Annotated in this window: 52 protein-coding genes, 1 riboswitch and 1 other annotated feature (1 of these 54 running past the window's edge); of the genes, 6 read left to right on the top strand and 46 right to left on the bottom strand. The window is 28.2% G+C overall.

Features of this window, described 5'->3' with window-relative positions:
* The 10 genes from IR152_RS16370 to IR152_RS16325 all read right to left on the bottom strand — a co-directional run.
* Positions 1 to 786: the 5' portion of a glycoside hydrolase family 73 protein gene (locus tag IR152_RS16370; RefSeq protein ID WP_227452978.1), read on the bottom strand. Its footprint begins 189 nt before the window's first position; the window shows 786 of its 975 coding nt (coding positions 1-786); the start codon lies at positions 784 to 786; its stop codon lies off the left edge, out of view.
* Positions 787 to 894: 108 nt separating this feature from the next.
* A complete protein-coding gene (locus IR152_RS16365; protein ID WP_413927518.1) occupies positions 895 to 1,344 on the bottom strand; it encodes a UDP-N-acetylglucosamine 2-epimerase in 450 nt (149 codons plus the stop codon).
* On the bottom strand, positions 1,345 to 1,680 hold the full coding sequence (locus IR152_RS16360) for a hypothetical protein (protein ID WP_227452977.1): 336 nt from the start codon (positions 1,678 to 1,680) through the stop codon (positions 1,345 to 1,347). It lies immediately after the preceding gene.
* A gap of 36 nt (positions 1,681 to 1,716) precedes the next feature.
* Positions 1,717 to 3,339, bottom strand: coding sequence for a cellulose biosynthesis cyclic di-GMP-binding regulatory protein BcsB (locus tag IR152_RS16355; protein ID WP_227452976.1), 1,623 nt, complete (start codon positions 3,337 to 3,339; stop codon positions 1,717 to 1,719).
* 179 nt (positions 3,340 to 3,518) lie between these two features.
* The gene (locus IR152_RS16350) at positions 3,519 to 3,797 is read right to left on the bottom strand and encodes a hypothetical protein (protein WP_227452975.1); all 279 of its coding nucleotides are present in this window, start codon (positions 3,795 to 3,797) and stop codon (positions 3,519 to 3,521) included.
* Positions 3,798 to 4,228: 431 nt separating this feature from the next.
* A complete protein-coding gene (locus IR152_RS16345) occupies positions 4,229 to 5,281 on the bottom strand; it encodes an ABC transporter substrate-binding protein (protein WP_227452974.1) in 1,053 nt (350 codons plus the stop codon).
* Complete coding sequence (locus IR152_RS16340) at positions 5,281 to 5,955, bottom strand: ABC transporter permease (protein ID WP_227452973.1); 675 nt, start codon at positions 5,953 to 5,955, stop codon at positions 5,281 to 5,283. Before IR152_RS16340 ends, IR152_RS16345 begins: the two co-directional genes overlap by 1 nt.
* Positions 5,956 to 6,059: 104 nt before the next feature.
* The gene (locus IR152_RS16335) at positions 6,060 to 6,896 is read right to left on the bottom strand and encodes an ABC transporter permease (RefSeq protein WP_227452972.1); all 837 of its coding nucleotides are present in this window, start codon (positions 6,894 to 6,896) and stop codon (positions 6,060 to 6,062) included.
* Position 6,897: 1 nt separating this feature from the next.
* A complete protein-coding gene (gene potA, locus IR152_RS16330; protein ID WP_021383779.1) occupies positions 6,898 to 7,941 on the bottom strand; it encodes a spermidine/putrescine ABC transporter ATP-binding protein in 1,044 nt (347 codons plus the stop codon).
* Positions 7,942 to 7,959: 18 nt separating this feature from the next.
* On the bottom strand, positions 7,960 to 8,499 hold the full coding sequence (locus IR152_RS16325; protein ID WP_021383760.1) for a helix-turn-helix domain-containing protein: 540 nt from the start codon (positions 8,497 to 8,499) through the stop codon (positions 7,960 to 7,962).
* A 520-nt stretch (positions 8,500 to 9,019) separates the two neighbouring features.
* On the opposite strand from IR152_RS16325, the gene IR152_RS16320 reads away from it, so the two are divergent.
* A complete protein-coding gene (locus IR152_RS16320) occupies positions 9,020 to 9,520 on the top strand; it encodes a GNAT family N-acetyltransferase (RefSeq protein WP_227452971.1) in 501 nt (166 codons plus the stop codon).
* Positions 9,521 to 9,753: 233 nt separating this feature from the next.
* Here the strand turns inward: IR152_RS16320 and IR152_RS16315 are convergent, their stop codons facing one another.
* Positions 9,754 to 10,227, bottom strand: a complete 474-nt coding sequence (locus IR152_RS16315) for a DUF4956 domain-containing protein (protein WP_413927517.1) — start codon at positions 10,225 to 10,227, stop codon at positions 9,754 to 9,756.
* Positions 10,228 to 10,325: 98 nt separating this feature from the next.
* On the bottom strand, positions 10,326 to 11,015 hold the full coding sequence (locus IR152_RS16310; RefSeq protein ID WP_227452970.1) for a polyphosphate polymerase domain-containing protein: 690 nt from the start codon (positions 11,013 to 11,015) through the stop codon (positions 10,326 to 10,328).
* 387 nt (positions 11,016 to 11,402) lie between these two features.
* On the opposite strand from IR152_RS16310, the gene IR152_RS16305 reads away from it, so the two are divergent.
* Positions 11,403 to 12,284 (top strand): LysR family transcriptional regulator, encoded by an 882-nt coding sequence (locus tag IR152_RS16305; protein ID WP_227452969.1) that lies wholly within the window; start codon positions 11,403 to 11,405, stop codon positions 12,282 to 12,284.
* Positions 12,285 to 12,592: 308 nt separating this feature from the next.
* A complete protein-coding gene (locus tag IR152_RS16300) occupies positions 12,593 to 14,131 on the top strand; it encodes an amidase family protein (RefSeq protein WP_227452968.1) in 1,539 nt (512 codons plus the stop codon).
* Between the two features lie 176 nt (positions 14,132 to 14,307).
* Here IR152_RS16300 and IR152_RS16295 read toward each other — a convergent pair whose 3' ends face one another.
* Together IR152_RS16295 and IR152_RS16290 are read right to left on the bottom strand one after the other, a co-directional pair.
* Entirely contained in the window at positions 14,308 to 16,170 is a 1,863-nt protein-coding gene (locus tag IR152_RS16295; RefSeq protein ID WP_227452967.1) for an ABC transporter ATP-binding protein, read from the bottom strand.
* 35 nt (positions 16,171 to 16,205) lie between these two features.
* Positions 16,206 to 17,933 carry an ABC transporter ATP-binding protein gene (locus tag IR152_RS16290; RefSeq protein ID WP_227452966.1) on the bottom strand — a complete coding sequence of 576 codons (1,728 nt, stop codon included), beginning with the start codon at positions 17,931 to 17,933 and terminating at the stop codon, positions 16,206 to 16,208.
* A 72-nt stretch (positions 17,934 to 18,005) separates the two neighbouring features.
* Here IR152_RS16290 and IR152_RS16285 point away from each other — a divergent pair, with 72 nt between their 5' ends.
* The gene (locus IR152_RS16285; RefSeq protein WP_227452965.1) at positions 18,006 to 18,836 is read left to right on the top strand and encodes a MerR family transcriptional regulator; all 831 of its coding nucleotides are present in this window, start codon (positions 18,006 to 18,008) and stop codon (positions 18,834 to 18,836) included.
* 213 nt (positions 18,837 to 19,049) lie between these two features.
* Here IR152_RS16285 and IR152_RS20120 read toward each other — a convergent pair whose 3' ends face one another.
* The 7 genes from IR152_RS20120 to IR152_RS16255 all read right to left on the bottom strand — a co-directional run bounded on the left by IR152_RS20120 (position 19,050) and on the right by IR152_RS16255 (position 24,979).
* Positions 19,050 to 19,181 (bottom strand): hypothetical protein, encoded by a 132-nt coding sequence (locus IR152_RS20120; RefSeq protein ID WP_255624938.1) that lies wholly within the window; start codon positions 19,179 to 19,181, stop codon positions 19,050 to 19,052.
* Between the two features lie 510 nt (positions 19,182 to 19,691).
* Positions 19,692 to 20,747, bottom strand: a complete 1,056-nt coding sequence (locus tag IR152_RS16280) for a sensor histidine kinase (protein WP_227452964.1) — start codon at positions 20,745 to 20,747, stop codon at positions 19,692 to 19,694.
* A gap of 14 nt (positions 20,748 to 20,761) precedes the next feature.
* Positions 20,762 to 21,178 carry a hypothetical protein gene (locus IR152_RS16275; RefSeq protein ID WP_227452963.1) on the bottom strand — a complete coding sequence of 139 codons (417 nt, stop codon included), beginning with the start codon at positions 21,176 to 21,178 and terminating at the stop codon, positions 20,762 to 20,764.
* A 1-nt stretch (position 21,179) separates the two neighbouring features.
* On the bottom strand, positions 21,180 to 21,884 hold the full coding sequence (locus tag IR152_RS16270; protein WP_227452962.1) for a response regulator transcription factor: 705 nt from the start codon (positions 21,882 to 21,884) through the stop codon (positions 21,180 to 21,182).
* A gap of 370 nt (positions 21,885 to 22,254) precedes the next feature.
* Positions 22,255 to 23,004 (bottom strand): glucosamine-6-phosphate deaminase, encoded by a 750-nt coding sequence (gene nagB, locus IR152_RS16265; protein WP_227452961.1) that lies wholly within the window; start codon positions 23,002 to 23,004, stop codon positions 22,255 to 22,257.
* Between the two features lie 97 nt (positions 23,005 to 23,101).
* Positions 23,102 to 24,235 carry an N-acetylglucosamine-6-phosphate deacetylase gene (nagA, locus tag IR152_RS16260; RefSeq protein WP_227452960.1) on the bottom strand — a complete coding sequence of 378 codons (1,134 nt, stop codon included), beginning with the start codon at positions 24,233 to 24,235 and terminating at the stop codon, positions 23,102 to 23,104.
* A 9-nt stretch (positions 24,236 to 24,244) separates the two neighbouring features.
* Entirely contained in the window at positions 24,245 to 24,979 is a 735-nt protein-coding gene (locus tag IR152_RS16255; protein ID WP_227452959.1) for a GntR family transcriptional regulator, read from the bottom strand.
* A 295-nt stretch (positions 24,980 to 25,274) separates the two neighbouring features.
* On the opposite strand from IR152_RS16255, the gene IR152_RS16250 reads away from it, so the two are divergent.
* Positions 25,275 to 26,117: a S1 RNA-binding domain-containing protein gene (locus IR152_RS16250; RefSeq protein WP_227452958.1), complete on the top strand. Its 843-nt coding sequence runs from the start codon at positions 25,275 to 25,277 to the stop codon at positions 26,115 to 26,117.
* A 410-nt stretch (positions 26,118 to 26,527) separates the two neighbouring features.
* Here IR152_RS16250 and IR152_RS16245 read toward each other — a convergent pair whose 3' ends face one another.
* The 25 genes from IR152_RS16245 to IR152_RS16125 all read right to left on the bottom strand — a co-directional run bounded on the left by IR152_RS16245 (position 26,528) and on the right by IR152_RS16125 (position 56,559).
* Positions 26,528 to 26,791: a zinc ribbon domain-containing protein gene (locus tag IR152_RS16245; RefSeq protein WP_227452957.1), complete on the bottom strand. Its 264-nt coding sequence runs from the start codon at positions 26,789 to 26,791 to the stop codon at positions 26,528 to 26,530.
* A 169-nt stretch (positions 26,792 to 26,960) separates the two neighbouring features.
* Positions 26,961 to 28,142, bottom strand: a complete 1,182-nt coding sequence (locus IR152_RS16240; protein ID WP_227452956.1) for an NADP-dependent malic enzyme — start codon at positions 28,140 to 28,142, stop codon at positions 26,961 to 26,963.
* A gap of 66 nt (positions 28,143 to 28,208) precedes the next feature.
* Entirely contained in the window at positions 28,209 to 28,757 is a 549-nt protein-coding gene (locus IR152_RS16235; RefSeq protein ID WP_227452955.1) for a Fe-S-containing hydro-lyase, read from the bottom strand.
* A gap of 10 nt (positions 28,758 to 28,767) precedes the next feature.
* On the bottom strand, positions 28,768 to 29,607 hold the full coding sequence (locus tag IR152_RS16230) for a fumarate hydratase (RefSeq protein ID WP_227452954.1): 840 nt from the start codon (positions 29,605 to 29,607) through the stop codon (positions 28,768 to 28,770).
* Between the two features lie 195 nt (positions 29,608 to 29,802).
* On the bottom strand, positions 29,803 to 30,276 hold the full coding sequence (gene ybaK, locus IR152_RS16225) for a Cys-tRNA(Pro) deacylase (RefSeq protein ID WP_227452953.1): 474 nt from the start codon (positions 30,274 to 30,276) through the stop codon (positions 29,803 to 29,805).
* A 122-nt stretch (positions 30,277 to 30,398) separates the two neighbouring features.
* Positions 30,399 to 31,097, bottom strand: coding sequence for an ABC transporter ATP-binding protein (locus IR152_RS16220; RefSeq protein ID WP_227452952.1), 699 nt, complete (start codon positions 31,095 to 31,097; stop codon positions 30,399 to 30,401).
* Positions 31,085 to 31,870, bottom strand: coding sequence for an ABC transporter permease (locus IR152_RS16215; protein WP_227452951.1), 786 nt, complete (start codon positions 31,868 to 31,870; stop codon positions 31,085 to 31,087). The genes IR152_RS16220 and IR152_RS16215 overlap by 13 nt, the downstream gene beginning before the upstream one ends.
* Positions 31,842 to 32,837, bottom strand: a complete 996-nt coding sequence (locus IR152_RS16210) for an ABC transporter substrate-binding protein (RefSeq protein WP_227452950.1) — start codon at positions 32,835 to 32,837, stop codon at positions 31,842 to 31,844. The genes IR152_RS16215 and IR152_RS16210 overlap by 29 nt, the downstream gene beginning before the upstream one ends.
* Positions 32,838 to 32,936: 99 nt before the next feature.
* On the bottom strand, positions 32,937 to 34,877 hold the full coding sequence (locus tag IR152_RS16205; RefSeq protein ID WP_227452949.1) for a YgiQ family radical SAM protein: 1,941 nt from the start codon (positions 34,875 to 34,877) through the stop codon (positions 32,937 to 32,939).
* Between the two features lie 185 nt (positions 34,878 to 35,062).
* Positions 35,063 to 38,605 carry a diguanylate cyclase domain-containing protein gene (locus IR152_RS16200; protein ID WP_227452948.1) on the bottom strand — a complete coding sequence of 1,181 codons (3,543 nt, stop codon included), beginning with the start codon at positions 38,603 to 38,605 and terminating at the stop codon, positions 35,063 to 35,065.
* Positions 38,606 to 39,319: 714 nt separating this feature from the next.
* Complete coding sequence (locus tag IR152_RS16195) at positions 39,320 to 40,570, bottom strand: DUF1015 domain-containing protein (RefSeq protein ID WP_227452947.1); 1,251 nt, start codon at positions 40,568 to 40,570, stop codon at positions 39,320 to 39,322.
* Positions 40,571 to 40,601: 31 nt separating this feature from the next.
* Positions 40,602 to 41,543: a D-2-hydroxyacid dehydrogenase gene (locus IR152_RS16190; RefSeq protein ID WP_227452946.1), complete on the bottom strand. Its 942-nt coding sequence runs from the start codon at positions 41,541 to 41,543 to the stop codon at positions 40,602 to 40,604.
* A gap of 239 nt (positions 41,544 to 41,782) precedes the next feature.
* Positions 41,783 to 42,859, bottom strand: a complete 1,077-nt coding sequence (locus tag IR152_RS16185) for a pyridoxal-phosphate-dependent aminotransferase family protein (RefSeq protein ID WP_227452945.1) — start codon at positions 42,857 to 42,859, stop codon at positions 41,783 to 41,785.
* Between the two features lie 365 nt (positions 42,860 to 43,224).
* Positions 43,225 to 43,740, bottom strand: coding sequence for a PaaI family thioesterase (locus IR152_RS16180; RefSeq protein WP_227452944.1), 516 nt, complete (start codon positions 43,738 to 43,740; stop codon positions 43,225 to 43,227).
* 364 nt (positions 43,741 to 44,104) lie between these two features.
* On the bottom strand, positions 44,105 to 45,175 hold the full coding sequence (gene leuB / locus IR152_RS16175; RefSeq protein ID WP_255624941.1) for a 3-isopropylmalate dehydrogenase: 1,071 nt from the start codon (positions 45,173 to 45,175) through the stop codon (positions 44,105 to 44,107).
* A 7-nt stretch (positions 45,176 to 45,182) separates the two neighbouring features.
* Positions 45,183 to 45,674: a 3-isopropylmalate dehydratase small subunit gene (gene leuD / locus IR152_RS16170; RefSeq protein ID WP_227452942.1), complete on the bottom strand. Its 492-nt coding sequence runs from the start codon at positions 45,672 to 45,674 to the stop codon at positions 45,183 to 45,185.
* Positions 45,675 to 45,688: 14 nt separating this feature from the next.
* Complete coding sequence (gene leuC, locus IR152_RS16165) at positions 45,689 to 46,966, bottom strand: 3-isopropylmalate dehydratase large subunit (protein WP_227452941.1); 1,278 nt, start codon at positions 46,964 to 46,966, stop codon at positions 45,689 to 45,691.
* Positions 46,923 to 48,665, bottom strand: coding sequence for a 2-isopropylmalate synthase (leuA, locus tag IR152_RS16160; protein ID WP_227452940.1), 1,743 nt, complete (start codon positions 48,663 to 48,665; stop codon positions 46,923 to 46,925). The genes leuC and leuA overlap by 44 nt, the downstream gene beginning before the upstream one ends.
* 127 nt (positions 48,666 to 48,792) lie before the next feature.
* Positions 48,793 to 49,039 (bottom strand) — a binding site (T-box leader).
* 349 nt (positions 49,040 to 49,388) lie between these two features.
* Complete coding sequence (locus tag IR152_RS16155) at positions 49,389 to 50,108, bottom strand: phosphatase (RefSeq protein ID WP_227452939.1); 720 nt, start codon at positions 50,106 to 50,108, stop codon at positions 49,389 to 49,391.
* Between the two features lie 116 nt (positions 50,109 to 50,224).
* The gene (locus IR152_RS16150) at positions 50,225 to 51,499 is read right to left on the bottom strand and encodes a 30S ribosomal protein S1 (protein WP_227452938.1); all 1,275 of its coding nucleotides are present in this window, start codon (positions 51,497 to 51,499) and stop codon (positions 50,225 to 50,227) included.
* Positions 51,500 to 51,698: 199 nt separating this feature from the next.
* Complete coding sequence (locus IR152_RS16145) at positions 51,699 to 53,066, bottom strand: MATE family efflux transporter (RefSeq protein WP_227452937.1); 1,368 nt, start codon at positions 53,064 to 53,066, stop codon at positions 51,699 to 51,701.
* A gap of 236 nt (positions 53,067 to 53,302) precedes the next feature.
* Positions 53,303 to 53,740, bottom strand: coding sequence for a small multi-drug export protein (locus IR152_RS16140; RefSeq protein ID WP_227452936.1), 438 nt, complete (start codon positions 53,738 to 53,740; stop codon positions 53,303 to 53,305).
* A gap of 31 nt (positions 53,741 to 53,771) precedes the next feature.
* Positions 53,772 to 54,401, bottom strand: a complete 630-nt coding sequence (locus IR152_RS16135) for an HAD family hydrolase (RefSeq protein WP_227452935.1) — start codon at positions 54,399 to 54,401, stop codon at positions 53,772 to 53,774.
* Between the two features lie 21 nt (positions 54,402 to 54,422).
* A complete protein-coding gene (locus IR152_RS16130; protein WP_227452934.1) occupies positions 54,423 to 55,310 on the bottom strand; it encodes a decaprenyl-phosphate phosphoribosyltransferase in 888 nt (295 codons plus the stop codon).
* 28 nt (positions 55,311 to 55,338) lie between these two features.
* On the bottom strand, positions 55,339 to 56,559 hold the full coding sequence (locus tag IR152_RS16125) for a DUF6080 domain-containing protein (protein WP_227452933.1): 1,221 nt from the start codon (positions 56,557 to 56,559) through the stop codon (positions 55,339 to 55,341).
* Between the two features lie 573 nt (positions 56,560 to 57,132).
* Positions 57,133 to 57,229: riboswitch (cyclic di-GMP riboswitch) on the top strand.
* Between the two features lie 51 nt (positions 57,230 to 57,280).
* On the opposite strand from IR152_RS16125, the gene IR152_RS16120 reads away from it, so the two are divergent.
* The gene (locus IR152_RS16120) at positions 57,281 to 57,457 is read left to right on the top strand and encodes a hypothetical protein (RefSeq protein ID WP_227452932.1); all 177 of its coding nucleotides are present in this window, start codon (positions 57,281 to 57,283) and stop codon (positions 57,455 to 57,457) included.
* Positions 57,458 to 57,671 lie beyond the last annotated feature (214 nt).

The following is a 57,671-nucleotide window of genomic DNA, read 5'->3' as shown; positions in this document are numbered from 1 at the left end:
ATTGACCAAAAACAAACTATGGTCTTTGACAGAATCCTGTAGTGAATTATACGACCTAAAACTCGCTACAACTTTTTCATTATAATGCTCTGAAGTTGAAATTTCCACACTTTTTCCTTTCCATGCTTTATCTGCTTTTATACCAAATAAATTATTACTCTGTTTTGTAAGTTTAGAATTTCCCCATCCAGACTCTAATATAGCTTGTCCAATTGTTATAGATGGTAATATTCCATAATCAATATATTCTCTTATGGCCGAGTCTTCTAATTTCTTTATAAATTTAATTTTTTCATCACTACTATTTAATTGTTTATCTCCAAGATATGTATACTCTAAATCCTTCATATACTTTCTTGCTCTACTTTTTTGTGAAGAGTTAAATCTCAATTCACTTAATACCTTATTAAACTTTTTTACCTTATACACTTTTTCGCCTTTATCATTTTTATCTTCTACTATAAACTTTTCCCCTATATCCAATGTATCTTTCTTTTTTATATTGCTTAAATCTTCATCATGAATTACCATATCTATAGCAAGTAAGGCCTTCCAACTTAATTGGACTTTTCCATCCCCTGCTTCATCAGCTACATCCATATAGTATTCAATTTTAGTACTTTTTAAATCTCTTACTTTGTATAATTCTTCAAAATATTTTGTTATATTAAAAATAGCAACTATACTTGCTACTATGAATACAGTAATAAAAATCTTTTTAAATAAAAGCTTTACTCTCTTTACACTTTTACTTTTACCTAAATTTTTTATTAATTTTCTAGCCATATTATTCCCCCTTAAAAATTGTATTCCTTATATTATCATAAATTTTATATCAAGTGGTTAATATTTTAATTTCTATCTAATATAAATTTCAAATTAAACAGACAAAACTTAATTTAAATATTTAGAGTTAAATTTTTTCATTATTATATCTACTATATATTTACTATCTCTTCCATCCCCATATGGATTAGATGCTTTACTCATCTGAACATAATTGACTTTATTTATCAATAAATTACTCACTGAATTATATATTCTTTTTTCATTAGTACCTACTAATTTAAGCGTCTTTGCTTCAATACCTTTTGTTCTTTCTGTTTTATCACGCAACACAAGAACTGGTTTACCTAACGACGGAGCTTCTTCCTGTATTCCCCCACTATCAGTCATTATCATATAAGATTTATTTAAAAAATTATGAAAATCAACTACTTCTAAAGGTTCTATAATATGAATTCTTTTAGGAGATTTCCCAAATACTTCATCAGCTATTAAAGGAGCTACTTTGATAGCTTCCGGTCTAGTCCCAAATACAGTCATAACCTTGACGTCATTCATTTATATCTCTCCTATTAATTTTTTTATTAGCTTAATTGCTTTCTCTTTACTATTATTATCTATTGACATAATATCAGAATTAATGGCATCTACATTTATAATTATAGGTACATTTACTGTATTCAATTCTAATTTATCTATATCCTTCATAACTTGATTTATTTCATAATCTACAGATAAATTGGCCGATTTAATCTTACCTTTATATTGATTATCTATTAGACTTCTATCTTTTAACTCAATACTTATAAAGTAAATTATAAATATAAAAATTAAAACCATTACTGAGATTAAAATATTTCTTTTTAATTTAAATTCGTTTATATATTTCTTCAAATTATATACCTCTTTTAAAATAATAAATTTATCACATTATCTTCTTTTGTACTTTTTTATATATAACATTGACAATATTATAGCTACAATTATAGTAATAAAAGAAATCATTAAAAATACTTTGGTTGTCTTATTTATACTGATATTCCAGTTTGAATCTTTTACTTCTTTCTTAGCTCTTACATTATAAGCTAAATCTTCTACCTCTCCATATTCATCAATTGTCAATGTATCTCCTTTTAAATCATTAGCTTTACTTTTATTCAACAAATAATCCATTCCCAAATATAAGTTTTTTTCATTTATTGAACTAATTACCATGATATTTTTTTGATTATTATAAGGTGATTTTATCAATTGAATCGCAGAAATATTTTTTCCATAATCATCAATAAAGCTTATTTTATCATTTGGTAAAAAGCTAGAGTAATTTTTATTGAACTTTATATTTAAATTATTATTTAATTTCTTTATAACAGAGCTATTATGTGGCACTCCAAAAACTATAATATTGGTATCCTCATACTTGTCATTAAACTCTTTTCCTCTAATTACATTTATCTTTCCATTATGTGAATTTATATTTGCACCTAAATTAGCACCTAGTCTAGACATCCAAGTCATAGCTTGTGAACCTGAATAGTCTGGCATTATCACAGTTAAATCATTAAACTCATCATCTCTAACAAATGGATATGGATAACTTTCAAAAGACAAAGATTCATTTTCTTTTACTGTAACTAAAGATTTTTCAAAGTCTAAATTGTCAGAATATCTTAAATTCAAGACAATCTTTGAACCATTATCTAGTACCTTACCCTTTGGTATTTTGATATCGAATAAAGCTTGTTGATTAAATTCTCCTTCCAACAAAAAATCCGAATATCCCAAGTCCTTTAATGTTAAATGACCTAAATTTAGTTCTTGTTCCCCATTGATTTTTATATTGGTGTCTTTGTTTACAAGTATTGATGATGATAGAACTTGATTAGAAAGTCTCTTTTCTATTAATAAATTTGATGCCTTTATTAAATCTTTTTCATTACTACCAATTACCAACATCATCTTCTTCTTATTATTGTATGGTGAATCTACCTGCTTGATTAGACAGTTTGAAGATAATAGAGTTTGTTCCTTTGTACTTAAAATATCCAAGATTTCTTCTGCTGTATTTTCAGGTTTACCAATATATATAATATTATCATCTGACCAATTTTTCATTTCTGAATATAATTTAACATCTAACTTTAAACTATCATTTTTTGTTATTTTTCCAAATTCTGAGGCTAAATTGAATACAGCTGTAGACTCTCCTCTAGTCATATTATCTGGTACTACCATAGTTGTATCTAATTTAAGATTATTTTCAATTTCTGCATATGGATATGGATATTCATTTATTGAAACAGTTAAACTTGAAACATCTCCATTTAATATTTGACTCTTACTAAAATTAAGATGTAATAAAACTTCTTCAATATCCCAATTTTTATTTACCTCAAAAAAAGTACTATTACTTCCTATAACACCATCAATAGTGATGTCTCTTTCAAATTTATAATTTTTAACTTTAGTCTCATCAGCCTTTACTTCGTCTATAAGTAATACATTTGAAAAAAACAATACTAAAGATATAATTGATATAATAAATTTTTTCATGTTAATTCCTCCTGTACATGAATCAAAATCTTTCTGTTTTATACCATTTAACTTCTCTTTTAAAATTATATCTTTTATATACTCTATCATTCCTTTTATAGCTACAAGCAACCACAATTGGGAGTATGTAAAATACATAAATTACCCATTATAATTGAAGATATTGGTATTGCTATTATTCACATATATGATATAAATTCAACATCCATATTGTGAGTAATATTGTTATATAAAATATAGTATGTATACATAAATATAATTATTGAACTTGTTATCAATCCTACTGCTGAGTTTGATAAATAAGTTAACATTATTATGAAAAAAATTATTGCTAGCATTATAAACACATTCAATTTATTTTCTGTTCTAATCGATAGTATTACTATTCCAACAATTAAAAATATAAAAATAAGCAAAGTCAATATTAATAAATCTATTTTTTTATTTATCCTATTCATTTTTTATAAATTTACACCTCCAATTATTCTATTAAATTGCCCATTTTTTCTAATTATTATTAAAGTCATTATTCAAATAAGTTTTTCACTTATCAAAAAACTAGTTAAATTACTTATGACTATAATTTAATAAAAAATAGTGTCTCAAAGCAAATTTTTTAGCTCATGAATCACTTTTTTTCTATGAAATCAAATATATTTTCATCATTCCAACAATACAAAAGAGGCTTATCTCAATTTTGAGACAGCCTCTTTACAGTTGTTATTATAAAAATAGTAATCAATTAAACTTATTGGACTTCAAATTGTTATGAAAATAGACTCAAAATAAAGATACAGCTAAACAAAAAATAAAACTGTTCAATAATTAGAAAATCAATTTCTAAAAAAGAACAGTTTTATTAAGTAAACTTACTTAAATCAACAAAACTCTATTTTGATTTTAGCTCTATCCAAGCCTTGTCATACAATTTTATATTTTGACCAATATCTTCAAAGGTTTCACATTTATTAAGTACTTCTTTAGATGGATATGCAACAGGATTCTCAGTTATTTCTGGGTCTAATAATTTTAGTGCTCCTGTATTAGGTGTTGAATATCCAATGTACTCAGCATTTACTTTTGCATTCTCTGGGTCTAATAAAAAGTTTATAAACAGCTCAGCTTCTTTCTTATTTTGTGCTGTTGTCGGCACACACATAGCATCTACCCATTTATTAGTACCTTCTTTAGGTATAACATAATCAAGGTCAGGATTTTGCTCCATTAATGTAACTGCATCTCCAGAATACAGCATACCCATTGCCACTTCTCCACCAAGCAATCTGTCTTTACCTTCATCATTTACATATGCTAATACCAAGTCTTTTTGCTTCATTAAAAGATTTTTCGCTTCATTTATTTCTTTTGGATTTACACTATTCATACTGTATCCTAATTTTTTAAGAGTTATTCCTATAGTATCTCTAACAGAGTCAAACATCATTATATTGCCCTTATACTTTGGATTCCAAAGTATATTCCAGCTATCTATAGACTCTTTAACTTCTTTTTTATTATACAATATTCCAAGAGTTCCCCACATATATGCAACACTATATTCATTAGTTTCATCGTATATAGGATTTAAAAAACTCTTATCTAAATACTTCATGTTAGGTATATTTTTAAAATCTAATTTTTCCAAAAGACCTTCATTTTTCATCTTCTCTACCATATAATCTGAAGGAAAGACTAAATCGTAGTGTGTACTACCACTTTTTACTTTTTGATACATCATTTCATTAGTATCATAAGTTGAATATTGAACATCTATTCCTGTTTCTTTTTCAAACTTATCTATAAGAGATTCATCTATATAATCTCCAACATTATATACATTTAAAACTTTTGTAGAATCAGTTGCTTTATTACATCCTGTAAATAAAGTAACTGTCATCATACCTACAGCTATAAGGGATATTACTTTTTTAAATTTAATCATTATTTAGTCCCCCTTACTATAGATTCTTTCTTATTAGCCAGTAAAAGTAACCCTAAAACTACTGCAAACATTATTGTTGATAATGCATTTATTTCAGGTTTTATACCTCTTCTAGCCATTCCATAGATTTCTATAGAAAGATTGCTTACACCATTTCCAGCATTAAAGAAACTTATTATAAAGTCATCTATTGACATAGTAAATGCGATTAAAAATCCAGAAACTATACCTGGCTTTATTTGTGGTAAAATTACTTTTCTAAGAGCATATATAGGTGTTGCACCTAAGTCCATAGCTGCATCTTCTATATTATCAGGTAATTGCTTCATTTTTGGTAAAACTGAAAGTATAACATATGGCAAACAAAACATTATATGTGCCAATAGCATTGTTGTAAATCCAAATTCCATTTTTACAAACACAAATAGACTCATAAGAGCTACTGCTGTAACTATCTCTGTATTTAAAATAGGAAGATAGTTTACGTTTAGTATTATTTTTTTACTCTTACCTCTCATCTTATGTATTCCTATGGCACTTATAGTTCCTACTATTGTAGATATTACAGATGCTAATATAGCTATTACAATAGTGTAATATAAAGCACTCATTATACTCTCATTTTGAAGTAATTGACCATACCACTTCCATGTAAATCCATTCCATCTTGCCATTGATTTTGAATCATTGAAAGAAAATAGTACCAAGGCAAATATGGGTGCATACAAAAATAAGAATACTAATGCTAAATATATATTAGAAGTTATTTTCTTTAATTTTAAAATAGTAACCCACCGCCTTCTTTGTCAGATTCATCTCCAAATTTTGACATTATAGACATAGATATTAATATTACTATCATCATAAATATCGATATAGCTGAGCCAAAGTTCCAATCTCCAACTACTGTAAATTGTTGTTCAATCAAATCTCCAACTAGCATTATTTTACCTCCACCTAACAGCCTTGATATTGCAAAAGTAGTGACTGCTGGCATAAATACCATAGTTATTCCAGACATTACACCTGGCAAACTCAAAGGAAATATAATTTTTCTAAACACTGTCATATTATTTGCACCCAAGTCATGAGCAGCATTTATCAAATCATTATCCATCTTTGATAGTGCAGTGTATATTGGAAGTACCATAAATGGTAAAAAGTTATATACCATACCTAAAAGTATAGCAACGTTAGTATATAAAATTGCCAATGGTTGTATTCCAAACCAACCTAAAAATGTATTTAAAAGTCCATTTTTTCCTAATATAGCAACCCATGCATATGTTCTTAAAAGAAAGTTCATCCACATAGGAAGAATAAATAATAATATTAACGAACCTCTTCTACTTACATGAGCTTTTGAAATTATATATGCCACTGGATAACCAACTACAAGGCATATCAATGTCGCTCCTCCTGCTAAAAGAATAGAACGCCCAAAAACTTTAATATATATAGGGTCGATTACTTCTTTATAATTCTCAAGTGTAAAGGCATAACCTCCACCTGATTCTTTTGTAAAACTGAAAAATACTACTAGTATTAAAGGAATTATTACAAATATCGCGCTCCAAATTACATATGGATATGCTAAGAAAGATTTTCTTTTCATCTTAGTTATTCTCTTTTCTCATTATATGGATGTCTTCTGGATATATGTCCATGCCTAGTTCTGTTCCAACCTCAGCATTTTTAGTATTATGAAGTATCCACAATCTTCCATTTTCATTCAACTCTATCTCGTAATGCACTCCTTTAAACACTGTAGATGTAACTTTCCCCTTTAACATACCTTCTTCTGGCTTTACCATTTTTATATCTTCTGGTCTTATTACTACTTCTATATTTTCGTTTTTTTCAAAGCCTTTATCAACACACTCAAAATCTCTATTACAGAAATTAACTTTATAATCTTCTATCATAATTCCATCAAATATATTACTTTCACCTATAAACTTAGCTACAAATGAATTTTTAGGTTCATTGTATATATCTTGAGGTGTTCCCATTTGTTGAATTTTGCCCTTGTACATTACAACAATAGTATCTGACATAGTAAGAGCCTCTTCTTGGTCATGAGTTACAAACACAAATGTTATTCCTAATTTTTTTTGAATTCTCTTTAATTCTATTTGCATTTCTTGTCTTAACTTTAAATCAAGTGCTCCAAGTGGTTCATCTAGTAACAATACTTTCGGTTCATTAACTAAAGCTCTTGCTATTGCAATTCTCTGTTGCTGTCCTCCACTTAATGAATCAACTTGTCGTCTTTCAAATCCTTCTAGTGCAACAAGTTTCAAAACCTCTTTTACTTTAGCATCTATTACATCTTTTGGAGTCTTTTTAATTTTTAGTCCAAAAGCTACATTTTCATACACATCCATATGTGGAAATAAAGCATATTTTTGGAATACTGTATTTACTTGTCTTTCATATGGTGGCAAATTGTTTATCTCTTTACCTTCAAATAAAACTTTACCATCATCAGCATACTCAAATCCTGCTATTATTTTTAATGTAGTAGTTTTTCCACATCCACTTGGTCCAAGTAAAGTTAAAAATTCATTTTTCTTTATATCTAAATTGAAATTATCTAAAACAGTAAGTTCCTCATAATGCTTAGATATATCCCTTAATTCTATTATATTTTCTACCAATTATTAAACACCTCTATTCTAAAATGATGGTGGCGTACTTACCCAAATCACTTTTGCTGTCGTTTTACCTTCGTTTGATATATAGTGATTTGCTCTTGGTCTAAAGTAAAAGCTTTCTCCCTTTTTTACCTTATTTTTCTTTTCGCCTATATGGACATATATCGAGCCTGCTAATACATATCCAAATTCTTCGCCTTCATGTGGCTTTTCTTCTTTATACTGTCCTCCTGGATACAATGTTATTATTATTGGCTCCATTTCATTTTTTTGTGAATTTGGAATTAACCACTTAAGTTTATATTTTAAATCTTCGTCTTCAGTTTCAAACATATCTTCTTTTGTAAAACTAATTCTTTCATCATCTATTTCATTAAAAAATTCCCTTAAATTTGTACCTAGTATTTCAAGTATATCTATAAGGGTAGCTATGGATGGTGATGTTAAGTTATTTTCTAATTGAGAAATAAATCCCTTTGACAGTTCACATCTATTGGCTAACTCCTCCTGGGTCAGTTGTTTTTCTGTTCTTAATCTTTTTATCTTTTCACCTATATCCATGTTGCACCTCCTAGTTTCTGTTTTATTTTACTAAACATTTTGTTTACTAAACATTGAGTTTAAAATTTCTAAACAACATAGGTAATTATATATAAAATTTGGATATAATACAAGAGTTTTTTTGACATTTTTTTATTTTTTTATTTAGAATAAATACAAGTATTTTAAAGGCTTTAGAAAATACACAGTTTAAAGGTGTTTATATTAATATTTATAAAGTTTAGTATCTCTAATTATAAATTAATTAATTCATTAAATACAGAATAAGGCTTCTATTACCTAAAAATATTGAACAAATAAAAAATTGCTAGAAATCTATATTTTATAGTACCTCTTATTGAGTTAAGTGATTTTCATAATTTATTATTGCCATTATTTCTATAACCTCCATAGCAAAAACTATAAAGAACTTTTAAATTGATGAATATTCCTCTGATAACAGAAAAAGAATGACTTTAAACTAGGCTTATGATAAAATATGGAAAATAGATAAATTAGAATTTTATGGGGGGAAATTTGTATGAATATAAAATTAAATAAATGGACTTTAAATGATAAGGAAAGCCTTATATCACTATGTAATTTAGTTGATAAAAAATATCTTTCAAATAGGATTCCATCCCCATATACAAAAGCTAGTGCTGACTGGTGGTTAAATATGGTACTTGAGCATGATGGAAAAGATGGAGTATTTCGTTCAATTACAGTTGACGAAAATATTATCGGCAATATTTCTATTGAACAAAAATCAGATGTTTATGAAAAAGATGCAGAAATTGGTTATCTACTTCTTACAAGTAGTTGGTCAAATGGAATTATGACAGAAGCGGTAAAGAAAATATGTGACATTGCTTTTTTAGAATTAGATATTATTCGTATCACTGGATTGGTTTATGAGCCAAACATTGCTTCTAGAAGAGTTTTAGAAAAGAACAATTTTTCATTAGAAGGCATTATGAAAAAAGCAGTTGTTAAAAATGATAAAATTTATAACCTTTGTATTTATGGATTAACTAAATAAGTTTCAGTTCAGAAATGAGATTTATGAAATAAAAAATAGTAAAACCAGGATATATTGGTATTTAACAAGATACAAAGAGGCAATACAAAAACTATATAAATTTTTACAAAAAATACTGCTAAGTAAGGATTTACTTAACAGTATCAATATTATTTGTGTATTATTCTATTTTGACTTTATAAATCTTCTTTGGTTTATCTTTGATACACCCACTAACATAATAGACATGATTATCATTGAAGCTCCACATTACAATTTACCATCAATATATATGGTGTTTCAGATATTGTTTTATTTGAAAAGAATATTAAAATCAATCCCATAATTACTGAACCCATAACAGCTAATGGAATCAAACCTGCTCCCAAAACTATTCCTGAACCCAATGACCAAAATAGAAATACTAAATCCATTGGGTCTTTAATTGCTGTTCTAAATCTTACTATAGATAAAGCACCAACCATACCTAGAGATAAAACTACGTTTGATGTAACTGCTAATATTACAAAAGTTGTAAGCATTGTAAGTGCTACAAGCGAAACATTAAATGGTCGAGAATACATAATTCCCATATATGTCTTTTTATAAACCATATATATAAACAAACCCACTAAAAATGCTGAACCTAGTGCTAAAGTACTATCTATAAATGAAAAACCTGATACGTTTTCTATAAAACTTGATTTAAAAATATCGTTAAATGTCATAATTAAAATCATCCTTCCTATTTTTTAATTTATTTGTTAATTTATTCTTTTTTTAGCTTTATTGATGTATTGATTAATATAAATCTTAGATTTTATTTTTAAATATACAATCTACTTGAAGCATACTTTGAAACTGCTGTAGAAGTAGTTTTATTAATTTGAATTAAATCCTTTATAAAATCTGGTATAAATTCATCGTATTTAACCTCTAATACAGTCATATTCTCATCAACTACTGAAACAGTTGGTAAATCTTTATTAAATAAATCTGTTGAATTTACAGAGGTTTTAATATCGCTATCAATTGTAACCCTAACATTTCCAACCGGATAAATAAAGGCTTCTCTATCGTAATCAACAATACTTTTTGCCTCCAACCTTTCACATTTTACTTTTAAATAAAATTCTCTTAATAAACAATTTGTCGATTCTTTTAGAAATTCAATGTCATTATTCAGTATCTTTATTACTTCTTTTTTTGTTAAACTAACTGATAACTTTGATGTCATATTATAATGCTTTATTTTTTTTTCCAACTTTATATAAGAAGGGTCATTGTTATAAAATCTTATTCTAAACTTTTCTCTCATTGCAACTCCATTTAACTTATCTAAAAGTGCTTTATCTTCAGGTGTATCAAAATACAAACTTCTGATAAGATATTTTCCATCTTTTGATGCGTTTCTATCTTTCTTCATTATTGGATAAAGTCTTGATTTTAAAGCTAGTACATCTGCTTCAGTTATTTTGTGTTTCATCTCAAATCTATAGTTTAACTTCTTATCCATTATTATCACCTCTCAATTCATTTAAATATGTTTGATTTATTTTATATTTAGAGTATACTTCACTTGACTTCGTTAAATCTCCGTAAAATAAGTGCATCTTTATGGCATATATGTGGCAAATAAGATTAGATTGAAAAAATAAATGTAAATTTATTTATCTAATTTTTAATAATATCTTATATCTTCATTTGAAAATTGAATTTTATATAGTATTAGATTCTGGATGGCTAACAAATAGTAGTTTTAGAAAGCAAAAAAAGATAATAAAACTTCACTCAACACTTGCAATCAATCTCCTTTTATATTATAATGCTATAAATTAAATCATAAAAAAATCGAAATATTTAAATTTATACTTCAATTATATTGAATGAAATGAGGTTAAATATGTATCTTAAATACCTACAAACTTTTAAAACCATAATAGAGGAAGGCAGTTTTTCTAAAGCAGCAAATAAGCTCAATTACACACAATCAACAATAACATTTCAAGTACAACAGCTAGAACAAGAACTATCTACACATTTATTTGAAAAAATAGGAAGAAAAATGGTTCTAACTAAAGCTGGTAAAAATCTAATACCTTATGTGGATGATGTTCTATGTTCTGTTGATAAAATGAAGAATTTTGGTACTGACTTATCTGAGTTACGTGGTGATTTGCATATAGCAATGGGAGAAAGTCTTATTTGTTATAAAATGCCTCCTATCTTAAAACAATTTCATGAAATGGCACCAAATGCCCGACTATTTCTTCGCTCAATGAATTGCTATGATATTAGAAATTCTTTGCTTGCAGGAAGCATTGATTTAGGGATATTTTATAAAGATATTGGAGGCTTAAGAAATTCTATTTCTACCTATACTGTTGGAGAATCACCTTTAACACTAGTTGCATCACCAAAAGTAAAAAAACAATTTCCTGATTTTATTACTCCAAACCAAGAATTAAATATTCCTTTCATAATAGATGAACCAGCATGCATTTTTAGACAGATGTTTGAATCATATTTAAATGAAAAGAATATTATTCTAGACCATACAATTGAACTTTGGAGTATACCTACTATTAAAAATTTAGTGAAAAATGATATGGGAATATCATATCTTCCTACGTTTGCAGTAGAAGATGATTTGAAGACAGGAGAACTATGTGCAATACATACAGAGTTAGACGGTAGGAGTATTGTTGCAGTATGTGGTCATCATAAAAATAAGTGGATTAGTCCCCTTATGCAATTATTTATTGATTTAGTTGTTGAAAATTAAAAATAGATAGATTTATTTAAAATAAGTATATTTATTTATTCGTTGCAACTCCATTTAATATATATGTAAAAATTTATAATTTGTTACTATACTATATTGTATCTTTTTAGGGAATACTTTCTATATTGAGATTTTTGTAAGAACAGTATTATTATTTCGTCATATATAGCTCATTAGTAAATAATTCCTAGCTTAATTTACGATACATAGAGTTATAAATTCTATTGATATGCAATTGATATTTAAATTGATAGATAGTAACCTATATTAGTAAACAATTAGAACAAATACAATTTCGGAGGTAAAATATGAAAAAAAAGATTATTATTGGAATAATCATATTTATTTCAATCCTTTTAATTTGTGTATATGCATACATCAAAAACGTTATTCCACCTGGAGAAGAATGGATTTCTTATCAAAATGATAAACTAATTAAATCTATAAATCAACAATTGAGTAAATTAGATATAGATAGTATAGTGGCTAATAAAGAAAAATATGTAGTTGAAAAGAGTATTGATGAAATCCAAAAATCAGTAGAAAATGGAATAATAACTTATGAGGAAATTACAGCAATATATCTTTATAGAATTAAAACGATAGACCAAACTAAACATGGATATAATTCTGTGGTAGAAGTAAATCCAGATGCAATTGCTGATGCCAGAAATATGGATTCAGAGAGATTAAAATTGTCTTCACAGGATAAAATAATACCTTCTCCACTTTTTGGTATTCCTGTCATGTTAAAGGATAATATTAATACCTCTAATATGCCAACAAGTGCAGGTACTGTTGCCTTTGCAGATTTTATTCCTAATGAAGATGCTAATTTAGTAAAAGATTTGAAAAAGCAAGGTGCTATTATATTGGGAAAAAATAATCTGTCTGAATTCGCAAATTATATTTCAGGAATAATGCCTAGCGGGTATAGTGGTAAAAAAGGTCAAACAGTTAATCCTTTTGGGCCTTTAAAAATCTCTCCATCTGGTTCCAGTAGTGGTAGTGCAGTTTCTGTTACTGCAAATATAGTTCCAATCTCCATAGGAACAGAAACAGATGGTTCCATTGTAGCTCCAGCATCAGCAAATTCAGTAGTGGGATTTAAACCATCCAGAGACAAAATATCTAATGATGGAATTATACCACTAGTCAAAAAAATTGATACAGCAGGTCCAATAGCAAAAACAGTACAAGATGTAGCAATTGCTTACAATGCGATTTCAAACGAAAATATATCATTGGAATTTGACAGTAAATTACTAAATGGTATGAAAATTGGATTATTAAGCTATGAGTATAATGATAAAAAGATTCTTAAAAATATAAAACAAGAATTAGAAAATATGAATGTCACTGTTGTTCCCATTAGTCTCAATGAAGAAGGCATTGGCATAATAAATACTATCAACTTATCCTTTAAAAAAGACTTTGAAGACTTCGCTAACAAGTATAATATGCCAATAAAAAAATTGAGTGACTTAATTAAATTTAATAATGCTGACTCCAAAAGAAGAATTAAATATGGTCAAGACTTATTGGAAGAAGCTAATAAAGTGGAAAAAAGTAACATGAATCAAATAGATGATTCAATCCAGAAATCAAAATCAGTCCTTAATAAAACTTTTAGAGAAAAGAACTTAGATGCTATTGTTTTTTTAAATAGTTCTGGTTCTACAATGGCATCAGCATCAGGATATCCTGAATTAAATGTACCATTTGGAGTAGATGGAAAGGGTACTCCTATTGGTGTTACGTTTATGACACTGTCTGGTGAGGATAAAAAGGTCTTAGATATTGGATATAGCTTTGAAAAAAATATTCAAGGAAGAGTGACTCCATAAAAGAGTTTTTTAAGAATCTAAATAGAGATAGTGAGGTTATTTTTAATTATTAAAACAATTCTTACTATCTCTATTTTTCTTATGATACAATCTTAGCACAGCTTTGAGACAACGCCTTTATTATCATCCTAATTATTTTGATTATACTTAAAATCACATATAAATAATGTTATCAATTACACAACTTCTTCGTCATATTCACTTGAAAATTGGCTATTATAAAGTTCTTCATAAAATCCTTTATTCTCAATAAGTTCCTTGTGATTTCCTTGTTCGATAATAGTACCTTCTTTCATTACTAATATTAAATCTGCATCACGAATAGTTGATAATCTATGTGCAATAACAAAACTAGTTCTTCCCTTCATTAAGTTATTCATTGCCTTTTGAATCTCCACTTCTGTTCTAGTATCCACACTAGATGTTGCTTCATCAAGAATTAACACTGACGGGTCTGAAAGTATTGCCCTGGCAATTGTTAGAAGCTGTTTTTGTCCTTGAGATAAATTAGAAGCATCCTCAGTCAATATAGTATCATATCCTTGAGGTAAGGTTCTTATAAAGTAATCTACTCTTGCTGATTTTGCTGCTCTTACAATCTCCTCCATTGTAGCATCTGACTTACTATATGCAATATTTTCTTTTATACTTCCATTAAACAGCCATGTATCTTGAAGAACCATACCAAACATAGTTCTAAGTCCTCCACGCTTTAAGTCTTTTATATTAACACCATCAATAGTAATTCTTCCATCTTGTATCTCATAAAACCTCATAAGTAAATTTACAAGAGTTGTCTTTCCAGCTCCTGTAGGACCAACAATTGCAATTTTATCCCCTGCATTCAATTTAATATTAATGTCTTTCATAAGAATAGAATCATCACTATATCCAAATTTAACATGCTCAAATTCTACTTTTCCTTTAGGCATGTTGATAACTTTTGAATCTTCTTTATCCTTTATTTCTTCTACTTCATCCATAACTGTAAAAACTCTCTCTGCAGATGCAATTGCTGCTTGAAGCATATTTACAATATAAGATATCTCTGTAGTAGGCTCTGATGCTTGATTTACATACTGAATAAAAGCTTGTATACTACCAAGGGTCATTGCTCCAGTTGATGCAAATACACCACCTACAACTGCTATAATAACATACCCAATTTGATTTATAAATCTAATAATTGGAGATATTGCATATGACGAGAATTGAGCTTTTCTACTAGCATTATAAAGATTTTGATTTAATGTTTTGAAATTTTTTATAGTATCTTTTTCTTTGCTAAACGCTTTAACCACTATTTGACCAGTAAATATCTCCTCTATATTGCTATTTAATTCTCCTAGTGCCTTCTGATTTTCTGAGAATCTTTCTTGTGATTTTCTTGCAATTACAACAGTAATACCCAGTGAAACAACCAATGTTACAGCTGATACTATCGTAAGTGGTACACTTATAATTATCATCATTACAATAGAACCAACTACTGTGACTACTGCTGTAATAAGTTGCATCAATCCTTCTTGTAAACTATCTGCTACTTTTTCTAAATCATTTGTAACTATGCTAAGTGTTTCTCCCTTTTTATGGGAATCATAGTACTTAAGAGGAAGTTTATTGAGTTTATCACTCAAGTCTTTTCTCATGTTAAGTACTAAATTTTGTGCAACTCCTGACATAATATATTGTTGTATATATATAAATATTGCACTAATCAAGTACAACCCTAGAAGTATTGATATTATGCCTCCCATAGTACTAAAATTCACACTGAATTTTGTACCTGTTTGAAGTGCAGTTTTAATTCCATTAAATAACTGGTCAATAGCTTTTCCCATAATCATAGGTGCTAAAACTGTAAGTGCTGAACTTATCAATACTGAAATAAAAATAATTAATATTTTAAACTTTTGTTTTGCCATGTATTTTAATAATCTTTTAGTAGTTTTTTTTGCATCCTTAGCTTTTTCTGCTGACATACCATCTTCAAAACTAAGTACTTCTATATCTTGTTTCTCTGTTCTTTTTTCACTCATATTACACCTCCAAATACACAGATTAATTCTTCACACTATGCAAGTTCTTCTTTACTAAGCTGGGAATCTGCAATTTGCTTATAAACTTCACAATTTTCAAGTAAATCTTTATGTTTTCCAATACCTACAATTTTTCCATCATTCAAAACTATAATTTGATTAGCATCCATGATTGTACTTATACGCTGTGCTATAATTATAGCTGATGAATCTTTAATTTCATTCTTCAATGCTTTTCTAAGTCTTTTATCTGTTTTAAAATCTAATGCAGAAAAACTATCATCAAAGACATATACTTCAGGCTTTCTAACCAATGCTCTTGCAATGGATATTCTCTGTTTTTGACCACCTGATAAATTATTTCCACCTTGTGCTACAAATGAGTCATACTTATCTTCCATATCAGAAATGAACTCATCAGCTTGAGCTATACTTGCAGCATGTTCTACTTCTTCAATACTTGCATCTTCTTTTCCATATCTTATATTTTCTTCTATTGTCCCACTAAATAAAAAGGCTTTTTGTGGTACAAATCCAATCTTATCTCTAAGCTCTTTTTGAGACATGTTCTTAATATCTTGACCATTTATAGATATTTCTCCAGATTGAATTTCAAAAAAACGTGGTATTATATTTGCAATAGTAGATTTACCTGAACCAGTACTTCCTATAATTGCAGTTACTTCTCCAGATTTTGCTTCAAATGTTATATTACTTAAAACAGGTTCTTCTGATTGAGCATATGAAAATGTTACATTTTTAAATACTAAATGACCTCTCTCTGAAATAATATCTTTACAGCCATTTCCATCTACAATTTCAGGTTCTATATCTAATATTTGATTTACTCTATCTGCACAAGCACCTGCTCTAGGTATATACATAAACACCATTACTCCCATGATTAAATAAAATAGGATTAAGATACAGTACTCAACAAGTGCCATTATATGACCTATCTCCATATTCCCATTACTTACTCGCATCCCACCAAACCAAATAATACTTACTATACCCAAATTCATTATTAACATCACAATAGGCATAAGTACTGCAAATATTTTATTTATTGAAATTGCTGTTTCAGAATAATCTATTGCAGTCTTATCAAATCTCTTTTTTTCAAAACGGCTTCTATTAAAAGCTCTTATAACTCTTACTCCAGTTACTACCTCACGTAATACTCTATTCATATTATCCATTTTTACTTGCATCATTTTAAACAACTTGATAAGCTTTTTACCAACCAAAAAGGCTGATAACATGAATAGAAACATCACTACAACAATAATAATTGTCATTACTTTATCTATAGAATATGCTAAGAATAGACCAGAAACTGTTATAATTGGTGCTGGTAATACTAATTGAATAAACATAAATACAGATTGACCTATTAAAGTAATATCACTAGTGCTTCTAGTAATCATTGAAGCTGTGCCTATATTATTAAAATCATTTATTGACAAATCTTGTGATTTTATAAATACTGCTTCTCTAATATCTCTACAAAATCCAGATGATAGATTTGCTGATACTTTACAAACCAACACAGCTGATAAAGCTGTTATACCAGCTACTATCAACATTATTAAACCTGTTTTTACAATATAATCTATATCTCCTTTTACTACACCATTATTTACTATACTTGCTGTAAGTGTTGGTATATATAAAGTTCCAAGTGTTTGCAAAAACGTAAATATCAAAACTATAACAATTAAAACTCTGTATGGTCTTAAAAAACGAATTAATTTTTTCATATATTCACACTCCTTTACAAAATATTATGATAAACTATACTGTAACAGGATAGTCAAGGAGGAATTATAATTATGAGTCAAGTTTCAAAAAATTATTTTACAACTGGAGAATTCGCAAAGATTTGTGGAGTCAATAAAAAAACACTTTTCTATTATGATGATATAGGTCTTTTCTCTCCAGAATTAAAAAAAGAAAATGGATATAGATACTACTCATACCATCAATTAAGCATTTTTGGTATAATTTCTTCACTTAAGGAAGTCAAAATGCCTTTAAAAGAAATTAAAGCTTATATAGACAATCGAACTCCTAATTTACTAATTGAACTTTTAGAAAAGAAAACTATTGATATTAACAACGAAATTGAAAAACTAAATAATATTCAGGCTCTAATGGAGTCTACAATTTCATTCACTAAAAATGCATGTAATATAGATGCGAATACTATTACTTTAGAAGAACATGAAGAAGAGTACTTAGTCAAAACGCCTATTACATATAAAGAACAATTTTTTGAAGATGAAGAAGAAAATTTTTTATATGAATGTATTAACTTTATGGATAACTATGAATTGAGTGATTATGGTACGATTGGCTCAATCATTAAGGGTGAAGATATAATTAATAAAGATTTTGAATCATATTCATATTTATTTACAAAAGTCAATAAAGAATACAAGAAATATCCTATATCAATCAAGCCAAAAGGGCTTTATGTAATTGCTTATCATAAAGGAAGTTATGAAACTATTTACAAAACTTATGAAAAGTTATTAAATTTTTTTAATCAGAATAATTTATGTATGGGGGATTTTATTTATGAAGAATATCTACTATATGACATAAGTGTTAGAGATTCTAATGAATATCTAACCCAAATCTCAGCAGAAGTTAAACTGTAAAATATTAGACTGGAAAGATATCAATTTTATAAATTTGATTACGAAAACATCTTTTTCTTTGGAGAAGAATATGAATGTAGAGGCTTTCTATATTCCTTGGTTATGTCTATATAAACTAAGAATGTATGGTCATATGTGGTAATTCATTTAATTAAAAAGGTGTAAGTAAGCTTATATTAATTAATTTCACTGAAACATATAAAAATATACAGATTAACATCTTTTATGAATTAGATATGCTACAAGTATATATATACACGAAAGCAATGAGGCAAATCCTGAAACTCGTGTAAGACCTACAATACCTCCAATACCAAATCCAAATGTAAAAATAACAGCAGCCATCCCCCCCTAAAAGAGCTATACTTGCAAAAATAGCTAAGATACTTTTCTGCCAGAATGTAGTAGCACACAAAGCAATCACAAAGTATATAAAAGCTTTAATGAGTAACAATGCATCAAGATAAATAGGCGATACATTGACTAAATAACGTGAAAAAACAATTGAGGTACAGCCAAACACAATAAGTAAACTCGCTAAAACAAGACTTCCATAATTAAGAATAGATTTAGTTGTCTTTTCTCTGATAAAATCAATAATAAGCAAAACACCACTCAAAATTATATATCCAACAATTACATAAAACATACTCCCAAGTAAAAATTTGGGAAATAATAAAAGAGCAACTCCTATACCTCCAAGAAAAACTGCTTGTAGTCTTGCATACTTTATAAATCGTTTATAGATTAATAAATTCATAATCAATCCACCTTTCTATAGCTACATAGTAGCATGAAAATCTTACTCTCACATGAATCTCTATTTACAACATCTCTATATTTTCTTTAATTTTTTTATAACTTAAATAATATAGTAAACTTAGCTCCTTTTTTACCATTTTCTACGTATATACGTCCACCATGCTTATTTACAATGGACTTAACTATTGATAGTCCAATTCCATGATTCCCCCCTACTCCCTTATAAAACCTTTCAAAAACATGAGGTAAATCTTCTTTGTTGATTCCAATTCCATCATCTTCTACTATCACAACTATATTTCTTTGATTATACTTGCATGCTATTTTTATTTCACTCTTAGCATACCTCAAAGCATTTTCTATAAGATTCATAAACGCTTTGGAAATGTTTTTTTCATCACATTCAAATAGAACCATTTCTTCATCAAACTCATAAATAAGTTCTATGCCCTTATTTATAGCCCTCACATTTTGCCTAGCTCCACAATTTGAAAGTACTTCTCTTAAATCACATTCTACAAGTTCATAATCTTTAGTTATATTATCTATTTTAGAAATGTATAATAAGTCTTCAACCATATCACTTAACCTATCACTTTCTTCAAGTATTATATCACTTGCATGCTTACTATCTATAACATCATACTTTATAGCTTCTGCATAGCCTTTAATAGACATAAGTGGTGTCCTCAATTCATGAGATGCATTTTGAAAAAATATTTTTTGTTCATTATCATACTTATCAAGATATTCAGCACTCTTATTCATAATAGTTGAAAGTTCTACTAATTCTTTATCTGAAAAATCAAAGTAGGTTCTTTTGAAATCTCCTTGACCCATTTTTTTTGCAAATTCACACAGCTCTTTTATGGGTTTGGCAATTTTCTCAGATAAAATTACAGCTGTAAATATTGCTAATATTCCAGCAAAACACATTACAGATATTAATACAGTATTTATCTTTTGAGTTAGATTTAGAGTTTTTGATATATCTATAAAAAGTATAAGATACTTATCTTGCTCACCATATATACTAGTAATTTTTACTGTTGAAATATAGTAATCCTTATTTCTGGTAGATATGCGTGTATTTTCATCTGAGTTTAAATCTAATTTTTCACTTTGAATGCACTCTCTAATCGACTCCATCTCATCAATATTTTTTAAAAAATCATCTCTCTTGTTGGAAATATCAAGTTATACTTGGAATCAACCACCATAGCATCAGCCTCTGATTGTGTTTCTGCCATCCTAACTTTATCTTGTACATTTCTCATAAAATTAGATAATGCTTTTGGAGGAAGATTTCCATCATCTTGAGGAGGCTTAATCGGTCTAAAATTACTATCCATATGTTCTACTATTTCTGTAGACTTTGTCAACTCTTCATTTGCAGTTGTTTTTATATATGTATCAAGCAATACGTTAAAAGATACTAATATTATCATAAAAACTATAATTATTAAACACAATATGCTCAACAAAATCCTAGTTTTTATGCTTATATTTTTCTTTGAGAATTTTAATTTAAATGTGGATTTAATCTTTCCAAATATATTTTTGTCATTTTTATTTTCCATCTTAATTTTTCTCCTTTAATCTAAATCCAAATCCCCATACAGTTTCTATTAAAATATTTGTATCTAAAATTTTTTTACGTAATCTCTTCACTGTATCATCAGCAGCCCTTGTCTCAACCTCTATATCATATCCCCATATTTTGTTTAATAATTCATCTCTAGAAACTGCTCTATCTCTATTTTCAAATAAATACGTTAATAGATTATATTCATTTGGTGTAAGGTCTATATTTATATTTTTACTTGTAACTATTTTATTTTTTTTATTTATTGTCACATCTCCAAATTTCAATTCCATATCTACCAAGTCGCTGTACTTATCATAATTTTGTTTCTTTTCAAATTCTATCCTCCTAAATATAGATTTTACTCTCATAACTAAAGACATTGGGCTAAATGGCTTTGTAAAATAATCATCACTACCCAAGGTTATTCCTGTAATATAATCTATATCTGTATCTCTTGCAGTAAGCATGATTATTGGAACTGTACTTTTCTCACGAAGTTTTGTGCATACTTCAAAACCACTTGAGCCAGGCATCATTATATCTAGTATTACTAAATCACATTCTTTTATATTAAATTGTTCTAAAAGTTCATCACCTGTTTTAAAATCCATAACATCATGACCTTCATTTTTTAAGAATGTCTTTACCAAATTTCTTATATTATCTTCATCATCTGCTATATAAATTAACTTCTGCATAAAACTCACTCCTTAATAGACTTTTAATTTAAATTGAATAGTGTAAATATATTGATTAAACAATTAAATCTCAATATATATAATCTAAATCTTATTTTTTTACTACTATTTAAATTATATCAGCTTTTCACATCACATTAGTTTTAAACTTATTTAGATTTTAAGGCAATTTTAAGGCAAAAATAAATTATTATAGAGTTTGTTACGCTTAGGATAGAAATATAATAATTTTTAATATATTATTTGGATACTTCTTGATAACGAGCTTTTGTAAAAGATAATAACTAACTAATTTTAATAAAAATAGCTGTCCCTAAATAAACTTAATTATTTAAAGACAGCTATTTTTTACTTAAACTACATTCTATTCTTATACTAATTTATAATCTTTTGGATTCAATTTACTTGCCGCTGCTTCATCTACTATAACTATAGTATCTTTATGAAGTTGAAGTATAGAACCAGGAACTTCTGGAGTTATATCTCCATAAACAGTTTTATACACTGCATCAGCTTTTTCTTCTCCTGAAGCTAAAAGTAATATTTTTTTAGACTTTAATATTGAACCAATCCCCATACTTACAGCCTTTTTAGGAACATCTTCTCTTGATTTAAAGAATCTTGCATTAGCTTCTATTGTAGATTCCGTAAGTTCAACCACATGAGTTCTTTTTGCAAATTTATTATCAGGTTCATTAAAACCTATATGAGCATTACGACCTATTCCAAGTACTTGTACATCTATACCACCAACTGCATCTATAGACTTTTCATAGTTTATACATTCTTTTTCAATATCATCAACCATTCCATTTGGTAGATGAGTATTTTCTGGCTTGATGTTTACATGATTAAATAGATTCTCTTTCATAAAATAATCATAACTTTGGTCATTAGATATTGGTAACTTATAATATTCATCTAAATTAAAGCTCATCACATCTGAAAAATCTACTATATTATCATTGTATTTTTTTACTAAATCTCTATACATACCTACTGGTGTACTTCCTGTAGCTAGTCCCAATATTGAATTTGGTTTTAAAACTATTTGAGCTGCTATCATCTCAGCTGCTTTTTTACTCATTCCATCATAATCTTTACATACTAATATTCTCATTTTGTTCCTCCTAAATTTTAGCTAATACTTTAACTGCTATAAGTTTAATTTATTATTATTTTTTATATTGCTTTTATTTAAAATTTATCTTTATAAATTATATATTTTTATATACAACTTTTCCCAAGCAAAGCGTCATCTTGCAATCTAAGTTCTCATCAAATATAGCTATATCTGCATCCTTACCTATTTCTAAGCTTCCTTTTTTGCCATTTATACCTAGATATGTTGCGGGATTTAAAGATGCTAAATTAATCGCTTCATTCACTTTAAGATTTGTATTATCTAAGAAGTTAAATACCATTTTATTTAAAGACAACACACTTCCAGCTAATGCTCCATTTTCAAGTCTAGCTTCATTACCCTTAACTATGACTTTCTGACCTCCAAGAGCATAATTTCCATCTTCAAGACCACCAGCTTCTATAGAATCTGTTATTAAAATCAGTCTTTCTTTCCCCTTATTGTTTAATATAAATTGAAATAAATCTTTATTTATATGGATTGTATCTGCTATTAACTCACTGTACACATCAGTTGTAAGTGCTGCACCAACAACACCTGGGTCTCTATGGTTTAAACCAGTCATTGCATTGAACATATGAGTTACATTTGTTACCCCTAAGTTTATAGCTTCTTTAGCTTGCTCATAATTTGCATTACTATGACCAATAGATAAAACTATATCTGTACATCTTTTTATTTCTCTAGTAAAATCAAAATCAATGTCTTTTTCTGGAGCATAAGTTATAACTTTTATAACATCTTTGTATTCTTTTATAAATTCGTATTTTGAATTTATTATAAACTTTTCATTTTGTGCCCCCTTATAATTTTCATTTATAAAAGGACCTTCTAAATGTGCTCCTAATACCTGCGCCCCTTCAAGCTTTCTATTTTGGGCTTTTTTAATAACTTCAAGTGCATCATAAACATGTTCTTTATCCATAGTCATTGTAGTTGGAAGAAAAGATGTTACTCCATGTCTCATTATTGACTTTGAAATTGTTTCAATAGATTCATCAGTTGAATCCATTGTATCTTTCCCCATGTTTCCATGTATATGAATATCAATAAGCCCTGGAGATATATATTTTCCATCAGCATCTATAACTTCACAATCTTTTGGTATGCTATCGGCTATATCAATTATTTTTTCATCAAATACTAATACTTTATTTTCTAAGATTTGATTTTTTAATATTATCTTTCCATTAATTAAACATTTCATATTATTCACCTACTCACTCAATACTATTTCATATTGGTATTTATCTGTTCTAAATATTGATATGGTATATTCTATAGGGTTACCTTCTCTATTATAGGAATTTCTATGAAGTTTAAGAGCTAAAGCACCTTCGTCTGTTTCTAGAAGCTTACTTTCTTCATCTGAAAGTATTACTGGCTCCATTACTTGTTCAGCTTTTTGTATCTTATAGCCATATTTTTCATTTAAAACCCTATATAATGAAGAATTATCTAATATCCCTTTTGTAAGACCCTTACACATTTCTTCTGATAGATATACTATTTCTAATCCAAATGGTTCTCCATCAGTATATCTAAGTCTAACAATCTTATATATATTTGTGGTATTATCGCTTATTCCAAGCTTTCTTTTAACTAAATCATCTGGTAGTTCCATCTCAAAGGATAATATATCCGTTTTTATGTCTACTCCCTTTTCTTTCATGACATCAGTAAAACCTTTTACATTTGAAAACTGATACTTCTTTTTTTGCTTTGCAACAAATGTCCCCTTACCTTGTACCCTATAAAGAAGACCTTCTGTAACTAATCCAACAATAGTTTTATTTACTGTCATACGACTTACATTTTGTATGTTACAAAGTTCTCTTTCTGGCATTATTGCATCGCCCTCTTTAAGCTCACCAGTTTCTATCATCTCTCTTATTATTGAACTTAATTGAGTATGCAATGGTATGCTACTAGATTTATTTACTATTTTCATATAGTCACCACTTTTCAATATGGTATATACCAATTTTGGTATATACCAATTATACTTTAAAAGAAATTTTATTTCAATACTTTTTAACTTATTTTGTAAAAATTTTAGTAAAACCTAAAGACAAAAAAGAAATTGGAGTTTATACTATATAAGAAGCTAGAGAATTGAAAAATACATAAATAACTATATTATTTATTGTAAATTTCACTAATACTAATATAGATACTGTGACAAACTACTACAATAAGTATATTATGGCTAAATTATAAATATAAAATGAGAGGATGATTTTAATTTGATAAACATAGGTGATTTTAATAAACTTACAGTAAAAAGAAAAACTGAATTTGGATATTTTTTGGATGGACAAACTAATAACACAAAAGACGATATACTTCTTCATAATAGATTAATCGGAAAAAATGAAATAAATATAGGTGATGAAGTAGATGCTTTCATATTTAAAGATTCTGATGACAGAACTGCTGCAACTTTAATACCTCCTTTGGCGAAGGTTGGGGATGTAGCATATTTGAAAGTAGTTGATAATACAGACATTGGCACTTTTATAGATATGGGTCTTCCTAAGGACATACTAGTTCCTTTTAAAGCTAAGACTTATCCATTATTTAGAGACGAAAAATATTTATTTTATATATATTTGGATAAAAGTAAAAGAATTGCTGCTACTACAGATATAGATTCATATCTATTAACAGACCATACTTACAATGTAGGAGATATAGTAACTGGAGTTGTATATGGATTTCAAACTAATAATTCTGCTATGATATGTGTAGATAATAAATATGCTGGTGTAATACTTCATAATGAATACTTTACTGAATTAAAAACTGGTGATGTTCTTGAAAATTTACATGTTATAAAGGTATATGAAGATGGAAAACTAGGGCTTTCTCCTAGAGGAAATAGAAAAGATGAACTTGATACTTTAGAAAATAAAATTTTAAGTTATTTAGATGGCTCTGATGGATATATGAGATTTAATGATAAGTCTGACCCTAAAGATATTTCTATATTATTTAATTCAAGCAAGAAAAATTTTAAACGTGCTCTTGGAGTGCTTATGAAAAAAGGATTAATTTATCAAAATGAAGAAGGAACTTATCTAAAGTAGAATAAAAATTTTATACTGTAAAAAAAGAAGTAAAAATGAAAGATATTTTCTATTTCATATTTACTTCTTTTTTAATCTGATAATTGGCTAAAGATTCTTAATCAGATAAATCTTGAGGTAAAAAAAGACATGGATAGATAAATAGCGTAGAAAGAACATATTTTAAACTTTGCCGTTTGAGGATAATGTAGATTTAACCATACAATAAGAACTGAACTCTCAGCCAACAACAAGTGGTATGTCATGAGGTATACCACTTGTTGTTAATATCATATTTTATATTCTTCTGCATACACTTCCTTGTAAACTTACCTAATACATTATTTAAATAAATCTAATCAGCATTCAGAATCAATATATTTATTATTAATTTTTATAAATTTTATGCTATCTACGAATTTTGTATAAATTTACTTCCAACGTTTTAATGTCGGAAAGAAACTATTCATCATTGTTCTTGCTTCATCTTCAGTCATGCCTTTATTACTTTCAAGCATAGGAGGTATACAAACCTCTATCATATCTTCCATACTTATATCTGCTATAAATTCACCATCTTTAAAACAATAGCTACAGTAATCAGTACTTTTACTTCCATCTTTATTTGTCCCATATAATTCATCAGTTTGTCCCATTGGCATAGCACAACATTGGCAAAATTTAATTTCTTCCATTTTAAATCACTCCTTATATTTTTCTTTGGCTCCTAACCATATTCAAATTATATCAAGATTAATATGACATTATTGTGTCATATTAAAAATAAAAAGACTAATAAAATCATTCCACTGGACATAATTTCATTAGTCTTTTTATTTTTAGTTTTTAATAATTTATAAAAAATTATATTCTATTTACTTTAGTTTTTATTGCTGCTTCTTTAACTGCTTCAGCAACATTTTTTACAACATTTTTATTAAAGACATCTGGTAATATATACTCTGGACATATCTCTTCATCACTTATAGTATTGGCGATTGCATATGCAGCAGCTATCTTCATCTCTTCATTAATCTCTTTAGCTTTAACATCAAGTGCCCCTCTAAATATTCCAGGGAAAGCCAAAACATTATTGACTTGATTAGGGAAGTCTGAACGACCGGTTCCCATTATGAATGCTCCACCTAGCTTAGCTTCTTCTGGCATTATCTCTGGAGTAGGGTTTGCCATTGCTAATATTATTGGCTTTTCAGACATACTTTCAACCATTTCCTTTGTAACAGCTCCTGGACCTGAAACACCTATAAATACATCTTTTCCTTTTATAATATCTTTTAAAGAACCTTTTTCATTTCTTATATTTGTTACTTCTAACATTTCTTTTTGAACATAATTTAGATTTTCTATGCTAGCTTCTAATGCACCACTTCTATCACATAATACTATATTCTTAACATTCATATTAAGTAGTATCTTTGCTATAGCTATACCAGCAGCCCCTGCTCCGTTTATGACTATTTCCAAATCTTCTATTTTTTTATTTTCAATTAATTTTATTGAATTTATTATAGCTGCTGCAACAATTATTGCTGTTCCATGTTGGTCATCATGAAATACGGGTATACCTAAAGATTTTTTTAGTCTCTCTTCTATCTCAAAGCATCTTGGAGAAGATATATCTTCCAAATTTATACCTCCAAATACAGGCTCCATCAACTCCACAGATTTAACTATCTCATCTACATTATTGGTCTTTAGACAAATTGGAAAAGCATCTACATCTGCAAATTGTTTAAATAGTATAGCCTTGCCTTCCATAACAGGTATAGATGCTTCAGCACCAATATTGCCTAATCCAAGTACAGCACTTCCATCGCTAACTACTGCTACTAGATTCCCTTTAGAAGTATATCTATAAACATCATCTTGACTTTCATGTATTTTTAAACAAGGTTCTGCAACACCTGGTGTATATGCTGTTGACAAATCATCCTTAGTTTTGATTTCTACTTTGCTTTGTACATTTATTTTTCCTTTATTGATTTCATGCATTTCTAATGCCAATTTTGCATAATCCTTAGACATCAATTTTCCTCCTTAAAATATATACAACTATCTTTTAATTTTAATATTCATATAAATTTATAAATTTTATTTACATTCATAAAGTGCCCGACCTTGCTCATATATATTATTTCCATAACTATCTATAGCTACTGTAAGCTTAAGGTCTTCTACTACAATCTTTCTTATAGCTTCAGCTCCTAAATCTTCATATGCAATAATTTCACATGATTTTATTGAATTTGAAATATATGCTCCAGCTCCACCTATTGCAGCAAGATAAACTGCTCCATATTTTTGCATTCCTTCTATAACTTCATCACTTCTTTTTCCTTTACCTATCATAAGTCTAAGACCTCTTTCTAAAAGAGGTATAGTCAAGTCATCCATTCTATAACTCGTTGTCGGTCCAGCTGCACCTATAACTTCTCCTGGCTTTGTAGGAGTAGGTCCCACATAATATATTCCTTGACCATATACATTAAATGGTAATTCTTCACCTTTATTTATGCAATCTATCAATCTTTTATGAGCAGCATCTCTTGCTGTATAAAGTATACCACTCAAACTAATTGTATCTCCACAATTCAATTTTGATATATCAATTTCACTTACAGGCGTAGTTATTTTTATCATTTTTTTCCTCCTAAATTACTACCTTTTTATGTCTTGATGCATGGCAGTTTATATTTACAACAACAGGAAGACCTGCTATATGTGTAGGAAAAGTCTCTATGTTTAATCCCAAAGCTGTTGTAGTGCCACCTAAGCCTTGAGGTCCTATACCAAGCTTATTAATAGATTTTAATAATTCACTTTCAAGTTTTGCTATATTTTCGTCCTGATTAAATTCACCTAGTTCTCTAAAAAGTGCCTTTTTAGCTATTTGAGCACATTTATCCACAGTCCCACCTATACCAACTCCAATTACCATAGGAGGGCATGGATTAGGTCCAGCTTCTGAAACTGTATCTATTATGAATTTTTTAATTCCTTCTAACCCATCTGATGGTTTTAACATTTTCATTTTACTCATATTTTCGCTTCCAAATCCCTTTGCTGCAAATTCTATTTTAATTTTATCACCTTTTACCATATCATAATGAATAACAGCAGGTGTATTATCTTTTGTATTCACTCTACTAATCGGGCTTACAACAGATTTTCTTAAGTAACCTTCTTCATACCCTTGCTTTACTCCCTCATTTATAGCATCAGTAAGAGTATCTCCTTCAATTACAACCTCTTGTCCTATTTCAACAAAAAATACAGCCATACCAGTATCTTGGCATATTGGTATATTTTTTTCTTTAGCTATTTCAGCGTTTTCAACTAATATATTTAATATATTTTTTCCAACTTCACTCTTTTCACTTTTGGCTTTCTCTTTTATACAGCTTAAAACATCTTCTCCTAAATATAGGCTCGCTTCTATACAAAGTTTTTTTACTTGTTCGACTATTTGTTCAGATTTTATTTTCCTCAAGCGAACATCCCTCCATTACTTTACAAAAATATTCGTGATTATACTTACACTTTACCATTATTTTTAAAAGTTCTCAATATTTTTATATCAATTACATACAAGTAACTGAACATTTATTTCAAAATCATTACTCATTTTATTAACAATATAATACTTATTATTAAGAATAAAAGCTCTATATTTTATATGTGATTCTTATTTTTTTACCACATCTACAAATTCTACTTTTATAAGCTTTTGTAAATCAAATGGCGATAGTTCTATTTGATAGCCTATTTTTCCTGCACTCACGATAATTGTATCTAAATTTTTTGCACTTTCATTTACAAAAGTTTTATAAAGTTTTTTCATACCTATAGGGGAGCATCCACCTCTAATATAACCTGTAAACTTATTTATATCTTTTACATGAATCATCTCCACACTTTTTTCTTTAGCTACTTTTGCAGCCTTTTTTAAGTCTAGGTTTTCATGTACTGGTATTACATATACATATATATTCTTACTAACTCCTTGAGTTACTAAGGTCTTATACACTTCATTTACATCTCTTCCTATATCATGTGCTACCTCAACACCATCTACATGTTCACTTTTTACTTCATAAGACATTACTTTATAATCAATCTTATTTGAATCTAATATTCTCATAGCATTAGTCTTAACCATATCTTCACTTCCTTTTTATAAAATACGAACATTATACACATTTTTGAATATTCTGTATTATTTTAATACAGTCTTATAGATTTTAATTAAGTATATTTTAAAACGACAGTATCATTATAAATCTATATCAACTTCAAAACTTCATTTTTTCCCAATTCATTAGAATTTTTTAATATTTTTTTTATTCTAATTGGAGAATCTCCTAAAATAAATATCCTATCCGCTAAAAATAATGCTTCTTCAATATTATGAGTTACAAATAACACAGTTCTTTTTTCTTTACTTAATATATTTTTGAAATTATTCATTATAAGATGTATATTCTTTACGTCAATAGATTTAAAAGGCTCATCCATTATAATGTTTCTTGATGGATATATAAAAGCTCTAGCAATATTTACTCTTTGTCTAATACCTCCACTAAGCATCTGAGGATAGAATTTTTTATACTCACTAATTCCAACCAATTCTAAATATTCATCGCAAATTTTATTTAGTTGAGTTTTATTGTAATATTTATTTACAACTATCTTTATATTTTCTTCTACTGTTAACCAATCTATAAGCCTATCATCTTGAAATATGTAGCTAGCTTCCAACTTATTTCCTACTTTATTTAAATTTTCTTTGATATTTAAATTGTCAGTATCATTTTTAATAATCCCACTTATTATGTTTAAAAGTGTAGTTTTCCCACAACCAGATTTTCCGAGGATACAATTAACCTCATTCATACAAAAATCAATATTAAAATTTCTAAATATCACACGATTATCATATCTTTTATTTATATTCTCAATACTTAACTTTATCTTTTCCATAAAAAAGTTCTCCTTGCTAAAAACTTTTGAGCTATTTGCAAAATGGCAGAAATTAAAAGAACAATAATTATCCACGCAAATATTCCAGATGTATTAAAGTTAATTTTTTCAGTCTGTATCATAGTTCCAATACCATATGTAGGTTGACTATATACCTCTCCTGCTATAGCAACTTTCAAACTTAAAGAAAAGGTTGATACTAGTATAGATATAATTTGAAATTTTATGGCTGGTAAATAAATTTTTAATACCTTATCTATAAACCTTATTTTATACACATTCGCCATTTCTAGTAAGTTCTTGTCTATATCCAATATAGCTCCTAAAACATTATCATACAATATCGGAAAAACTATAGTAAATCCAACTATAAAAGGTGTGCTATCCTTTTCAAACCAAATAAGTGCAAGTACTACCAATATCATAGTTGGTATTGAACGTGTCAAAGCATTTATTGGTTTTAATAAATTTCTAAAAAACCTACTTAAATAAGACACGATTGAAAATATAATAGCAAAAATCATAGCAAATAAAAAACTAAAAAAACATCTCCCCATAGAATAAAGTATGTCTGTATAGAAACTAGAATTCAGTATAATTTCTTTTATACTATTAAATACTTGACCTACCGTTGGTAAAAAAATATCATTATTAATTTTTAAAGCAATAATTTGCCATAAAAATAAGAGGATAACACAAGAAAGTGTTACCTCTAATTTATCTATAAATTGTTCTTTATTCTTTTTATTTCTCAACAAAGTATATTGCTTCATCTGGTACTTTGCCTCCTAATGTCTTATCATCAAAATCAGCTAATTTCTCATAGTAATTTTTATAGTCTTTAATCATGTCTTTAACTGGGATATATTTTAAATTAGCTCTTTCAAGAGATTTTCCTATTATCTTTGATTCGGTAGATATTTTTATTTTTTCAGAATATGCACCTAATTCTTCAGGGCTTTTATTTGCCCAATCTATACTATTTGATAATTGACCTACAAAAGAATCCACAAAATCTTTATTATCTTTCAAGAATTCAGACTTTACAATTAGAGTAGATTGAGGATAACCGTCTTTTGAGCCACTTACTTCCTTCCACGAGTCATTTAAACTTTTTATAATTTTTATATCGGGATTTTTAGACATCAACGCACTAAGTGCAGGTTCTGGAACAATACCTGTTTTAACTTTACCAGTAGCCAATAATGGTACCAATTCACTTGCTGAATTTACATAATTAAAATTTATATCTGAATAATTTATACCCTTTTGTAATAAAATGTTTTTTATAGTTAAATCTGGAGTAAGTCCTTTTCCAGTGCATCCAATTTCTTTACCAACTAAATCAGAATAGTCTTTTATATTTTCTGTTGATACTAAATAAAGCGAACCCATTCCCACAGTTCCAACTATATTATATGCTGAAGTTTTATTATATGCTATTGCAGCCATATTTGAAGGAACTATAGCTATATCTACATCTTTTTTCATCACTCTAGTGGAAATCGCCTCTGGTGTCTTTTCAATGCTATACACTGTTTCATATCCACCTTTAATCTCTGGATTTTCATTTGCAAGTTTAGCTATTGATACTGCTGGCAATCCATCTGGAACAGCTACTTTTACTTCTTTGACAACTGATAACTCTTTCTCTTGAGATTCATCTTTTCCTGGTGAGCATCCTACAAAAAAAATCACAGTCACTGCTACTAATAATATTATAGAAATATACTTTTTCATCTCTTCCTCCCAAAGGTAACATATTATAAAATAATTATATTTATTTATATTAATTTCTGTTAATTTATCGAATAATCCTTCTTATCTAAACATTTTTATTTATATTCTAATGTTTTTCTTTTTTTTAGTTGAACTTTTTTGTTGATTTTTATTAGTTCTGTTATTTGTATTAGTTCTTTTGTTTTTATTTACACCCTTAGATACATTTTTTTTAGAATTATTTCTATTAAAATAAGGCTTTTCATCTTTTGGCTTTATAAGACATCTATGCCCAAAGCCTATTAAGTCTTCTCTTCCTGCTTCAACTAATGCAGAGTACACTAAATCATAATTTCTAGGTGCTCTATACTGTAATAAAGCTCTTTGCATTGCCTTGTCTCTTTTTGATTTAGGCACATAAACTGGTTTCATTGTAAGTGGGTCTATACCTGTATAAAACATGGTTGTAGATAGAGTCCCAGGAGTTGGATAAAAATCCTGAACCTGCTCTGGTTGATAGTGAGTATCCCTTAAATACTCAGCTAACTCTATAGCACTACTTAAGGTAGAACCAGGATGACTAGACATTAAGTATGGTATCAAATATTGCTTCTTACCTAACTCTTCATTTATAGCAAAAAACTTCTGTCTAAATTTATCATAAGTTTTTCCTGCTGGTTTTTGCATATACTTTAAAACTTCTTCTGATATATGTTCTGGAGCTACCTTTAGTTGACCACTTACATGATGCTCTATCAATTCTCTAAGAAACTTATTGTTCTTATCTGCCATTACATAATCGTATCTAATACCAGAACGCACAAACACCTTTTTTATTTTAGGTAATTTTCTTACAGCTCTAAGTAAGTGTAGATATTCACTGTGGTCTGCATCTAGATTTTTACATGGTGATGGCGATAAACATTGTCTATTTTTACAAGCACCTTTAGTAATTTGTTTGTTACAAGCTGGTCTTCTAAAATTAGCTGTTGGACCTCCAACATCATGTATATACCCTTTAAAATCAGTTAAATTTGTTATTCCTATTGCTTCATCAATAATTGATTTTTCACTTCTACTTTGCACTGCCCTACCTTGATGAAATGTTATTGCACAAAATGAACAACTACCAAAGCATCCTCTTGAACTTACTATACTAAATTTTACTTCTTCTATAGCTGGTATCCCACCAAATTTTTCATATACAGGATGGTATGTCTTTTGATATGGCAATCCATATACTTCGTCTAATTCTTCCCTGCTAAGTGGTTTCTCTGGCTTATTTTGAACCAAATACTTACTTCCATGAGGTTGAACAATTATATTTCCTCTAAATGGGTCTTGTTCATCATATTGAATTTTAAAAGCTTCTACATACTTCATTTTATCTTCACATATTTCTTTATATGATGGAATTAATATATATTTATCATATATCTCTTCCAATGTATCTGCAATATAGCATGTCCCATCAATATGTCTAATATATTTTGGGTCATATCCATCATTAAGTGCATTGGCTACTTCTACAATCTGCTTTTCACTCATACCATAAACTAGTAAATCTGCTCCACTATCTATTAGCATAGACTTTCTAACCTTATCACTCCAATAATCATAGTGTGCAAATCTTCTTAAACTAGCTTCAATTCCACCTATTACTATTGCAACATCACTATATGCTTCTCTTATTTTATTACAATATACTATAGTAGCTCTATCTGGTCTATAACCCATTTTTCCACCTGGAGAATACATATCCTTGTCTCTATGCTTTTTGCTTACAGAATAATGGTTGACCATTGAATCCATATTTCCTGCATTGACTAAAAACCCAAGTCTAGGTTTTCCTAGCTTCATAAAATCATCTGTAGTCTTCCAGTTTGGTTGAGCTATTATCCCAACTTTATACCCAGCATTTTCTAAAACTCTAGATATTATTGCTGTCCCAAAACTATGATGGTCTACATAAGCATCTCCTGTAACTAGAACAAAATCTAATTCTTCCCATCCTCTATCTATCATATCTTGTTTGCTTATTGGTAAAAACCTATTTTCCATATTATCACCTGCTCAATATATATTTAACAAATATTTTTCTTATACAAAAGTATCTTTTAATTTTGTTCTTAACGCTTAATTATATCATAAAAAATACTTAAAACCACAACTTAAATAATTTATATAGACATTTTAAGTCTAATAAATTCAAATTGTGATTTTAAGTAAATATATAATACAGTATTTTAAATATTTTCTTCAGATTCAATGCTACTTACTTCACTTCCAAAGATTAAGCATGCATCTTTCCCATCAAACCATTTCAAAGTGGTTGTAGTTATATTTGCCTTCACATCAAACTTTCTATTGCGCATAAATGATTTACAAGTATCATCACCCTCTTTTAGATGTCTCATAGGGCATTTTTTACAAGGTTTATTTTGATTATTCCATAGAGCTTTATAACATAAATCACCCACATGAGTGTTTGGTGCTGACTCAAGCATTTTTTTATTAATAAATAATAATTCATAGGTGTTCCTATCAACAACATACGCCCATATATCCATATTATCCATTACAGACTTTTGAATCTTTAAAGACTCTTCTAGCTTACTCTGAATACGCATTTTTAATAAAAACATGCTGAGTGTTTTAGATAGAAAAGTCAATGTATTCACTTCATCATTAGTCCACATACGATTATATAAACATTCGTCAAATCCTATGAACCCTCTAAATTCATCACCTTCTAAAATTTTACATTGTAATATTGAACGTATACCTTGTGGCTTAAGTATTTTTTTCACATCACTACCTAAATTATCAACATCATTACAATAAAATAGCCCATCAGCATTAAAGTTTAAAAGATAGTTGCCTAAATCCTTGTAATAGATATTCTTAAGATTATTAATTTCTGAAGTTATATCTTCGTTACACCATTCAAATGTATTTTTACAGGCTAGATTATCATCTGAGTTTTCAAATATATAGACACGACTCACATTAAAGTGTTTACCCACAATACTGAGAATTAAATTTACTGCCACTTCTATATCACTTGATTCATATAGTATATCAAATATATGATTTGTGATATGTTCTTTAAAAGACGTCTTTACATTGGCATTCTCACTTGAATTTCTTGTGCTAGTTATATATTTTACTTTATCAATTTTTTTATCATACAATGTATAACAATTCTTACCTTTTCCCTTAGCTGAGTAAAGAGCTATATCTGCGTTTCTAAATAACTTCATATAATCCATACCATCTTGTGGAAATCTAGCAATTCCTACACTCAAAGATATTTTATAATTTTGTCCTTTACCTAAAAAAGACCTTTCAAATGCTTTAACCAATTCTTCTGCTTTATTTATAATATCTCTTGCTTCAGAAATATCCTTCATAAAAACGATAAACTCATCTCCACCAATTCTTCCTACTATATCAGATGCTCTAAATAGATTGATTAGGTCGCTTGCAATTTCACTTAATACAGCATCTCCATACAAGTGTCCTAAATTGTCATTTATTCCTTTAAAGTCATCAATATCAATAATCATTAAAGCACCTTTTCTTTTTTTATCCAATGTTATGTATTCTTCTATAAGTGCTTGTGATGCTTTTTTATTATACAAGTCTGTCAGAGGGTCTTTTTCTGCTCTTTCTTTTAACTTTTCAGCCTCTCGTTTTGACTCATCAATATCAGTCAAACTTCCTACTACCTTATAAGGTTTCCCATTATTATCAAACAAAGTTGTCGCCTTTATACTAAACCAAGCATACGTAGTATCTCTAATTCTAAGTCTAATTTCACACTCTTCATATTCACTACCTTCTGAAGTAAGTTTAACTAACGAAATAAACTTATCCATATCATCATGATATATATCCACTGATTTTATTATATTTTTTGTTGCGTTTTCAATTATAGGGTCATAGCCAAACTTATTATGCCAATTAGGTGATATATTAATTTTGTCTTTTTCTATATCCCATTCTATTATGATATTTTGCGTCTGTTTTATAATAATTTCATGACGCTCTTCACTCTTTTTAAGCTCTTGCTCTAATAATTTAGCAGAAGTAATATCTACAATAACACTACAAAGTACAGATTTTCCATTTTCATAAATTATTTTTCTTCCTTTCAATAAAATCCATATAATAGTACCATCTCTCTTTTCAACTCTTTGTTCAGATGCAAATGTATCACTTACTTTGAGTTGTTTGTTTATACTATTAATTAGCTCTGTTCTATCATCTTTAAAAATAAGTTTGATTAATTTATTATTCAACTCATCTTTTAGTTGTTTACGTGTATATCCAATCATATTTAAATAACCTTCATTTAAATATATACTGTCAAAATCGTCATTTATCTCAGTTATGACTATTCCACCAACAATACTATCATTGATAGCCTGTATTTCAAATCTTTTTGAATGTAACTCTTCCTGTATTTTCTTAAGTTCTGTTATATCAGTTAAAACTCCCTGAATACACTCATTTTCTTTACTGTCTTTTATAGACTTGCTTCTCTCCAAAACCCAAATTATACTTCCATCTTTTTTTACAATTCTATATTCAACTTCAATTTTATCTTGTTTTTCTAATTGATTTAGAATAATACAATTAAACTTGTATATATCTTCTTTGTAAATCATGTCTTTAAATCTATTTTTAAATATTTTATTTAAATCTTCATCAGAGTAACCTGTAAGTTCTAGAAATCCCTGACTTACATATGTCATAGTCATATATTCATCTTTTAAACAGTTTTTAACCCCTCCTAGTATATTGTCAGTAAGCGCTTTAAATTTTTCTTTTTCATTTATAATAACATTAGTGTTATTATTTATAATACAGGCTATATATACTATAAAAATCAATATAACTAGTGATATTTCTAATGCAAATACATATACATCATAGGATATATTCTCTGACTGAATAGATACTATTTCATTTGGTACGACAGAAAAAACATACCAATCATTAATTCCAAGTGGCTGATAGTTTAAGATAAATTTTTCATTATCTAAGTTATAATTAGAATATCCAGATTTATCACTTTTCATATTTTCTTTTATAGTTTTTAGACAGTCTACTTCATCACAATTATCTTTATCAAAAAGCTTAAATATACATGACAGCATTTTACTATTTGTATTTTGAGCAATTATATCTCCATTTTTCTTGGCAATAAAAACATCTGCTTTTTTATCAAATGCAGATAATCCTAACAATTCATTTAACTTTTTTGAATCATAAATTCCGCTTAAAATACCAACTATTTTCCCACTTTTATAAACTGGGGTAGATAAAACTATTATTTCTTTATTATTAACAATAGATTTTGAAGGCTCTGATATATTCCTTTGTCCATTTTTAGCTTTTTTAAAATAATCTCTATCTTGAATATTACTGATGATTCCATCATTAGAATAACTTTTCCCATCTAATGTAGAAATAGTCATTCTTATTAAAGAACTTCGCTTTGCCCCATAATCCATTAAATCAATCACCATTTCATCATTTACATTATTCAAATTTCCAATGAAGTTAGCAATAGATTCAAGCATGTCAAATTGACCACTAAGTCTTGTCTTGAGATTAATTATATTGTGTTCTGTAAACTCTGACAAATATGTATATGTGGTTTCTTTTAACTTATTATCCAATTTAAATTTAAACTTAAAAATAGCTCCACAGGTTAAAATAATTATAATAATAAACAAGATACTAATACCTAGAATTCTTGGCTTTAGTCTGTTCATCATACTCACATCCTCATTATATATAATTATATTATTCATTTTTCAAGCATTTGCATTTATTTAGGTTGTTTATCTCTATTTTTATGACTTTTCAATATATATTTACCTTCTTCCTATATTAAAATTAAATAACATAACTTTAGATTTATTTGTAAAATCTTTATTCATATTTCATTATTCTTAATTAATATTAAAAGCTTTAATTTTATTTTTGATTTATCAAAAAGTGATAATGTAGTATACTAATTATTATTCATTCCTTTTCTAATTAATTACTCTCCACTTAATTTCATAAAAAAAAAATACTATCTAATCATTCCCTCTAAAAAACATTTTGTCTTTAGTTATTATGTGATTAAGTTAGCAAATTAATTTTCTACATGTAAAATTTTAGCTCTATAAAAAACCTCTACTTTAGATTAATACTCAGAATTTAGCTTCCCAGATAATAATTCTAGTAAAATACTGTAATGTCCTTTTACTTTTTATTTTTATAAATACATGTTTAAAACCTTCTAAATGCACAAATACAATTATATAAATTTTTATCCTAAATTATAACATAGAATATCACTATCTATTCCCTAAAATTATCCATTTTTAAAAAAGGTAACTATTATTAAAAATGTCAACTTCTAGAATTTATATTTCATATACAATTCCAAGCAAAAAACAAGGGCTAAAAAGTGTAAAACTCACTTTTTAGCCCTTTATTAATTATTCATTTATTTCATGTAGAAATAGCCCACATCTTACTTTAGGTTCAAACCATGTTGACTTAGCTGGCATTATCTTGTCTGCATCTGCTACTCTTATTAAATCCTCAATACTAGTAGGATACATTGCAAACGCTACCTTCATATCTTCATTAACTCTTTTTTCTAATTCTTCAAGACCTCTAATTCCACCTATGAAATCAATTCTTTTATCTACTCTAGGATTGTCAATTCCTAAAATAGCATCAATAACATAGTCTTGTAATATGGAAATATCTAATGAGTCAACAGGGTCTTCTATTTCTAATAAATTTTTATTTGCTTTCATTTTGTACCATTTATCTCCTAGATACATTCTGAAAGTTCCTTTTTTGTCAGGTTTATATTTTTCTTTTCCTTCTATTTCTTCTAGTTCAAAATTTTCTTTTATTTTGTCTATAAATTCTTCCTCACTTAAACCATTTAAGTCTTTGATAACTCTATTATAATCCAAAACCATTAAATTCTCATCTGGTGCAATCATTGCTATAAAGTAATTAAATTCTTCTTTTCCAGTATAATTTGGATTTTTAGCCCTCATTTCTTTAGCTACATTTTCTGCTGAAGCTGTCCTATGATGACCATCTGCAATGTATAGATAATCTAATTTTCCAAATTCATCTACTAAGTTACATATTATATCATCATTATCAATCTTCCATACTGTATGCTCTATCTTGTCATCTGTTATAAAATCATATAAAGGTTCATTATTATCCATAAAATCATTGATTATGTCATCTATCAACCTTTGATGTTTATAAGTTACAAGTATAGTTCCCGTATTAGCATCACAATATTTTATATGTTTAGTCCTATCAATTTCTTTCTCTGGTCGAGTGTACTCATGTTTTTTTATTGTTCCATTTAAACTTTCATCAACTGATATACATGCTACTATGCCAACTTGAGCTCTACCATCCATGATTTGTTTATATATATATATACTCTCTTTGTCATCTTTTACTAGAATTTCTTGTTTTCGAAACTTATCTAAATTTTCTCGTGCTTTTAAATAAACTTTTTCATCATATAAATCTATGTTTTCATCTAAATCAATTTCTGATTTATCTATATGTAAAAATGAATATGGATTCCCTTGTGCAAGTCTTCTAGCTTCTTTACTATTCATAACATCGTAAGGAAGTGCTGCTACTTTATCTACTATATATTTATTTGGTCTAATCGCCTTAAATGGTTTAATCGTTGCCATTACTAATTTCCTCCTAATTATACAAAATATTTTATAATGCTACCCCTATTAGATTGTTGAAGTCAAGAAAGAAATCTTGAATCACCTTTACTATTTCCTCTCCTATTCTTTCTTGAGCCTCTACTGTAGATGCCCCAATATGAGGTGTAGGAGAAACTCTTGGATGATTTACTAAGTCTAGATTTAATGTAGGTTCTTGTTCATAAACATCTATAGCAGCTGCTGATAATTTACCTTCATCTAATGCTTTTAGTAAATCTTTTTCATCAACTAAACCACCTCTTGCACAGTTTATTAAATAAGCCCCTTTTTTCATCTTATTTATTTCTTTTTCAGTTATTACTGCCCCCTTATTCTTATCAAATGGAATGTGTAAAGATAAGAAATCTGCCTTTTCTAAAACCTCTTCCATATCACAGAATCTATAATTGTTAAAACCTTGTGCTTCACCCATTATGTCAGTATATACAATATCCATACCTAATAATTCTGCTCTCTTTGCAACTTCTTTTGCAATTCTTCCAAAACCTATAAGTCCAAGTGTCTTTCCATTAATTTCTGTACCTTTGTATTTTTTCTTTTCCCATTTTCCATCTCTCATAGTTACATTTGCAGTATTTATGAATCTTGCAAGAACAAATAATTGACCTATTGTAAGTTCTGCAACAGATATACTACTTGCATTTGGAGTATTCATAACTTTTATGCCCTTAGCCTGTGCATATTTAACATCTATATTATCTAACCCTACTCCACCTCTTACTATCAGCTTCAACTTTTTGCCCTCTAATGCTTTATCTATTACATCCTTAGTAACTTTAGTAGCTGAACGTACTACAAGTACATCAACATCTTTAAGTTTCTCTCCTAAAACATCTTTTTCATAAAACTGCTCTATCACATTAAAATTTAACTCTCTCAATTTTCTCACTGCTTCTTTCTCTATTCCATCAGTAATTAATATATTATACATAACAAACTCCTCCAATTTATATTCACTTAATTTTCCCAATTTTTATTTTTTAAAGTATTTTCATCAATAAAATACTCTACTTAATTTAACTTTCTGTTTATATAATTTTCAAAATATTTTTTCATTAAAAACATATCAAATTCCTCCATTGTTTGTTAAAAATTTAATATGTAATTTTTATAAAATATATTTTATTATATATTCTAAATTTATCTTAAAATATACATATTTTTACAATATTACTGATTAAAACCTAATATATCATCAATATTATCTAATAATTCTTGTACATCTTCGACAGTATAGTCACCCATATGTGAAATTCTAAAAGTTTTTTCTTTTAAATCTCCATAGCCATTTGCTATTTGGAATCCTCGTTCTTGTAATTTTGAATTTAAATTTGATACACTAATACCTTGAGTATTTTCTATAACAGTAAGTGTATTGGATAAGTGATTTTCATTGGTAAAAATTTGGAAGTGTTTTTTAGCCCAGTTTCTAACTAAGTTTGCCATGTCTTCATGTCTATTGAACCTGTTATCTAGACCTTCATCTAATATATTATCTAATTGGAAATCTAAAGCGAACATGTGAGAAAGAGATGGTGTTGAAGGGTATTGGTAGTTTTTCTTGATTAAGTATTCATACATTGCTAACAAATCAAGATATACTCCTCTAAAAGGTACTTGCTTAGCTCTATCGATTGCTTTTTGAGAAAATGTGCAAATAGACATTCCTGGTGGTAATCCCAGTGCTTTTTGTACTGATGTTATACAAATATCTATTCCTATCTTATCAACCTCGACTTTTATTCCACCGGCTGAACTTACAGTGTCTACGCAGTAGACCACATCTTTATACTTTTTAACAACTTCTCCAATTTCTTCTATCGGGTTTCTTATTCCAGTTGAAGTTTCATTGTGAGTTACAGTTATTAAATCGTATTCTCCGGTAGAAAGCACCTTATCAACCATTTCTGGTGTTGTTGCCTCTCCTAATTCAACTTTAAATATATCCGCTGGGACATTATTAGCCACTGCCATTTTGTACCATCTATCACCAAAGGACCCACAGGAAAATACTGCTGCCTTTTTGGATGTACAGGAACGAATGGAGCCTTCCATTAAACCAGTTCCGGATGACGTGGATAAAAGTATCGTGTTGTTTGTATAGAATAGTTTTTGCATTTTTTCACTTATACTCTTTTGGAGCATAGATGCATCTTTTCCTCTATGTCCTATCATTGGTGTAGCCATCTTTTGCAAGACTTCTTCTTTAACATCAATAGGACCAGGAATAAATAATTTCTTGCTCATTATAATTCCCCCCTTTTTTAGTTTGTAATATGGATAGCGTGTTTACTCTCCTTATTTTTAATAACTATAATATCAAGCTAAATTAACTATGTCAACTCAATTTTTATTTTTTATATATAATTTATTTTTTATATTTTATGAAAACATTCATTTTGTACATCATCACAAGTCTAAATTTTCTGAATATTTTTCCAAAAAAAATAAACTTTTTAGTTATATAAATTAATTTTTTTAGTATGTAAATTTAACACTATTAAGATAAATATTTTTAGTACAACTAATTTATTTTTATCTTGTATTTTTATTACACTTTTTCATTTTATATTTTTAATTCTATCTTTTTAAGATATAAAAGTTTTATTTAATTAAAATTCAATATATTCTACTTTTTCTTTTGATTCTTCAAAAAACCATTCTTCATCAGAAAAATCACCTTCTGCAATTTGACCAATAGGCATCTTCATATACTTTCCAGTAGCTGTTACTGCTATATCTCCATTTGGCAAAATTATTTCGCCTGTACCTTCAAACAATTTTCTGTTTTCTTTAGTTATTCTTCCAACAACTTTTATAGTAGCATCTGTTGGCACTGGTTTTTTATATCTCAATTCCAAGGATACTGTTACTCCCCATATTTGGTCATTATTTATACTTACAGCTCTTCCAATAGTCTCATCCAATATTGCAGCAGACATACCTCCATGTACTCTTCCTGGATAACTTTGATGCCAATCCTTTGTATTGCAAATTGATACAAGTTCTCCATTCTCAAGTTCATAAAAATCTGCTTTAAGTCCTAGTTCATTTTGTGTTCCACAAACTAAACAAGATTTGCTACTATTTTGCTTCTTTAAAACTTTATACTTTGCCAAAAACTCCATCTCCTAACCTACACTAATAGTTGCTTAATATTAAATAACTCTAAAATATATTATATAATATTAATAAAATCCCTGCAAACTTCTAATAATAAAAATAGGCTATTTCAATATGATAATTTTAATTTGAAGTACTATTTTCTAAAAAAGGAGCTATCTCAAAATAGAAACTTAAAGTAAAGATAAGTCTCTTTTTCATTATTGAAATGATGAAAATATATTTGACTTCATACAAAGAAGAGTGCCTCATAAACTAATAAAGTTTATCTTGAGACACCCCTTCTAAAAACAAGCTATTTTACAATAGATTTTTACTAATTTTCAAAATTATACATTCAAATTATATTATACAAATTAAACTATAATTCTAAATTTCATTTACTATTAATTCTCCCATTTCTTTCGTTCCTACAACAGTTCCCACACCATTATATATGTCACTAGTTCTATAACCTTTATTAAGTACACTTTGTACTGCATCTTCAATACACTTAGCTTCTTCTTCTAAGTTAAAACTATGTCTTAACATCATGCTTACAGATAGAATAGTTGCAATTGGATTTACAATATCTTTTCCAGCTATATCAGGTGCACTTCCATGTATTGGTTCATACATACCAAAACTATCTTCTCTAAGTGATGCTGATGGTAACATACCTATAGACCCTGTAATCATAGATGCTTCATCAGATATTATGTCTCCAAATATATTATTAGTTACTATTACGTCAAATTGACTAGGGTCTCTTACAACTTGCATAGTAGCATTATCAACATACATATGTGACAACTCTACATCTTCAAACTCTTTAGCTAAATCTTCCATTGTACTTCTCCAAAGTCTTGAACTCTCAAGCACATTTGCCTTATCTACACTTATAAGTTTTTTATTTCTATTTCTAGCTATTTCAAAAGCTCTCTTACCAATTCTTCTTATTTCATTTTCGTTATATGTCTCTACATCATAAGCATTTTCAATACCATCAATGATTTTTCTTCCACGCTCTCCAAAATAAATGCCCCCTGTTAACTCTCTTACAACAACAAAATCAATGCCTTTCTCGACTATATCTGCTCTAAGTGGTGAAGCTTCTTTTATACTTTCATACATTGTCGCTGGTCTTAAATTTGCAAATAACCCCAGTGACTCTCTTAACTTTAAAAGACCAGCCTCTGGTCTTATATCCCCCGTACATTTATCCCACTTTGGGCCTCCAACAGCTCCAAGCAATACAGCTTCATTTTTTCGACAAACTTCAACAGTTTTATTAGGTAGAGGTTCTCCAGTTTCATCAATTGCACATCCTCCAGCTAATACATATTCACAATCGAATCTATGATTAAATTTACAACAAATTTTATTTAGAACCTTTATACCTTCATCTATAATTTCCGCTCCAACACCATCACCTTTTATGACTGCTATATTATAATTCATCACCCCACTACCCCCTATTTAATTTTATTGAGTTAATTAAACCTTCATTTAGTATAATATTTTGCATAAATTCCGGAAATGGTTCTGCCTTATATTCTTTTCCTTTTGTTATATTTTTTATCACACCTGTAGAAAAATCTACTTCTATATTATCCCCTTCCTCTATGTTATTAACAGCTTCTTCACATTCAAGTATAGGAAGCCCTATATTTATAGAGTTTCTAAAAAATATTCTAGCAAAAGTAGAAGCAATCACGCAGGATACTCCGCTTTCTTTTATTACAATGGGAGCATGTTCTCTTGATGAACCACAACCAAAGTTTTTAGTTGCAACTATAATGTCTCCTTCTTTTACCTTAGAAACAAATTTATCATCAATATCTTCCATACAATGCATTGCTAGTTCTTTATAATCAGCTATATTTAAATATCTAGCTGGTATTATTACATCTGTATCTATATTATCACCAAATTTAAAAACACTTCCATTGGCAATCATAAACTTTACCTCCCTTAAATTATCTCTGATGGTTTTGATATTTTTCCAGTTATAGCTGATGATGCTGCTACAGCTGGGCTTGCAAGATACACCTCTGAATCAACATGCCCCATTCTTCCTACGAAGTTCCTATTTGTTGTTGAAATAGATTTTTCACCTGATGCAAGTATTCCCATATGTCCCCCTAAACATGGTCCACAAGTTGGTGTAGAAACTGCTGCTCCTGCCTTTATAAAAGTAGTAATATACCCCTTTTCCATAGCTTCAAGATATACTTCTTGAGTTCCAGGAAATATCATAACCCTAACTCCATCTGCAACCTTTTTACCTTTCATTATTTCAGCTACTACTTCAAGGTCTGATATTCTTCCATTCGTACAAGAACCTATTACAACTTGGTCTATTTTTATATCCTTATTAATCTCATCTACTGTTCTAGTATTTTCAGGAAGATGAGGAAAGGCTACTGTTTCTTTTAGTTCAGCTAAATCTATTTCGTATACTTCATCATAGACTGCATCTTCATCTGCTTCATATACATTTACATCTTTTGTTATCGTTCTACACCTATGTGAATTTATATATTCCATAGTCTTATCATCTACTGGAAAAATTCCATTTTTAGCTCCTGCCTCTATCGCCATATTACAAATGGTAAATCTATCATCCATAGATAAGTGTTCTACTCCATCCCCACAAAATTCCATTGACTTATAAAGTGCGCCATCAACACCTATCTCACCTATTATATGAAGTATTATATCTTTACCACTTATCCATTTATTTGGCTTGTTCTTCAAAACAAATTTTATTGCTCCAGGAACCTTAAACCAACATTTTCCTGTAGCCATACCTGCTCCCATATCAGTTGAACCTACGCCAGTAGAAAATGCTCCTAATGCTCCATATGTGCAAGTATGAGAGTCAGCACCTATAATTACATCTCCAGCTGTTACTATACCTTTTTCAGGAAGAAGAACATGTTCTATTCCCATACCTCCTACATCAAAGAAATTTACAACTCCTTTTGATTTTGCAAAACTTCTTGTAAGTTTACATTGTTCTGCACTCTTTATATCTTTATTAGGTGTAAAATGGTCTAAAACCATCACTACTTTAGTCTTATCATAAACATCTTCAATTCCTAATTTTTCAAATTCTCTAATGGCTACTGGTGATGTTATATCATTGCCTAAAACTATATCTAAATCTGCTTCAATTAACTGTCCTTTCTTAACCTCATTTAACTTAGCATGTTTGGCTAAGATTTTCTGCGTCATAGTCATCCCCATTTTTTACTTCCTCCTCAATGTAACTTTTATTTATTGCATTCATAAGTGCATTAATAGCTGCTGTATTTATGTTTTCCGATATGCTTACTCCAAAATAGACTTCATTATTATGCTCTATTCCTACATAAGCTACCCCTCTTGAATGTGACCCTTCCTCTAATGCATGTTCCCAATAGTATCTAAATTTATAATCTTTCATGCCACATTGTTTTAGTGCATTATTAAATGAATCTACAGGTCCATTTCCTACACCAACAATTCTCTGTTCATTTCCCATATAAGTTACTCTTGCAGTCATCTCAATCATGTTAGTATCATTAGAATTATCATTTTCATAGTTTAGTTCATCCATTGATTTTATTTTATATTTTTTAACTTTATAAGGACTCTCAACATCAATATATTCTTTCTTAAATAAATTAAAGATTGCTTCACTACTAAGTTCTTCCCCTATTCTATCAGATTCCATTTTGACTACATTTCCAAAATCAGAATGCATATTCTTAGGTATCATAAATCCATAATCTGTTTCCATTATATAAACAGCTCCACCTTTTCCAGATTGACTGTTTATTCTAATAATCTCCTTGTATTCTCTTCCGATATCATGAGGGTCTATTGGTAAATATGGAACTTCCCAGTAATCATTATCTCTGTTTTTCATTGCTATCATGCCCTTTCTAATAGCATCTTGATGTGAACCTGAAAAAGCACAATGCACAAGATTACCTACATATGGATGTCTATCGTGTACTATAAGTTTTGTACATTCCTCATATATTTCTCTTATCTTATCTATATTGCTAAAATCTAGCCCTGGTTCTATTCCTTGTGTATAAAGATTAAGCCCCACATTTACTATATCCATATTCCCAGTTCTTTCACCATTTCCAAATAGTGTCCCTTCAAGTCTATCTGCACCAGCTAATAATCCAAGTTCACTTGCTGCTGTACAAGTTCCTCTATCATTGTGAGTGTGCAAACTTAGTATAATAGAATCCCTACAACTTACATTTTTACAAAACCACTCTATTTGGTCTGCATATACATTTGGTGTTGCCATTTCCACTGTTGATGGAAGATTTATTATTACTTTTTTCTGTGGAGTTGGTTTCCAAACTTCTATCACTGCCTCACATATTTCAAGTGCGTAATCCATCTCTGTTCCTGTAAAACTCTCTGGTGAATATTCAAAAGTAAATTCTGTCTCTGGATATTTTTTTACTTCTTCATTAAATAATTTTGCCCCTTCAACTGCTATATCTATTATTTCTTGTCTACTCATATTAAAAACCACATCTCTTTGAAGAGTAGATGTAGAGTTATATAAATGTATAATTGCTTTCTTACATCCCCTTATTGATTCAAATGTTTTTTCTATAAGATGAGCCCTAGATTGTGTAAGAACTTGTATAGTTACATCATCTGGAATCATATTCTCATCTATTAATTTTCTTAAAAACGTATACTCTGTATTTGATGCTGATGGAAATCCCACCTCTATTTCTTTAAATCCTGTATCAATAAGCATTTTGAACATTCTGACTTTTTCATTTACACTCATAGGTGTTGGTAGTGATTGATTTCCATCTCTTAAATCGACACTACACCAAATTGGAGCCTTAAATATTTCATTGTCTGGCCATTTACGATTTGCTATTTGCATTTTATCATATCTTTTATACTTCCTACATTTCATGTTATTTCCCCCTTTTTCATTTTTTGTATTCAGTATACTTTATATTGACGCAATTCTCCCCTATTTAATTCATAAGAATAAATGTCAATTTTATCATTAGAATAAAAAAAACCTCATCTCTAATAAAATTAGAGACGAGGTTTTGCTCGCGGTACCACTCTATTTAGCTTTTTAAAAAGCTCCCTTAGTAATAGCCAATATAATAATTATAATGACCATATTTCCTATAACGTGGAATTACTCCGATTATTCTAAGATTTAAATCTTAGAAAACAGCTCCTAGACAAGTTCAGAACTATCAACTACTAAATCACACCATCCTTTAGCTCTCTGAAAGTTTCATTATTCTTACTACTTCTATTCATCGCTTTTTTAATCATTTAAATTTTCTAAATTTTTTGATTTAATAGTTATTATATACACATTAAAATGTATTGTCAACACAAAAAATAATTATCTTCGTTTTTTATTTTTGATAAGTAATTTTATAAAATATGCTAACTATTGAAAATAGTATAATATTATGCCTTAAACTTTTTCATCTTTTCATCTATGATATTCAATAATTTTTTTTCATCTTCTAAACTCAATGCACTTAATCTAATTTTATAATTAGATTCATCAGTATATATATTTAATATATTTTTTGCTACTTCTATTTTTTCTATTATTTTATAGTTAAACTTTTGATTTTTTTTAGATTTTATACTGAATATACATTGATTATTTATTTATATCAAAAAGCTCTATAATTTCATCTTCATGATAATTTATGACCAGTTCATCTGGAAAATCTACTGATTTTAAAACTTTCTCTGCATTTTCAAATTCTCCTATAGAATAACATATATGAGAGTCAGAGCCAAGAATTACTCTTACACCATATGTTTTACATAATGTTAGCATATGACTTGCATTTTCCCAAGCTCCAGTCCTATGAGAGTTTGAACTTAATGATGAATTATTTATTTCTAAAAGGACATTTTTATCTTTAGCTTTCTTTACTATAGATTCATAATCTAAAGGATACCTACTATCATCTGGATGTCCAATTATCTTTACCTTAGGTTTATCCATAACTTTTAAAATAGCATTTGTATTTTCTTCTTTTGTTCCTGAAGCTATACAAGGTCTATGCAGACTTGCAATTATATAGTCCAAGTGTTGAAACATATCTTCTTGAACATCCAAATTACCATTATAATCCATTATATTTCCTTCTATTCCCCTAAGAATCTTTACCTCTTGTACTCTACGTGGAAATAGATGTAGATTATAAAAATAAAATGGGTGTGGTCCTCCTGGCATACTAGGTCCATGGTCTGATATTCCTAGATATTTTATATTTTTCTTAATTGCTTCTTCGACATTTTCTTTGAAAGTACTATGTGCATGTCCACTTATTAGAGTGTGACAATGTACATCTATAATAGACTTTTTCATTAAATTTCCTCCTAACATCTTATATAAGTTTTATAGATAGCTAAAGGGCTATTCCAAAACTAAAGCTGTCATAATAGACAGGGTAACGTTTTAAAACAGCCCCATTTTCAATTATTTTACACTTCTAAATCTTTAAATTTATCTTTAAATAACTCTCCAATACTTCCTAAAGATTCTTCTACTTCTAGGTATTCTGTTATATCTTCTTCTGGCTCTCTAGTTGCTTCTTTTATTGAAACTAACATTCTTTTAGTCTTTGGTTTAAAATCAAGAATCTTAACTTTCACTTCATCTCCAATATTCACAACATTAGTGACTTTAGCCACTCTAGTATCACTCAATTCAGATATTGGTAAATATGCTTCTACACCTTCTTTAATTTGAACAAAAGCCCCTTTTTCTATTATTCTAAGAACTTTAGCATTAACAACATCATCAATTTGTACTTCTTTCGCTATTAAATCCCAAGGGTCATTATTTATGTCTTTTAATGCCAATGCAATTTTTTTAGTATCTTCATTTACATCTAACACATAAACTTCTACTTCTTGACCCTCTGAAACAACATCTTCAACACTTTCAACTCTTGTCCAAGCTAAATTATTTATATGTGCTAACCCTTCAATCCCACCAATATCCACAAATGCACCATAAGGCATTATCTTTGTTACCTTACCATCTCTTTTTTGTCCAACTTCAAGTGAGTTAAATAATTCTTCTTTAGCTGCTTTAATACGAGCTTTTTCTTCTTCTCTTTCTTGCTTAATTCTTGCTCTTTCAGCTTCTTTTTCTGCTTTAATTTGAGCTCTTCTTTCTTCTCTCTCTTTATTTATACGCTCTTGTAATACATCTCTATGAGATGCTACAAGTCTATTTTTTCTAATATCAAATTCTTTTATATAAACTTCTAGGTTAAGACCAACAAATTTAGATGTGTCTGTAATAAACTTTGTGTCAAGTTGAGAGATTGGTATAAAAAATGTATATGTATTGTAATTAGCAAATACACCTTTATCTATATTTTTTTCAACATTTACAGTTATTATTCTATGTTCATCATAAGCCTTTTGTAACTCGGCAAAATCATTTCTTTTGTCAAGTTGTAATTTAGATAAAGTTATTGTACCATCTTTTTGAGATACTTTTGTTATTACAGCAGTTATTTCATCACCTATATGGTATAAATCTTCTATATGTTGATTTTTTTCTATATTCAATTCACTTATAGGTATTATTCCATCAAACCCATAGTCTAATCCTAATTGTACTTCATCATTTCTCACTGCAGTTATTTTTCCAGTTGTCAATTCTCCAACTTTCACTTTGCTGAATACTTGTTCTTGCTGGTCAAGTAATTCTTGCATTGTTAAATCATTTTCCATTATAAACATCCTTTCCTCTCATTAATTATCATATCTGTAAATATTATACCATTAATATTGCAAATACTTACATTTTTCTTACTATAATTTTAAAAATAAATTCGACTTCATATATTTATACATTATAGAAAATATCTTATTAAATTAAAATACAAATTCTAATTTTTATCTAATAAAATATTTTCACAGAAAATTTATATTGTATATCTTATTCTTCTGTTGCTTTAGGTTTTGATAGAGAACTTTTATAAAATATAAAGAAACAAATTGCTGTTATAGTGGCTGCTGTTATATCCGCAACTGGCTCTGCTAAAATCACTGCAAAAAGTTTTTCATTAAAAAATGTTGGAAGTATAAATATTAAAGGTATTAAAAGTACAATCTTTCTAAGAAGAGCTAAAACCAAAGATATTTTTGCTTTTCCAAGTGCTAAAAATGTCTGTTGACAAGCTAGTTGAATTCCAAACATAAAAGCACCAGCAAAATATATTTTTATACTCCAACTAGTCATACTAAGTAACTGCGGATTCTTATTAAATATACCAACAAAAAATTCAGGAAATATCATCAGTAAACCCCACAAGATGGTAGAATATGTAAGACATGACAATAGACATAGCTTAAATGTCTTTTTTACTCTATCAAGTTGACCTGAACCATAATTGTAACTTATTATTGGTTGTGCTCCTTGTGTAAGTCCCATATTAGGAAGCATAAGAATTTGCATTATACTGCTCATTATGGCCATTGAACCTACTGCTAAATCTCCCCCATACATTTGTAATTTACTATTTAAGGCTATAAGTACTAGACTTTCTGTAGATTGCATTATAAATGGAGATATTCCCAACCCCAGCACTGGCAAGATGATACTTGCTTTGGGTATCATATACTTCTTTTTTATCTTAAGTATACTTTTCTTTCCAAAAAGAAACATTAGTACCCAAATAGCAGAAACACCTTGTGCAATTATAGTAGCTAATGCAGCTCCTTTTACACCCATATTAAAGCCAAATATAAAAATCGGGTCAAGTGCTATGTTTATCAAAGCCCCTATAGCAACGGTCATCATACCAGTTGTAGCAAACCCTTGGGTATTTATAAAAGTATTCATACCTAGTGAAATCTGAACAAATACTGTACCTATTAGATAAATATTTAAATAATCCATTGAATATCCAATTGTAGATTCACTTGCTCCAAATATCCAAAGCAAAGGCTCTTTTCCAATCTGAAAACCTATAGTTAAAAGTATTGCTAAAATCACCAATACAGAAAAACTATTACTCATTATTTTCTCTGCATCATCATTGTTCTGCTCACCCATTTTTATAGCAGCTAACGGTCCTCCTCCCATCCCAATTAAATAACTACATGCAGTTATTATAATTATTATTGGAAATGCTACTCCTACACCTGCCATAGCAACTTCTCCACTTTGCATTCTACCAATAAAAATCCTATCGACTATGTTGTATAAAACATTTACAATTTGTGCGATAATAGCTGGTGTAGCAAGTTTAAATAATAATTTACCCACACTTTCATTGCCTAAGTTAGCGTTTGAATTTTCCATTTTAAAACCTCCTTAATCCATTAATTAAAATTTTATTATATATAAAAATTTTATTTTGTTAGCAGACAAATTTAGAGTACTTTCCCTACAAGTAATACTATACTATATTTCTTTTGCCATAGTAAACATTTTAGAATTGACCGAATTTAAATACTTTGTCTAATTTTTTATCTACCTTATAAAAACTTTCACATGTACTCATAAAAAAACTATCCAAGTATATTACTTAGATAGTTTTATATTATATGTAGAGAAAGAGCTGAAACTATAACTCCTGATAGCAAATTGCCAAGAAATACTCCCATAAAAGCATCTTTTATTCTCATTTTAAGTATGGAAGCTATAGCAGATGCAGTCCATGTTCCTGTAGTTGGAAGTGGTATACCTACAAATAGTATTATACCAATTATTGAAACACTTTTTAATTTCTTCATTCTCGAGTTTATCTTTCTATCAATTATATCAGCAATCCCCTTAAATAGTTTTTTCCCCCTTAAAAATTGCAATATATGTCTAAATGTCAATATCAAGGGAATCGATACTAATGTAGAACCAATTACACTAAATACATAAACCCATATAGGATTTAAGCCCATTGCAATACCTATAGGAATGGCTCCCCTCAATTCCGTTACAGGAACCATAGATAAAATTAATATGTGTAAATATCCCAAACTATTCCCTCCTATTCTAAGTGACATTAAGTTATAAATTTATTTGCTCTATAACCTCACCATTCTTTTTACTAACTAAAAACGCATTTTTAGTCAATGAAAGCATTGGTAAATCACTCTTAGAGTCTGAATATGCATATGAATTTTCATAATCAATCTCTATCCCAAGCTTACCTAATACAGCCTTTATTCTTTCTACTTTTTCAATTCCCTTACAATTTTCTCCAATGAATTGATTTTTATATCTTGAATTTTCATAAAATAACTCAGTACCTATGACCTCATCTGCAAAACCATAATACTTAAAATATTTCATATATGCATATGGAGATGCAGTTATCATAATTATAACATTATGCTCTTCTTTATTCTTGTAAATAATCTTTTTCATAGATTCGTTAATTTTTTTCATTATACAGTCATCAAAAAACTTTTTTAAATCTTCTTCACTAAAATCTACTATTGGATGAAAGACTGCCTCTTTTGCCCTTTTCAAAGTTATTATTCTAATCAAATACATAAATAGAATAAAAATAATGTATGGCAACTTTATAACAGTTTTAAAAGTTTTATTTTTTAAAGAGTAAATAAAAAAATCTATCATGCTATCAGTATTTATAACAGTGTAATCCACATCAAGTAATAATACACTTTTTTTCATAAGTATTTGCCCATCCTATCACTAAAAAATCAATATTACTAAACATGTAATTATCCATAAGATTACATTTATCTTTAAAGCATTATCTGTTAAGACAATATCGGTAGGATTACTTTCATTTGTAGTGTTAATTATATAATTGTATCTAAGCACACCATAAACTACAAATATTGTTGTAAATATCATATGTGGCTTTTCTGGATTACTTGTAGAATACAATGCATAACATACAATTGTAGAACTTAATATAACTATCATCATTTGATTTAAATTTTCTACGTCATAATCTTCTAGTATTTTTCTATGTTCAACTGCATCACCTCTTAAAGTTTCTATTTCTTTTTTACGCTTTCCAAGAGCTAAGTACAGAGATAAGAAAAATGTACATAAAATTATCCAATTTGATAAACTAACACTTATGGCTACACATCCTGCATAAACCCTAAGTATAAATCCAAGAGATATAGAAAACACATCTAATAGTATTATATTCTTTAGTTTAAGAGAATATAATATATTGTTTATCAAGTAAAGACTAAGAATTATAGAAAGATTAAAATTAACAACTGTTGATAAACAGATTGAAATTAAAGCTAATACTACAAATAGTATATTAGCACTTTTTTTGCTTATTCTTCCACTTGCCACTGGTCTATTACATTTTTTAGGATGTTTTTTATCTTTGTCCATATCTATAACATCATTCAACGCATATACTGATGATGACATTAGACAAAAACACACAAATGCAATAAACGTATTTAACAATAAATTTATATTTAGTATATTATTTGAAAAAATTATAGCTGAAAATACAAAGAAATTCTTTATATATTGCTTTATTCTCATTAGTTTTATATAATCTGAAATTTTAGTAAGAAGCCTTATATTTGTATTGGTCTGTTTCATAAACTTACTACCCTTTCAATATTATTTTTTAAACAGGATATGATTTTATCCCTATATTTAAAATTTCTATAAATCCATTTACATTACTGATTATTATAGTAATCAGTAACAATGATAGAAATATATTATACATATTTTTTTCATTTTTTCTAAGTGCTTTGGTAAAGTAAGCCAATAAAACTATAACTGCAAAACTAAAATTTATAGTCATAATACTTGAATTGACTAGATTATATCCTACTATACCATGTAAAACTAGATTAAATATAATTATTCCCATACATAGCTTAGGAACTCTTTTTTCTGAATTCTCAATAACTGATAAAACACAAAAACAAAAAGCTAATAATGTAAGAATTACTGGTATTGTCGCAACTTCTCCATTTTGCAAAAATAACCCCTTTTTAATCTCTGCTCCAGGAAAATAAAAAACTGAATACAACAGTCTTTCTATAATCATTGCAATTTTCTCCAAAATTGGTTCTCCGCTTATAAATTTAGTATCATACTGTATTACATTTCCAAGATTCATAAAACTCTCATAAGATTTCGTTGAAACTACACAAATATATGCCATTAAGATAAATGTAATTAAATGTTTTAACATTTTTCCTATTTTCAATTTAAATTCAAATATCATATTAAAAAAATACAAATATATATTACTAATAGTTATTCCAAATAGAGGAATAGCTGCCAATTCTAGCAAATAAGAATTCTTCCCTTTCACCTTATTTGCAATAACTATGAAAAATATTAATGAAAATTGACTATATATAAATCTCTCTATATTTAAAGTCATAAATAATTGTGGAAAAGAAAATATCATTATCATAGTAAGTAAAATTAAAGTTAACCTCTGCATTTTTATCTTTTTAATATGATTAAAAACTAAAGTTATTGATATAGCACTGGTTATTATTTGTAAACAAATTAACCCAAACCCATAAGCACTATTAAAATCGGTTGTTCCTGGATTTGCTATTGAAGTACACAATAAGTATATTGGATATGCAAAAAGCGATATAATTGCTGAAAATAATATGTGCTTACTATTATCTTGATTTATAGCAAATACATTTAAATTGAATAAAACACCTGTATCTGTATCTAACAGCACATCATAGGTATTGTTCAAATCATAAAATATAGTAGTCTTAGAAAAAAATATCTTAGTTATTATTAAGTAAGTTATTACAACTAATATAAATAAAAATATTTCATTTTTATATTTTAATATCTTACTCATCAATATATCACCATCCATTCATTATATAGGATTTGCTGACACCTACAATTTATTCCTTTAATTTTAATAGTCATCCTCATAATATTCTTACTTGTTTTATTGTAATTGAATAGTTCTTTATTTACAACCACAATATTTACTTTATTAATGTTATAATTAAGCAAGTATTATTTATATAATGCAGATTAGTGGTATATAAAATGAGAATTTGCAAGCAATGTCAATAAAATGCTTGAAGAATTTGATATAAAAATAGATGGTTCTAGTTATAGAATTAAACTATAACAAATTAAGACAGAATTTAAGGAGACAAAATTATAATTAGTCTCCTTAAATATTAAAACTGTATTTTAAAGTATTACTAAGTAATATACAAATTTCAAATATAATACAAATTAAATTGATAATAGGAATTTTTTATCAAAAAACTACAGGTAACTTTTACAATATATTCTACACATTTAGTATATTTTTTAGAGGTAAAATAACATTCATATATATAAATTTATTCAATTTTCAAACAAGTGTATTGAATAATAATTAATTCTATTGTATTATTGTAATTGTAGAGTAAAAATAAATCGGCAAAACTAGAGAAATTTAGTGACGCAAAGCTATAGGGACTAAGACTTATAGAATATCTTATGAGTTATGTCAGCCAGTTGCCAAAAAGATATATTCTTTTTGTTTTTATGAAAGTTTTTTAGGTGGATAATAATATATGTTTAGAGATAAAATGGATAGATGTACACATATGTTGACTGCTTATATCGGTAGTTCACATGATTATTGTGATTTTATAGATACACAATTAGATGATTTTATAATAGAGTACGGAGAAAATGTGGTAGAATCTTGCTTACATCAAGTGATGGTATTGGTAAGTAAGTATAATTAGATAGATTTTGTTTTCTAGAGAACCCTTTTTAGTTTTATCTACTATTTAAAATAAATTGTTGCTAAAAAATTCATTAAAATATATTTCGAGTCTGGAAATATTTATGTGTATTCTTTAAATAAAAATTTATTTTTAAGTGATAATTAAACATTTATTGGTAAGGCTATGGCTTTAAAAATCATAGCCTTATTTTGATATTTTTTCCATTTTTGCA

Source organism: Clostridioides sp. ES-S-0108-01, from assembly GCF_020662285.1.
In the GTDB taxonomy this organism is placed as follows: domain Bacteria; phylum Bacillota; class Clostridia; order Peptostreptococcales; family Peptostreptococcaceae; genus Clostridioides.
The sequence above is the reverse complement of the archived record's forward strand: the minus strand, read 5'-3'. Positions and strand labels throughout refer to the sequence as shown.

Excerpts from the sequence above, each read along its gene's own strand:
- IR152_RS16365 (WP_413927518.1), bottom strand. The coding sequence starts at position 1,344 with ATGAATGACGTCAAGGTTATGACTGTATTTGGGACTAGACCGGAAGCT.
- IR152_RS16355 (WP_227452976.1), bottom strand. The coding sequence starts at position 3,339 with ATGAAAAAATTTATTATATCAATTATATCTTTAGTATTGTTTTTTTCA.
- IR152_RS16350 (WP_227452975.1), bottom strand. The coding sequence starts at position 3,797 with ATGAATAGGATAAATAAAAAAATAGATTTATTAATATTGACTTTGCTT.
- IR152_RS16345 (WP_227452974.1), bottom strand. The coding sequence starts at position 5,281 with ATGATTAAATTTAAAAAAGTAATATCCCTTATAGCTGTAGGTATGATG.
- IR152_RS16340 (WP_227452973.1), bottom strand. The coding sequence starts at position 5,955 with ATGGCAAGATGGAATGGATTTACATGGAAGTGGTATGGTCAATTACTT.
- IR152_RS16335 (WP_227452972.1), bottom strand. The coding sequence starts at position 6,896 with ATGAAAAGAAAATCTTTCTTAGCATATCCATATGTAATTTGGAGCGCG.
- IR152_RS16325 (WP_021383760.1), bottom strand. The coding sequence starts at position 8,499 with ATGGATATAGGTGAAAAGATAAAAAGATTAAGAACAGAAAAACAACTG.
- IR152_RS16320 (WP_227452971.1), top strand. The coding sequence starts at position 9,020 with ATGAATATAAAATTAAATAAATGGACTTTAAATGATAAGGAAAGCCTT.
- IR152_RS16315 (WP_413927517.1), bottom strand. The coding sequence starts at position 10,227 with ATGACATTTAACGATATTTTTAAATCAAGTTTTATAGAAAACGTATCA.
- IR152_RS16310 (WP_227452970.1), bottom strand. The coding sequence starts at position 11,015 with ATGGATAAGAAGTTAAACTATAGATTTGAGATGAAACACAAAATAACT.
- IR152_RS16305 (WP_227452969.1), top strand. The coding sequence starts at position 11,403 with ATGTATCTTAAATACCTACAAACTTTTAAAACCATAATAGAGGAAGGC.
- IR152_RS16300 (WP_227452968.1), top strand. The coding sequence starts at position 12,593 with ATGAAAAAAAAGATTATTATTGGAATAATCATATTTATTTCAATCCTT.
- IR152_RS16295 (WP_227452967.1), bottom strand. The coding sequence starts at position 16,170 with ATGAGTGAAAAAAGAACAGAGAAACAAGATATAGAAGTACTTAGTTTT.
- IR152_RS16290 (WP_227452966.1), bottom strand. The coding sequence starts at position 17,933 with ATGAAAAAATTAATTCGTTTTTTAAGACCATACAGAGTTTTAATTGTT.
- IR152_RS16285 (WP_227452965.1), top strand. The coding sequence starts at position 18,006 with ATGAGTCAAGTTTCAAAAAATTATTTTACAACTGGAGAATTCGCAAAG.
- IR152_RS20120 (WP_255624938.1), bottom strand. The coding sequence starts at position 19,181 with ATGGCTGCTGTTATTTTTACATTTGGATTTGGTATTGGAGGTATTGTA.
- IR152_RS16280 (WP_227452964.1), bottom strand. The coding sequence starts at position 20,747 with ATGGAGTCGATTAGAGAGTGCATTCAAAGTGAAAAATTAGATTTAAAC.
- IR152_RS16275 (WP_227452963.1), bottom strand. The coding sequence starts at position 21,178 with ATGGAAAATAAAAATGACAAAAATATATTTGGAAAGATTAAATCCACA.
- IR152_RS16270 (WP_227452962.1), bottom strand. The coding sequence starts at position 21,884 with ATGCAGAAGTTAATTTATATAGCAGATGATGAAGATAATATAAGAAAT.
- nagB (WP_227452961.1), bottom strand. The coding sequence starts at position 23,004 with ATGAGAATATTAGTATGTAAAGATTATGATGGAATGAGTAAAAAAGCA.
- nagA (WP_227452960.1), bottom strand. The coding sequence starts at position 24,235 with ATGAAATGTTTAATTAATGGAAAGATAATATTAAAAAATCAAATCTTA.
- IR152_RS16255 (WP_227452959.1), bottom strand. The coding sequence starts at position 24,979 with ATGAAAATAGTAAATAAATCTAGTAGCATACCATTGCATACTCAATTA.
- IR152_RS16245 (WP_227452957.1), bottom strand. The coding sequence starts at position 26,791 with ATGGAAGAAATTAAATTTTGCCAATGTTGTGCTATGCCAATGGGACAA.
- IR152_RS16240 (WP_227452956.1), bottom strand. The coding sequence starts at position 28,142 with ATGTCTAAGGATTATGCAAAATTGGCATTAGAAATGCATGAAATCAAT.
- IR152_RS16235 (WP_227452955.1), bottom strand. The coding sequence starts at position 28,757 with ATGATAAAAATAACTACGCCTGTAAGTGAAATTGATATATCAAAATTG.
- ybaK (WP_227452953.1), bottom strand. The coding sequence starts at position 30,276 with ATGGTTAAGACTAATGCTATGAGAATATTAGATTCAAATAAGATTGAT.
- IR152_RS16220 (WP_227452952.1), bottom strand. The coding sequence starts at position 31,097 with ATGGAAAAGATAAAGTTAAGTATTGAGAATATAAATAAAAGATATGAT.
- IR152_RS16215 (WP_227452951.1), bottom strand. The coding sequence starts at position 31,870 with ATGAAGCAATATACTTTGTTGAGAAATAAAAAGAATAAAGAACAATTT.
- IR152_RS16210 (WP_227452950.1), bottom strand. The coding sequence starts at position 32,837 with ATGAAAAAGTATATTTCTATAATATTATTAGTAGCAGTGACTGTGATT.
- IR152_RS16205 (WP_227452949.1), bottom strand. The coding sequence starts at position 34,877 with ATGGAAAATAGGTTTTTACCAATAAGCAAACAAGATATGATAGATAGA.
- IR152_RS16200 (WP_227452948.1), bottom strand. The coding sequence starts at position 38,605 with ATGATGAACAGACTAAAGCCAAGAATTCTAGGTATTAGTATCTTGTTT.
- IR152_RS16195 (WP_227452947.1), bottom strand. The coding sequence starts at position 40,570 with ATGGCAACGATTAAACCATTTAAGGCGATTAGACCAAATAAATATATA.
- IR152_RS16190 (WP_227452946.1), bottom strand. The coding sequence starts at position 41,543 with ATGTATAATATATTAATTACTGATGGAATAGAGAAAGAAGCAGTGAGA.
- IR152_RS16185 (WP_227452945.1), bottom strand. The coding sequence starts at position 42,859 with ATGAGCAAGAAATTATTTATTCCTGGTCCTATTGATGTTAAAGAAGAA.
- IR152_RS16180 (WP_227452944.1), bottom strand. The coding sequence starts at position 43,740 with ATGGAGTTTTTGGCAAAGTATAAAGTTTTAAAGAAGCAAAATAGTAGC.
- leuB (WP_255624941.1), bottom strand. The coding sequence starts at position 45,175 with ATGAATTATAATATAGCAGTCATAAAAGGTGATGGTGTTGGAGCGGAA.
- leuD (WP_227452942.1), bottom strand. The coding sequence starts at position 45,674 with ATGATTGCCAATGGAAGTGTTTTTAAATTTGGTGATAATATAGATACA.
- leuC (WP_227452941.1), bottom strand. The coding sequence starts at position 46,966 with ATGGGGATGACTATGACGCAGAAAATCTTAGCCAAACATGCTAAGTTA.
- leuA (WP_227452940.1), bottom strand. The coding sequence starts at position 48,665 with ATGAAATGTAGGAAGTATAAAAGATATGATAAAATGCAAATAGCAAAT.
- IR152_RS16155 (WP_227452939.1), bottom strand. The coding sequence starts at position 50,108 with ATGAAAAAGTCTATTATAGATGTACATTGTCACACTCTAATAAGTGGA.
- IR152_RS16150 (WP_227452938.1), bottom strand. The coding sequence starts at position 51,499 with ATGTTTATAATGGAAAATGATTTAACAATGCAAGAATTACTTGACCAG.
- IR152_RS16145 (WP_227452937.1), bottom strand. The coding sequence starts at position 53,066 with ATGGAAAATTCAAACGCTAACTTAGGCAATGAAAGTGTGGGTAAATTA.
- IR152_RS16135 (WP_227452935.1), bottom strand. The coding sequence starts at position 54,401 with ATGAAAAAAAGTGTATTATTACTTGATGTGGATTACACTGTTATAAAT.
- IR152_RS16130 (WP_227452934.1), bottom strand. The coding sequence starts at position 55,310 with ATGAAACAGACCAATACAAATATAAGGCTTCTTACTAAAATTTCAGAT.
- IR152_RS16125 (WP_227452933.1), bottom strand. The coding sequence starts at position 56,559 with ATGAGTAAGATATTAAAATATAAAAATGAAATATTTTTATTTATATTA.
- IR152_RS16120 (WP_227452932.1), top strand. The coding sequence starts at position 57,281 with ATGTTTAGAGATAAAATGGATAGATGTACACATATGTTGACTGCTTAT.